Origin of the sequence: Microvirga makkahensis, assembly GCF_009830105.1 — a bacterium.
GTDB classification, from domain to species: Bacteria; Pseudomonadota; Alphaproteobacteria; order Rhizobiales; family Beijerinckiaceae; genus Microvirga; species Microvirga makkahensis.
Map to the genome: position 1 here is coordinate 1 of NZ_WURB01000031.1, position 43551 is coordinate 43551.

At 62.5% G+C, this 43551-nt stretch carries 43 protein-coding genes and 4 pseudogenes; 21 read left to right on the forward strand and 26 right to left on the reverse strand.

What is annotated here, in order from left to right; translation table 11 throughout:
- The first annotated feature begins 125 nt into the window (after nt 1-125).
- Nucleotides 126-302 (forward strand): hypothetical protein, encoded by a 177-nt coding sequence (locus GR328_RS23125; RefSeq protein ID WP_160888032.1) that lies wholly within the window; start codon nt 126-128, stop codon nt 300-302.
- 68 nt (nt 303-370) lie between these two features.
- On the opposite strand, the gene GR328_RS23130 is transcribed toward GR328_RS23125, so the two are convergent.
- Nucleotides 371-1507 (reverse strand): PQQ-dependent sugar dehydrogenase, encoded by a 1137-nt coding sequence (locus GR328_RS23130; RefSeq protein ID WP_160888033.1) that lies wholly within the window; start codon nt 1505-1507, stop codon nt 371-373.
- A gap of 269 nt (nt 1508-1776) precedes the next feature.
- Between GR328_RS23130 and GR328_RS23135 the strand changes: the two are divergent.
- The 3 genes and pseudogenes from GR328_RS23135 to GR328_RS27740 form a co-directional block, all read left to right on the forward strand.
- A pseudogene (locus GR328_RS23135) lies at nt 1777-1875 on the forward strand (DDE-type integrase/transposase/recombinase); the annotation flags it as partial.
- Between the two features lie 2 nt (nt 1876-1877).
- Nucleotides 1878-2549, forward strand: a complete 672-nt coding sequence (locus GR328_RS23140) for a LysR substrate-binding domain-containing protein (protein WP_160888034.1) — start codon at nt 1878-1880, stop codon at nt 2547-2549.
- 391 nt (nt 2550-2940) lie between these two features.
- Nucleotides 2941-3153, forward strand: a pseudogene (locus GR328_RS27740) (DUF4158 domain-containing protein); the annotation flags it as partial.
- Between the two features lie 57 nt (nt 3154-3210).
- On the opposite strand, the gene GR328_RS23150 reads toward GR328_RS27740, so the two are convergent.
- The 16 genes from GR328_RS23150 to GR328_RS23220 form a co-directional block, all read right to left on the reverse strand.
- Nucleotides 3211-3909: an IS6 family transposase gene (locus GR328_RS23150; RefSeq protein WP_160888036.1), complete on the reverse strand. Its 699-nt coding sequence runs from the start codon at nt 3907-3909 to the stop codon at nt 3211-3213.
- Between the two features lie 151 nt (nt 3910-4060).
- Nucleotides 4061-4240 (reverse strand): YqaE/Pmp3 family membrane protein, encoded by a 180-nt coding sequence (locus GR328_RS23155; RefSeq protein WP_134495900.1) that lies wholly within the window; start codon nt 4238-4240, stop codon nt 4061-4063.
- Between the two features lie 45 nt (nt 4241-4285).
- Nucleotides 4286-4492: a heavy-metal-associated domain-containing protein gene (locus GR328_RS23160; RefSeq protein WP_160888037.1), complete on the reverse strand. Its 207-nt coding sequence runs from the start codon at nt 4490-4492 to the stop codon at nt 4286-4288.
- Nucleotides 4493-4856: 364 nt separating this feature from the next.
- Complete coding sequence (locus GR328_RS23165; protein ID WP_160888038.1) at nt 4857-5768, reverse strand: cytochrome c oxidase assembly protein; 912 nt, start codon at nt 5766-5768, stop codon at nt 4857-4859.
- Between the two features lie 17 nt (nt 5769-5785).
- A complete protein-coding gene (locus tag GR328_RS23170) occupies nt 5786-6151 on the reverse strand; it encodes a hypothetical protein (protein WP_160888039.1) in 366 nt (121 codons plus the stop codon).
- A gap of 5 nt (nt 6152-6156) precedes the next feature.
- On the reverse strand, nt 6157-8706 hold the full coding sequence (locus GR328_RS23175) for a cbb3-type cytochrome c oxidase subunit I (protein WP_160888066.1): 2550 nt from the start codon (nt 8704-8706) through the stop codon (nt 6157-6159).
- Between the two features lie 23 nt (nt 8707-8729).
- Nucleotides 8730-9713, reverse strand: a complete 984-nt coding sequence (coxB, locus tag GR328_RS23180; protein ID WP_160888065.1) for a cytochrome c oxidase subunit II — start codon at nt 9711-9713, stop codon at nt 8730-8732.
- A gap of 7 nt (nt 9714-9720) precedes the next feature.
- On the reverse strand, nt 9721-10092 hold the full coding sequence (locus GR328_RS23185; protein ID WP_205790243.1) for a c-type cytochrome: 372 nt from the start codon (nt 10090-10092) through the stop codon (nt 9721-9723).
- A gap of 51 nt (nt 10093-10143) precedes the next feature.
- On the reverse strand, nt 10144-11028 hold the full coding sequence (locus GR328_RS23190) for a c-type cytochrome (protein ID WP_160888040.1): 885 nt from the start codon (nt 11026-11028) through the stop codon (nt 10144-10146).
- Nucleotides 11025-12794 (reverse strand): GMC family oxidoreductase, encoded by a 1770-nt coding sequence (locus GR328_RS23195; protein ID WP_160888041.1) that lies wholly within the window; start codon nt 12792-12794, stop codon nt 11025-11027. Before GR328_RS23195 ends, GR328_RS23190 begins: the two co-directional genes overlap by 4 nt.
- A gap of 12 nt (nt 12795-12806) precedes the next feature.
- A complete protein-coding gene (locus tag GR328_RS23200; protein WP_160888068.1) occupies nt 12807-13604 on the reverse strand; it encodes a gluconate 2-dehydrogenase subunit 3 family protein in 798 nt (265 codons plus the stop codon).
- Nucleotides 13605-13969: 365 nt separating this feature from the next.
- Entirely contained in the window at nt 13970-14758 is a 789-nt protein-coding gene (locus GR328_RS23205) for a c-type cytochrome (protein WP_160888042.1), read from the reverse strand.
- Between the two features lie 116 nt (nt 14759-14874).
- Nucleotides 14875-15129, reverse strand: coding sequence for a hypothetical protein (locus tag GR328_RS26760; RefSeq protein ID WP_170304158.1), 255 nt, complete (start codon nt 15127-15129; stop codon nt 14875-14877).
- 356 nt (nt 15130-15485) lie between these two features.
- Nucleotides 15486-15683, reverse strand: coding sequence for a hypothetical protein (locus GR328_RS28660; RefSeq protein WP_425487071.1), 198 nt, complete (start codon nt 15681-15683; stop codon nt 15486-15488).
- Nucleotides 15684-15814: 131 nt separating this feature from the next.
- The gene (locus GR328_RS23215; protein WP_160888043.1) at nt 15815-15952 is read right to left on the reverse strand and encodes a DUF3309 family protein; all 138 of its coding nucleotides are present in this window, start codon (nt 15950-15952) and stop codon (nt 15815-15817) included.
- A gap of 102 nt (nt 15953-16054) precedes the next feature.
- Complete coding sequence (locus GR328_RS23220) at nt 16055-16597, reverse strand: hypothetical protein (RefSeq protein ID WP_425487069.1); 543 nt, start codon at nt 16595-16597, stop codon at nt 16055-16057.
- 359 nt (nt 16598-16956) lie between these two features.
- Here GR328_RS23220 and GR328_RS23225 point away from each other — a divergent pair, with 359 nt between their 5' ends.
- A complete protein-coding gene (locus tag GR328_RS23225) occupies nt 16957-17190 on the forward strand; it encodes a hypothetical protein (protein ID WP_160888045.1) in 234 nt (77 codons plus the stop codon).
- A gap of 342 nt (nt 17191-17532) precedes the next feature.
- Nucleotides 17533-18021: a hypothetical protein gene (locus GR328_RS23230; RefSeq protein ID WP_205790245.1), complete on the forward strand. Its 489-nt coding sequence runs from the start codon at nt 17533-17535 to the stop codon at nt 18019-18021.
- Nucleotides 18022-18930: 909 nt separating this feature from the next.
- Here the strand turns inward: GR328_RS23230 and GR328_RS23235 are convergent.
- The 3 genes from GR328_RS23235 to GR328_RS23245 all read right to left on the reverse strand — a co-directional run bounded on the left by GR328_RS23235 (nt 18931) and on the right by GR328_RS23245 (nt 22229).
- Entirely contained in the window at nt 18931-20817 is a 1887-nt protein-coding gene (locus GR328_RS23235) for a bifunctional sugar phosphate isomerase/epimerase/4-hydroxyphenylpyruvate dioxygenase family protein (protein ID WP_160888046.1), read from the reverse strand.
- Nucleotides 20818-20883: 66 nt separating this feature from the next.
- Nucleotides 20884-21564: a GntR family transcriptional regulator gene (locus tag GR328_RS23240; protein WP_160888047.1), complete on the reverse strand. Its 681-nt coding sequence runs from the start codon at nt 21562-21564 to the stop codon at nt 20884-20886.
- Nucleotides 21561-22229: a GntR family transcriptional regulator gene (locus GR328_RS23245; RefSeq protein ID WP_160888048.1), complete on the reverse strand. Its 669-nt coding sequence runs from the start codon at nt 22227-22229 to the stop codon at nt 21561-21563. Before GR328_RS23245 ends, GR328_RS23240 begins: the two co-directional genes overlap by 4 nt.
- 194 nt (nt 22230-22423) lie before the next feature.
- On the opposite strand from GR328_RS23245, the gene GR328_RS23250 reads away from it, so the two are divergent.
- From GR328_RS23250 to GR328_RS23285, 8 genes are all read left to right on the forward strand, one after another.
- Nucleotides 22424-23416: a sialic acid TRAP transporter substrate-binding protein SiaP gene (locus tag GR328_RS23250; protein ID WP_160888049.1), complete on the forward strand. Its 993-nt coding sequence runs from the start codon at nt 22424-22426 to the stop codon at nt 23414-23416.
- 92 nt (nt 23417-23508) lie between these two features.
- Nucleotides 23509-24027: a TRAP transporter small permease gene (locus tag GR328_RS23255; RefSeq protein WP_160888050.1), complete on the forward strand. Its 519-nt coding sequence runs from the start codon at nt 23509-23511 to the stop codon at nt 24025-24027.
- Nucleotides 24024-25325 (forward strand): TRAP transporter large permease, encoded by a 1302-nt coding sequence (locus GR328_RS23260; protein ID WP_160888051.1) that lies wholly within the window; start codon nt 24024-24026, stop codon nt 25323-25325. Before GR328_RS23255 ends, GR328_RS23260 begins: the two co-directional genes overlap by 4 nt.
- A 27-nt stretch (nt 25326-25352) precedes the next feature.
- Nucleotides 25353-25796, forward strand: coding sequence for a type II 3-dehydroquinate dehydratase (locus tag GR328_RS23265; protein ID WP_160888052.1), 444 nt, complete (start codon nt 25353-25355; stop codon nt 25794-25796).
- A gap of 43 nt (nt 25797-25839) precedes the next feature.
- The gene (locus GR328_RS23270) at nt 25840-26706 is read left to right on the forward strand and encodes a shikimate dehydrogenase (protein ID WP_160888069.1); all 867 of its coding nucleotides are present in this window, start codon (nt 25840-25842) and stop codon (nt 26704-26706) included.
- Nucleotides 26707-26963: 257 nt separating this feature from the next.
- Nucleotides 26964-27716, forward strand: a complete 753-nt coding sequence (locus GR328_RS23275) for an ImuA family protein (protein ID WP_160888053.1) — start codon at nt 26964-26966, stop codon at nt 27714-27716.
- A 7-nt stretch (nt 27717-27723) separates the two neighbouring features.
- On the forward strand, nt 27724-29133 hold the full coding sequence (locus GR328_RS23280; protein WP_343039461.1) for a DUF6504 family protein: 1410 nt from the start codon (nt 27724-27726) through the stop codon (nt 29131-29133).
- Nucleotides 29130-32408, forward strand: coding sequence for an error-prone DNA polymerase (locus GR328_RS23285; RefSeq protein ID WP_160888055.1), 3279 nt, complete (start codon nt 29130-29132; stop codon nt 32406-32408). Before GR328_RS23280 ends, GR328_RS23285 begins: the two co-directional genes overlap by 4 nt.
- Before the next feature lie 89 nt (nt 32409-32497).
- On the opposite strand, the gene GR328_RS28105 is transcribed toward GR328_RS23285, so the two are convergent.
- The 6 genes and pseudogenes from GR328_RS28105 to GR328_RS23315 form a co-directional block, all read right to left on the reverse strand.
- The gene (locus GR328_RS28105; RefSeq protein ID WP_160888056.1) at nt 32498-32980 is read right to left on the reverse strand and encodes an AbrB family transcriptional regulator; all 483 of its coding nucleotides are present in this window, start codon (nt 32978-32980) and stop codon (nt 32498-32500) included.
- Nucleotides 32981-33018: 38 nt separating this feature from the next.
- Entirely contained in the window at nt 33019-33594 is a 576-nt protein-coding gene (locus GR328_RS28110; protein WP_160888057.1) for an AbrB family transcriptional regulator, read from the reverse strand.
- 103 nt (nt 33595-33697) lie between these two features.
- Nucleotides 33698-34707 (reverse strand): annotated as a pseudogene (locus GR328_RS23300) (lactonase family protein).
- A 25-nt stretch (nt 34708-34732) separates the two neighbouring features.
- Nucleotides 34733-34882 (reverse strand): hypothetical protein, encoded by a 150-nt coding sequence (locus GR328_RS23305; RefSeq protein WP_425487070.1) that lies wholly within the window; start codon nt 34880-34882, stop codon nt 34733-34735.
- Between the two features lie 17 nt (nt 34883-34899).
- The gene (locus GR328_RS23310; protein ID WP_160888071.1) at nt 34900-35490 is read right to left on the reverse strand and encodes a tripartite tricarboxylate transporter substrate-binding protein; all 591 of its coding nucleotides are present in this window, start codon (nt 35488-35490) and stop codon (nt 34900-34902) included.
- Between the two features lie 11 nt (nt 35491-35501).
- Nucleotides 35502-35717 (reverse strand): type 2 periplasmic-binding domain-containing protein, encoded by a 216-nt coding sequence (locus GR328_RS23315; protein ID WP_160888058.1) that lies wholly within the window; start codon nt 35715-35717, stop codon nt 35502-35504.
- Nucleotides 35718-35857: 140 nt separating this feature from the next.
- Here GR328_RS23315 and acnA point away from each other — a divergent pair, with 140 nt between their 5' ends.
- From acnA to GR328_RS23350, 7 genes and pseudogenes are all read left to right on the forward strand, one after another.
- Nucleotides 35858-38551 (forward strand): aconitate hydratase AcnA, encoded by a 2694-nt coding sequence (gene acnA, locus GR328_RS23320; protein ID WP_160888059.1) that lies wholly within the window; start codon nt 35858-35860, stop codon nt 38549-38551.
- A 52-nt stretch (nt 38552-38603) separates the two neighbouring features.
- Nucleotides 38604-39569 carry a tripartite tricarboxylate transporter substrate-binding protein gene (locus GR328_RS23325; RefSeq protein ID WP_160888060.1) on the forward strand — a complete coding sequence of 322 codons (966 nt, stop codon included), beginning with the start codon at nt 38604-38606 and terminating at the stop codon, nt 39567-39569.
- 75 nt (nt 39570-39644) lie between these two features.
- Nucleotides 39645-40136: a tripartite tricarboxylate transporter TctB family protein gene (locus GR328_RS23330; protein ID WP_205790248.1), complete on the forward strand. Its 492-nt coding sequence runs from the start codon at nt 39645-39647 to the stop codon at nt 40134-40136.
- Nucleotides 40136-41635 (forward strand): tripartite tricarboxylate transporter permease, encoded by a 1500-nt coding sequence (locus tag GR328_RS23335; protein WP_160888061.1) that lies wholly within the window; start codon nt 40136-40138, stop codon nt 41633-41635. Before GR328_RS23330 ends, GR328_RS23335 begins: the two co-directional genes overlap by 1 nt.
- A gap of 117 nt (nt 41636-41752) precedes the next feature.
- Nucleotides 41753-42673 (forward strand): GntR family transcriptional regulator, encoded by a 921-nt coding sequence (locus tag GR328_RS23340; protein WP_160888062.1) that lies wholly within the window; start codon nt 41753-41755, stop codon nt 42671-42673.
- Nucleotides 42674-42706: 33 nt separating this feature from the next.
- Nucleotides 42707-43093 (forward strand): acyl-CoA thioesterase, encoded by a 387-nt coding sequence (locus GR328_RS23345; RefSeq protein WP_160888063.1) that lies wholly within the window; start codon nt 42707-42709, stop codon nt 43091-43093.
- 145 nt (nt 43094-43238) lie between these two features.
- A pseudogene (locus GR328_RS23350) lies at nt 43239-43551 on the forward strand (transposase); the annotation flags it as partial.

A 43551-nucleotide genomic window follows, 5' to 3' on the forward strand; every position in this document is an offset into this window, starting at 1 on the left:
CATCCTGTCACCATCCACACTTCCGATCGTCGGCAGGCTCGCGCTCGGGCCTTCCGCGTCTGGGCAGAGGTCACTGGTGCCTAATCCGGCCCCGAACCAGGATCGGTGTATCCTACTTCAACAACTTGACGATCCCATTCGGACTGCTTTTTGGCTTCCCCGGCATCTTCCTTGCGGTGCCGCTGGCGGTGGCGATCACCGTTCTGATCAAGAAGCACTGGGTCCAACAGACTCTGGGGGTGGACACCAGCATTCCGGGTGAAGAAGCACCAGGTGATGACGCCGTGCAGAAGGCAAGGTGAGCCTACGCAAGCCGAATGATCTGAGCTTAGGGAATCCTAATCCTCCGGGCATCGCCGCCTGGGTCGGGTTAGGACCCATCGTCTGGCGTCAATCGCACAAGCCGCCCGCTATCCGCATCGGTCAGCGCGTAGACAGCCCCGTCGGGGCCCTGGCGCACGTCACGGACCCGGGCGTTCAGGTTAATGCGGTCTTCACTCGTGACCTTCTCACCGTCAAGGGTGACACGCACAATGGCCGATGCGCTCAAGCCCCCGATCAGCAGCGAGCCACGCCAGGAGGGGAACACCTCACCGGTATAGACGGTCATACCGGACGGCGAGATCACGGGCGTCCATTGATGGATCGAGCCGGCAAAGTTCGGTCGTGTGGGAGGATCCGGGATGTCGCGCCCGTCGTAGTGCCGGCCCCAGCTCACTTCGGGCCAGCCGTAATTTTTGCCCGCCTCGGGGCGATTTAACTCGTCCCCACCTCTCGGACCCATCTCGGCCACCCAGAGCGCACCGGTCTGCGGGTGCAGAGCCGCAGCCTGGATGTTGCGGTGCCCGTAGGACCAGATCTCGGGCCGGGCGTTCTGGCGACCGACGAAAGGATTGTCGTTCGGCACCGTCCCATCGAGATTGATCCGCACAATAGAGCCAAGGTGATTGGCGAGATCCTGGGCCGGATCGAACTTGAAGCGCTCAGCCAGCGTGACGAAGAGCTTCCCGTCAGGCGTGAAGACAAGCCGCGAGCCGAAGTGATTGGGCCCTTCGACCTTCGGCTGCTGCCGGAAAATCACCTGGAGGTTGTCGAGCCCTGAGGCGGCATCGTTGAGCCGCCCCCGCGCCACTGCGGTTCCGGCAGTGCCACCCTCACCCGGCTCGGCATAGGAGAGATAAACAAGGCGGCTTGAGCCGAAATCCGGAGCGAGCGCCACATCGAGCAAGCCGCCCTGCCCCCGTGCGAAGACCCTGGGCACGCCAGACAAAGGTTCGGAGATCTGGCCGTCCTTTGACACCACCCGCAGTCGCCCTGGACGCTCGGTCACCAGCATGCGACCATCCGGGAGGAAGGCCAGCCCCCAAGGATGCTCGAGTCCCCATGCAATGGTCTCGACCCGAACCTTGCCGGTCTGGGACGTCACCGTCTGGACGCGGTTCTCCTGCGCATGGGCGGCGCCAAGGGCGGCAGTAAGGGCGAAAGCAAGAGCGACGGATCTGCGCATGGCTGGGCTCCCAGACATCATGAGTTTGCCCGCCAACGCACAACAGCCTGTTCCGATCCTCACCAGCCGGTCACGAAGGTGCGAACGAGAGCGTCTGGATCCCATCCAACGCGGTGGCGCAGCGATAACGCGAGCGGTCTTCGGGGGACCTGACCGGCTCAAAAACAGGGATTTCGGCCCCCGCTACCTGTGTTGCGCTGGTCAAGCACGTACAGCACCACAAGTCCCGCGATGTAGAGCACGATGGCGGCCAGCGAGTCGTACCCCAGGACGGAACGTACATCAAAGTCCGTGGGCGCTGGCTGTATCTCTATCGCGCGATCGACAGCAACGGCGACACGGTCGAGTTCTGGTTCAGCGAGAAGCGCAAATGGAAACCGTGACCCTGTCCGTCTCGACGGGCTTCACGACCCATTGGCTGATGCCGCGGATGGGGAAATTCAAGGCGGCCTTTCCATCCGTCGACTTGCGGTTCCAGCTTCTGAACGGGCCGCTCGGCGGGCCCGTTGACGATGTCGACCTTGGAATGCGCTTTGTCAGCGGCTCCGACGAGCGGCACGAGGCCGTGTTCGTCATGCCGGAAATTCTACTGCCAATCTGCACTTCCCTCTACCTGGAGCAGCACATCCGCGAGGAGCAGGGCGCCGAAGTCGCTGTGGGCACGGTGGTCAACCTCAGCAACGCCCAACCCGACTGGTCCGGGCTCTTCTCACCCCGACGCGGCGGAGAGGCCCTCAACTCCCTGATCTTTTCCGATTATGCCGTCGTTGTGCAGGCAGCGCTCCTGGGACAGGGCGTGGCGCTCGGATGGCTAAACGTAGTCGCCCATTGGCTGCGCACGAAGGCGCTGGTGCCGGCGCGATTGGACCTGATGAAAATCGAACGTCTCTGCCACCTTGTGCGTGCCCGCGCGAGACCGCACACGCCGATCGTGTCCCACATCTGCGACTGGATCCTCTCGGAGTTGCACGAGGATCTGGCGGAGATCGCCGCGGAATATCCGATGCTGAATCTCGAAGCGGAACTCAGAGAGAGCCCCTGAGCGCGTTTCAAAATCACGAGGCGGGCAGCTCTTATCATCACCGAGCCAGTTCGCGTTCGACGCTCGCGGCGATCTCCAGAAGCCTGCGGTCCTGTCCATTGCGTCGGGTCAGCATGGGGCCAGCGCAAGATCTGTTCCTAATTATACGCTAAGATAAAACGGATTGGGAACTCGCCTTTCCACTCCTTGACGATCCCATCGTCCGGCGCCGAGCGCGCCTGCTGGGAGGTAGCAGCCCGGCGCTCTCGGCGATTAGCCGGAACCCTGCTGGTAACGATACCCAGAACGTAACGTGTGGATTCGGAGGGTAGCAGCTGTATGGGGTTCGTAGATCTCGCACCAATGTCCGGCTCCTCAGGAGCGATTGAGCCGACGATCTGCGAGGCGATCGATGGCACGCCGGAAACTCTTAACCCCTGACGAACGCCAGGCCCTGCTCGGTATTCCAGACGATGAGGAAAGCCTGATCAGGCACTACACTCTGTCTCCGCGGGATCGTCTCCAAGCCGAAGTCCGCCGACGTCCTCACAATCAGCTCGGTTATGCAGTGCAACTCTGCATTATGCGCTATCCCGGCCGGGTCTTGGGTATGGGCGAGGATCCGCGGCTCTGTCGCGGATCCTGGCTGAAGTTGAAGGAAGGAAAAGAATGTCGCTCTGCGTCAGGCGGCGAGCCGCTCGAACTGCTCGGCGAGCGAGAGATGTAGATTGCGGGCGTACTTCGCCTGTCCCTTGCGCATCATGTGAACCATCTCAATCCCACCCAGGATCACGTGGGCCGTGGTAGTCGACTTGAAGCCGAGCATTGGTCGAACTCGGCGCTTGACGGCGCGACGGTCCTGTTCGATGCGCTTGTTGAGGTAGCGACTTTGCCGGATCTGGATGGGCTTCAGTTTGCGCCCTGATCGATCCTGGAGCCGGTCTGTCGTATCACAGGACAGGATGGCTTCCCTGTTGGTCTGACTACCATCGATCACGATCCCCTCGGGCCGGCCGTGCCGCTTGAGCGCCTTGTGCAAAAACCGCTTAGCGGCGGTCAAATTGCGCTTCTCGCTGAACCAGAACTCGACCGTGTCGCCGTTGCTGTCGATCGTGCGATAGAGATACAGCCAACGCCCACGGACTTTGATGTACGTTCCGTCCATGTGCCACCTCCCAGTGACCGCTCTCTTGCGTTTATTGAACTGATCAAGCAGTTCGGGCGAATAGCGCACGATCCATCTGTGAATGGTCGCGTAATCGACCAAGATCCCGCGTGCGGCCATCATCTCCTCAAGGTCGCGTAAACTGAGGCTATAGGAGAGATACCACCGCACGCACAGCAGGATCACCGACCGATCAAAATGCTTGCCCTTGAGCATCGCGCACCTCCGGAGCCACCGGAGGCGTAGACCGGACTGAGTTACTGATGAGTTTGCGACAGTACTCTCACCTCTCGTCGAAGTACTTGCGTACGCATTGAACCCGAGTGGCGAGAAGAGGCGGGATCACAGGCTCATCGCGCCAGTGCTCCTACAATGCCGCTCGATGACGGTGTCGGGCAATAATCCAGACCGCATGCACAATTCCCGGAATATAGCCCAGGATCGTCAGCAGGATGTTGAGCCAGAACTGACCTCCGAGGCCAACCGTGAAAAATACGCCGACGGGCGGAAGAAGAATGGCAAGGATAACGCGCAGAACATTGCCCATAACTTGCTCCAATATGAGGCACAAAGCTCGTGAGAGCGGGAATAATCAGTCCGAGACGCTCTCGACTGCGTAACCAGCGCTGTCGATTGCAAATACGACGATCTGCGGATCAGCGGATTCCGAAACCCGCACCTCGCTCTTGCCTGCATCGGCCTCGACCGAAGTATCCTCGCCAGGCCGCTGCCTGATTGCACGAGAGACGGCCGTCTCGCAGCCGTCGCAGGTCATTCCGGTCACCTTATAGGTCCGCATGTCCTTCTCCTGTTCAGTCTGTTACGTTCGAGGAGACCCCGAAACTGCAAGCCGCGCGAGTTCCGTGGCGGTCTTGCGGATATCGCCATCAGCGTAATCCGCAGCATTGGTTTGAGCTGGCGACACAGTTGGCTCCAAAAGCGCGCCATCGCTCCCCATCGCAAAAGTGTAGGTCTGCCCTGTGGGTGTAAAGACGACAGCCAAGCCATCGTCTCTCCGCTCCAGCCGAAAGTCGTCTGTCTTAGGGGTGTTCATGGGCTGCCTCCAGTTCATCTGCGAAAACTGCTTGGCAGGGAACTCATCCCGGACAGCGGTGTTCCATTGGCCCTGCGTAAAGGCGGGCTACGCTCGTTGCAGTCTTCCTTTATGGCAGAACCCTCTTCACATCCGCAGTTCGGGCGAGCTCCGGGGACGAGCGCGTCGGCTCCAGGAAGCGGGCGGCGAGAGCAAGGCACGCCAGGAGATAGACCATGCCCATCGGAACGCCCATGAGCAGGCCGGCGAATTGCTGATCCTCCAGAGCCCCCATTCCCCACGTCGCCGTCCGATCAAGGTACCACTCATAAAGAGGATCGCGCGCGAAGGTAATGAGCGCACTGAGGAAGCCGCTATGAATCAGCGTCAGGAATCCAGCCGCGATACCGAACGCAACACCTGCGGTGCTTCGGGAGGAGAGGGCCAGGCTCTGCCAGAAGAGAAGTCCCGTGCCGAAGAACGAGATGTGCTCAAGTGTATGGAGCAATGAGCTTTCGAGCGCTGCATCGAACAGCACCGGAGCATGCCAAATCCACATGGCGACGCCGTGCACGATAGCGGCAGGCAAGGGGCGCAGGATCCAGGATAACGCTCTCGCGACCCACCTCACGCCGCCGGTTCGCACTGCTGTCGTGAGAAAGCCTCGTGGAAGCGCCCAGGGAAATGCAGCGCCCGGGAACCCGGCGAGAAGAAGCGGCGGCGCGACGGCAGCAAGGAGAGTATGCTGTGCCATGTGCGCCGAGAAGAGGGTCTCGCCAAGAGAATCCAGGGGCGAGATAAGGGAGATCACGAGGATGAGCTCACCACCGATGAAAGCGCCGCTGCGAGCCATGGAGATGCCCCTGCCCCATCCGGCTTTTGCCCACAGGCGCAGAACGCCGCGTCCATACAGCCAATGCACGATGACGAGCGGCACCCATATCCAGGGGTCGAAGGTCCAGTGGTGCCATAGATCATCGGGCCCGATGGGCATGCCATCACCGTGGGCGACCGCAGGACCGGCGGCAATGACAATCAGCAAGGAATAAGCCAGGCAGCTCAACCGCATGGCGGCACCAGCAGGGCCGGGATGCCATTCCAGACGATGGCGACGAACGAAAGCCCAGCAATGGTCATGGTGGTATAGCGCATGAAGTCGTTGACGGGCCTGTTATCCCGCGAAGCATAGGCTGGACCTCGACGCCGCAGAGCGAGAAGGAACACCAAGGCTGTCGCGAGAAGTGCTGCCAGCGTTATGCCTGTCACGACAAACGGGACGATGCCGATTCCCATGAGCTCCATCCCTGCGAACCGGCGGGCGCAGGCCAGGGAATTGAACACATAAACCAGCGTGAACTGCGCCGCCCATACGAGAAGCCCGCCCGTCATGAACAGCGATTTGCGGATGAAATCGTTATTGCCCATCGCGCCTACCCCAGCAGACGAGGAAAGGCATGGACGACAATCAGGCCGATGAGGCCCTGGACTGTCGCGTACTGCCATAGAAGTTGGGTGTTGTCGTAGGTGGCCCGTCGCACACCATTCAGTCGGCCGGACAGAGAGCGCGCGATGGTATAGAGCACCATGATGACCAGCACAGCGGCAAAGAAGCCCTGCCAAGCCGATATGGTGTAAACCACCGCGCCGTAGCCGCTCTCCGATGGGCGAAGGCCCGTGGAGAGCTGCCCGAAGATCTCGAGGGTCACGGCTCCCACGAAGACCGGGATCGCCAGGAGGGCGAGCAGACGCATCGGCCATGCGCTCCGCTCCGGCACACGGGCAAGGGAGCGCCCGCCGATGAACATCGCGGCGCTACCGACAATGTAGAGTGCGGCTGATGCGGCAGGCCAGCCGAGCGACGGCAGCCCGCCTGCCTGCGGCCACATCTCGGGGTTCACGGTCCAGAGAAAGAAGTAGGAGAACAGGAGGCAGGCGAAGGTGGTCCCGGCCACCAGTTCGAGCACGATCATCGCCCAATAGGAATGGCTCATCGGGCCCGTGACATAGGTCGGGAGATGAAGGCCGCCGCCGATATCGACGGACGGAGAGCTTGGTCCCGGATCCGAATCCCACATCCACCAGATCACCATGACGACGGCGAGGACACCGCATGTGAAAGCTGGAATATAGAGCTTGACTGTCAGGCCCAGGAAGAACACCGCCGTGAACACCGCCGCAAGGACGGTCGGCCAGCTCGGCCCCGGCATCTGCAGGACATATTGCGGCCGGGCATCAATGGGACTCGTAATGATGGTCTCGCGGCCACCCGTCGGAGCATTCGGCAGATAGTAGCGGCCCGCCTCCACGTCACGCGCCAGGTTGGGCTGATCCCACAACGGCTCGCGGCTGGTGACGATCGGAATGGAGCGGGTCTGGTAATTGCCGCTCGGCAGCCACTCCAAGGTTCCGGCATTCCATACGTTGCCAGCATCGCCCTGGAAGGGCCGGAAGTTTTTCGCGAGATCGATCAGGAAGATCAGCACGCCGACGGCAATCATGTAGGCGCCGATGGTCGCGATCAGGTTGATGGGCCCCCATCCCATCTCGGCAAGGTACGTATAGTTGCGCCGGGGCATGCCCATCAGGCCCACGATATGCAAAGGGAAGAACGTCACGTTCACTCCGATGAACATAAACCAGAACGACCACTTGCCGAGCCGCTCGGACAAGGGCCGTGTTGAGGCAGTGGGCGCCCAATAGTAGAAGGCGGCGAAGATGGGAAACACCATGCCGCCGATGAGCACGTAATGCAGGTGAGCGACGATGAAGTGCGTATCATGCGCCTGCCAGTCGAAGGGCACCATGGCGACCATGACGCCCGTGAGACCGCCGAGCGTAAAAATGAACAGGAATCCAAGGAGGAAGTAGGTCGGCGTGCGCATCTGCAACTTGCCTGACGCGATGGTGGAGATCCACGCGAAAACCTGGATGCCGCTTGGAATAGCGACCGCCATGCTGGCGGCCGAAAAGAAGCCAAGTGACGCCTGAGGCAAACCTGTGGTGAACATATGGTGCACCCACAGGCCGAAGCTCAAAAAACCCGTTCCGATGATGGCCAGCACCACAAGCCGATAGCCCGCGAGCGGCGTCTGCGCCATGGTGGGCACCATCATTGACACCATGCCGGCTGCGGGCAGGAAGATGACGTAGACCTCCGGATGACCGAAAAACCAGAACAGGTGCTGCCACAGGAGCGGGTCGCCGCCTCTCTCCGCGATGAAAAACGGCCAATGGAAAGCACGTTCGAGTTCGAGCAGAAGGGTTGCGAGGATCACCGCCGGGAAGGCGAAGACAATCATCAGGGCGAAGATCAGCATGGCCCAGGAATAGACCGGTAGCTTGTCGAGGCTCTGCCCCGGTGCGCGCGTCTTCAAGACACCCACGATGATCTCGATAGCGCCCGCTATGGCGGAGATCTCAATGAAGCCAATGCCGAGAAGCCAGAAATCCGCATTGATCCCCGGTGAGTGCTGATAGCTTGTCAGCGGGGGATACATGAACCAGCCGCCATTGGGCGCAAGGCCGAAGAACAGGCTGGTGAAAAACGCCGTTCCGCCAATGAAGTAGGCCCAAAATGCATAAGCCGACAAGCGCGGGAAAGGCAGGTCCCGCGCGGCCTGCATGTTGGGCAGGAGGAAGACGCCGAATGCCTCCACCATGGGCACGGCGAAGAGAAACATCATGACGGTGCCGTGCATCGTGAAGAGCTGGTTGTACAGCTCATGCCCGACCAGGCGCATTTCCGGCTGTGCCAGCTGCGTGCGCATGATGGTGGCAAGAATTCCGGCCAGCACAAAGAACATCAGGGCAGCACCGACGTACCACAGGCCCACATAGGTGTTGTTGACCGCCGACAGGATGTGGATCCCTCTTGGGGCCCGCCAGATCCGCTTCAGCTCGTCGAGCTCATCTTCAGGCCGCGGCACCGGGCTGGGAAATTGAACCGGAGCAGCCTCCTTCTGCTCGCGGGTATCCGCCATTCCGCCTTCCCAGGTCGTATCGCTCACTTGAGGCTCTCCAGATAGGCCGCGATGGCGCGAAGCTCCTCGCCCCGCAGGTTGCCGAACGAGGGCATGAGGTTGCCGGGCTTCAGGTGCTGCGATGACGAGATCCAGCCGGCGAGCGTGCCCACGTTGGTTGGATACGTTCCTGCGGCGATGGACAGACGGCTGCCGACATGGGTCAGATCAGGTCCCAATATTCCGTTTGCGGGCGTACCACGCACCACATGACAGGCCCCGCAGCCGTTCTGCAGGAACAGCTCCTTGCCCTGGATGAGCTGCGTAACCATTGGCTCGGCGGCAGGCTGGACCTGAGCAGCGTACCATGCTTCGAAGTCATTCGGCTCCATGGCCACAACGTAGAAGGCCATGAGCGCATGCTGGTCGCCGCAGTATTCGGCACATTGCCCCCGATAGATGCCAGGGCGATCTGCCGCGAAGCGATAGACGTTCGTGCGCCCAGGGATCATATCGAGCTTGCCCGCCAGGCTCGGCACCCAGAAACTGTGGATCACGTCCTCGGCTTTCAGCACGAACTCGATCGGCTGGCCGGTTGGGATCCTGATTTCGTTGGCACTCACCAAGCGCTGCGTGCCTTGTGCGTCCAAGTAATGAACCCGCCACCACCACATCTCGCCGACCACCTCGATGCGGAGCGCAGGCGATCCAGGCCTTACGAGATGCCGGGCAACCGTGAAGCCATAAACAAGAAGCGCTGTGAGAGTGATGACCGGAAAGACGATCCCGAGCCAGATGATGAAGCGCCTGTTCGTCATCCATTGTCGCCGTTCGGGCGCAACGAACATCGCGATGGCCGTCAGCACAATCACCAGGAGGAAGATGAGCCCTCCTCCGATGAACAGGACCCAGCTCAGTGTTTCGACTCTGTCGGCGTGGGGACCGCCGGGATGAAATGCGGATTGCTGCGTGTTGCAGCCGCTCAAGAGCGACAGGACGATGAGGACAAGGGTCACGCGAAATACCATCATGCGCTCACCGCAGGGTATAGAGATAGGCCGCCACATGGCGTGCCTCATCTTCGGTGAGCGGCAGGGAAGGCATGCCGGTATTGGGAGCGATGGAGGGCGCATCCTTCACCCAGCGCGTGAGGATAGCCGGATGGTTCGGGGCTATTCCGCCCACGAGCTGGCGGTGACCGAACTTCTCGAGAGACGGGCCAACGATTCCATGTGCGCCTGCAATACCCGGAATGATGTGGCAAACGCCGCATTCGACGGCGTCTATGATGGCCCTGCCCCTCTCTGGATTGCCTCCGACCACACGCTGCTCGGCCGGAACTTCGCTTTCGTTGCACGCTCCGACAGCGAGCAAGAATATTGCAGCGGCGCACTTCCAGATGCCCATTCTGCCGATGCTCAGTGAGAGGTGCTGCATCTCCATACTTCGCTGCAGTCCCTATCGTGAGCGGTTGATCTGGTCATCGGTAGAGGCGTTCCCCATACCTGGACCGGCTTGTCCCTCCGGCAAGTACGGCGGCTTGACATTTTGCAGCCCTCGTGTCGACGAAGTTGCGTTCGGAGGCAGAGGAGCAAGCTGTCCCTGCCAAACCTGCGGATTCTGCCTGGGTCCGGCAGGCCGCTGCTCTCCTTGCGGGCTATATCCCGGCTGGATCGATGCGAAATAGAGCGACACGGCGCGAATCTGCTCGTCCGTCATCGCCTTGGAGATGAGTTCCATGACGTTCATGGGATCGCCGTCGCGCCGCCCCTCCTTCCAGAGGCGGAGCTGGAGTTCGGTGTAGGGGGCATACTGGCCCGCGAGCGCCGGATAGATCATCTGTCCGCCGCGCCCGTTCGCGCCGTGGCACCCGGCGCATGGTGGAACGCCCTGCTCGGGGATGCCGACCGCCGAGATCGCTCCGCCTGTCTGCAAGGTTCGCACATCCACCTCCGCTTGAGGCAGGGCGGGCGCATTCTCAATGGAAGCGTAGTAGGCCGCCACAGCCTGCATGTCCTGGTCCGACAGGCTCCTGGCGATTGGGCTCATGATCTCGTTGGGGCGCAGACCCGAGGCATAATCCTGGAGCGTCTTGTAGAGATACCAGCCGCTCTGCGGAACAAGGCGCGGGAAGGCTCCGCTCGAGTTGCCGGCGCCCTCCAGTCCATGACATTGGATGCACGGGACGTTCTGCCGATCGCGCAACCCACCCAAGGCGATTTCTTGGCCGCGGATGATGTCGGGCGCTCCCGAAGGTCCTGCAGGAGGAGTCTGGCTCTGCGAGAAGACCGGCGTGGCGGCAAGAATCGCGATGCCGAGCGCGAGAGGTATCGCCCGGGTCATGCCTGCACCAATGGTCTTGGATTGTTCAGGTACTGCTTGATCATGGCGTCGGCCGCCCAATAGGTGAGCGCGGCGACTGTGGCTGTCGGATTGTAGCCCGCGTTCTGCGGGAACACGCTGGCGCCCATGACCCAGAGATTATGGGCGTCCCAAGATTGAAGATAACGGTTCACGACGCTGGTTTTCGGATCGGTGCCCATGATGGTTCCGCCCGAGTTGTGGGTGGTCTGGTAGGGCACGATGGAATAGTGGTCGTCGAGCCAGCCGACGGAGATCCGGTTTCCGCCCATTGCCTTTGCGATCTCCACCACCTTTCCGGTGATGTGCCGGGCCATCAGTCTGTCGTTATGCGGAAAATCGAAGGTGAGCATGCCGAGCGGCTGTCCAAATGCGTCCGTGTAGGTGCGGTCGAGGCCGATGTAGTTGTTCGGGTGCGGAACCGATGAGCCGTGAAAGCTGATGCTGACGGTGCTGTTGTAGTGCCGAGCCACCGCGCGCTTCCACTCAAGTCCCCAGCGGGGTGTACCCTCGGGAACCGGGTGATGATAGATCGGCCGGCCCGAGGTCTGATAGGCCGCCACATAGCCGCCACCGATGAAGCCGAGTCCAGAGTGATCAAAGCTGCCGTTGTTGAACTCGTCGATGGCCGTGCCCAAGGCGCCCGCACCCATGAACGGGTTGATGCGCTTATCGCCCTCATAGAACACGTTGACGCCGGTCATGGTCTGATAGGTGTAGTTGCGCCCGACCGTGCCGATCCGGGTTTCCGGGTTGTAAGGCTCGCCGATCCCGGATTGCAGCATGAGAATCGGGTTGTGGTGTGCGAAGGCGCAAAGCACCACCATGTTCGCGGGCTGGAAGACCTCACGCCCCTGCGCATCGATGTAGGTGACGCCGGTCGCCACCTTCGCCTGCCGGTTATATTCGACACGGGTGACATAAGCCCGGGTGCGCAGCTCGAAGTTCTTGTTGGCCATCGCCGAGGGCAGGATGCAGACCTGAGGGCTCGCCTTGGCAAAATGCTCGCAGCCGAACCTTTCGCAGAAGCCGCAATACATGCACGGCTTGAGCTCGGCACCATACGGGTTCGTATAAGGCCGGGTCACATTGGCCGAGGGCACCGGAAACGGCTTGTAGCCCAGTGAAGCAGCCGCCTGGCCGAACAGGTGGCCCGAATGGCTCTTCTTCATGGGCGGGTTCGGGTAGGGCTCGCTGCGCGGTCCCTCGAAGGGATTGCCGCCCTCCTGAATCTGCCCCTTGAGATTGCCTGTAGCTCCGCCGATGCCGAGCACCTTATCGGCGAAGGTATAGAAGGGCTCAAGCTCGTCGTAGGTGACACCCCAATCCTGAATGGTCACCTCTGGACCCAGGTGACTCTGCCCGTACTTCTCATTCACCCAGCTTCTCAGCCTGAACCATTCCGGCTGAAAGCGCCAATACTGACCGTTCCAGTGGACCGCCCCGCCACCAACACCCTCGCCCGGCAGGAAGGAACCGAGCTGGCGCATCGGCAGCGCCTGCTGGCCGACGAAGTTGCGGAACGTGAGCGTCTGGATGCTTGGATCCTGCATGAGCGCGTAGCGGACATCGTACTTCAGCTCATCGTGCATGGTGGGCGACTGGAAGTCGGGCACGGTATCGCGCATCTGCCCGCGTTCGAGGGCAACGACGGTGTATCCCGCCTCAGCAAGCTCCCTGCCCAAGATCGCGGCGGTGAGCCCCCCTCCGACGAGAGCGACATCGACCGGCCTCATGCGAACCGCCATTGACGCCCTCCCCTACTGGTTATGATTGTGACTGTGGCCCGCGATGTGGGCCTGCCGTGCGGCCGAGTTCGCAAAACTGATCGGCGGGCGCGTGTAGGGCAGATCGTAGAGCTCGACGAGATCGACGTACTGCGCGTAAGCGCCCGGGAAGCCGATCATGCGCCAACTCACCATGTCCCGGTTACCGCCATAGGCGGGATCGGCCAGGAAGCCCTCGACCGTGTTGGCGAGCAGCGTTTCGAAGAAGACCGGCGCAGGGAGCGAGGGAAGCTGTATCTGGGCGCTCTCAAGACCTTTGAGTACCTCGTCCATGACGGTCTCGCCCAGGTCCCAGAACTCGCGGCCGTTGTAGGCTTGGCGGCAATGCTGACGGGTCTCTTCAATGCCGATGCGGTAGAGTTCGGCCGGCGTGTGCCGAAGCTGGTAGCCCTGCTGAGGCGGGGCGTCGGGAACCCAGGGACCCTTCAGGTACATCTTGGCGCCGGAACCGTAGGCCCCGGCAAGCTGACGGTCGATGAAGTACAGCACGCCCGCCCACGCAGCGCCGGGCCATTCCGGATCGGCGGGAATCAACCTCTCGACCGCCGCCTCGACGAACCGTGCCTCTTGATCGTTGAAGAAGAACAGAGCGTCTGTCTGCGGCTGAGTGGAAACCGGCGGAGTTGCCCCTTGCGCCGGTTGCGCAGGCGCTGGTGCGTGAACCTGGGCGATCTGCTGGGGTGCGGAACCGGCCGAGCTGGGAACAGCAGCGGCTGCGCCGGCAGCCCCAACCACCTTCAGGAGATTGCGGCGTGATATGGCATCGTTCATTGGGGTCTCTGTTCCTGCCGGAGGACAATCTGAAGGCAGCCCTGGTGAGCCGGCGTGTCCTTGTAGGAATCGCACAGGGACGCACTGGGCAGCGGGGGCGTATTGATCTCGCTGGGTGGGCCTGACGAGGGTTGCGTCGGTCCACTATGACCGGTGGTAGAGGTCTCTGTCGTGCCCGCGCCCACGTGCGCAACCTGCCCCTTCTGCCGAGCCTCCCCCTCTTGGACTTGGGATCGGCTATCCGACTGAGCGGGATTGGTGCTCGAGTCAGTACCTTGAGCGAAGGCCATTGGGGCCATGGCCCCATTGGTCAGCAGCAGGCCTACGCTCAGGGCGCGAATAATTCGACGTGCACACATCATCACTCACCTCGCATTGGGGCGCTGGACCGCACCCGGTGGGGAGGGAACCATGGGGCTCGCAGCCTGAAGCCGTTCGGGGGTGACCGTCTGTGGGCGGATCGAAGCGTAATAGATCGAAACAGCACGGATATCCTCGTCCGTCATGCGCTTGGCGATGTCCTCCATGGCGACAGCACTGAGGCGGTCACTTTTGCGCGTTCCCCCTTTCCAGGCATTGAGCTGCGCCTCCATGTACATTGCGTACTGGCCTGCAAGGTACGGATAGGTCGGTGGCAAACCTGCTCCCGCGGGACCGTGGCAGTTGATACAGCCCTGGATGCCACGCTCGGAACTCCCAATAGCCGCAAGAGCTCCGCCGTGCTGCAGGAGCCTTGGATCAGCCGCTTCCGGCGAAACGAAGGGAGCCTGCTCCTGCGCTGCGTAATACGCTGAGACATCACGGATCTGTTGTTCAGAGAGACTCTGCGCGATGGGCGTCATGATCGGGTTCTGCCGAGCGCCGGAGGCATAATCCTTCATGGAATCATAGAGGTACTTGTAGACCTGCCCGCTCAGGCGCGGGAAAGCTGCCGCAGCATCGCCTTCGCCGTCCATACCATGGCACTGAAAGCACGCGCCGCTCGGCCCAACGCCGGCTGCGGCCACCACGATTGCCCGGCCGCGTTCGACATCGGTTCCGCTCGGATGAACGACGGCAGGATCTGGCACCTGCCCATCTTGGGCATACCCAATTGCAAGCAGAAGCATCCCCGTTGCGGGCGCAAGAGCAAAGCGAATGAGGAAGCGGGGCATGAGCATGCCGCTCCTGGATGTTAGGTTGTTCCTGGCCCTTGGAGACAAACGTTGCCACCGCCAAGTTGTTCCGTCGCTTCGCGCCTTGGATAGATGCTAGCTCCCGACCTCAGATCTTACATTTGAAGAAGGTAGAGCAGAATAACACCGCCCGCGAAGATGAGGATCGCGGCCAAAGCGTCGTACCTCATGCGCAGGGAGGTCTTATTCTTGCGTTCCAGAAGTCCGATCACGAAAACAGCGGTAAGGATTAAACCCAGGAGCGCCGCGACAGCCTCAAATCGTCCGGCGGTGTTGAGGACAGGCTCTCCTGCGTAGAATACATCTGCGAGCAGAAGCAGCCCGATCGTGAGAAGGTTTGTACCAAACACATCCCCAAGGCCATCTCATAGCGTTTCATGCGAACGGCAGCCGTAATCGAGCTGACCTCCGGCAAGGACATCGCAAAACCGACGAGTAGGAGCTCGACGAGCCCAGCCCCGAGGCCGGTAAGCGCCACCTGCTTGAACGAGGATCGAAACTGTGGAGCGGACGGGCTTCCATCTCCCATCACGCCCTCGTCTCTGACAGTGTGCCCGGGAGCGCGCCGTCCGTAAGCGGAAGCAAGGGCAGTGATGCTGAGCACACCTTGCATGAGCGTTGTCGACTTGCCTATTGCCGATGTGATCGCGTCTCGCCCAAGAACCGCATCGGCAAGGGCAATCAGCAGGATGTTAATGGCAACGCTTCAAAGGAGATTGTTGATGGCAAGTGATGCATTTCCGGTCCAGGAGGAGGTACTTGCGGCAGCTATCTCCGGCAGGGAGGTGATACCTCCAAGAAGCAGCATGCCTGCGAAGGCCTGTCCAATTCCAGTTCGATCTGCAATGGCATCCAGATACCCCGTCAGGCGAGTTCCGGCCCACCAAACGCAAGCTGCCGCCATGGCGAAGATCCGAACGTTAGCCAAGAGGCCGAAGTTAAGCAAGGACGTCGGTCTACCTCGACCCGTTTCCACCGGTCAAGCCAGCCAAATCAGCAGTAGCACTCAGCGGCTTGCCACGAGCAACGGCCGCACTATTCCTGATCAGCAGACCCACGATGGCCGCCAGCCCCGCTGGGCCACAATCCCCAGCTCCGGCTGTACGGCCAGACCGGGACTGTGGCGACGATGAAGAGGATCACGAGAGCTATCAGGATTCCGCTCACGGACATCGTATCATTCGCCTGTCATGGTGCCGATGTAGAGCGCCAAAACAAACCTGGCCGTTGCCAGCGGCTCGCTCCGTCCGGGTCAATTAATGCTTCAGAAATGCTTCAGAGCTTCGATCCAGTCACTGTGATCGGCTCGGATCTAATACTCCACTCACTGTTCTCTGCAGCCACGACAACTGCCAGCTGCCTCATATTCGCTGCCCAGTCGGGAACACGCACGTTCATGCGAAGGGTACCATCAGACGATGTACGCGCCCGCTCAATGATCTCATAGGCTGCTTGGCGTCGACCAGCACCGATGACGACTGGGGTATCGGACGGCAGACCCTGTGCCGTCACTGTTAGCGTCTCACCTGAGGCAACCTCCGTCGGAGTGACCGACACCGAGCCTTTGACCGAACCTGTCCCGGAGCTCTGGAGCTGGCGCTCAACGCTCTCCATACGCTGGCGAAGATCCGGGTTTCTGTCGAGAAGATCCTGGGCTGAGGAGCCGAGATTGCGGGCAAAGTCCGACAACGTGGCGACGGCTTGCCCCGCAAGGGAACCAAGGCGCCCGAGCCCCTCGTCGACATCTCCTCGTACATCGAGCTGCATACCAACCCGAAGGTCTCGGGATCCTTCTATGCGTGGGTTAAGCCTCATCAAGCTCCGCTCCGTGACGTCGCAACGCTCTGCGATGCTGCTTAGCGTGTCATCTCTCTGCACCGTAACCGCATCGCCACATCCCGAGGGCTGAGTCTGCGATAGGGCCACGCTGGGCAGCAGAGCACAAGCAAAGAGCGGAACTATAAAGCTGTGATGCTTTGCCATAAAGCAACCCTCCAATAAGCAGGTCTCCGTTTAGAACAACAAGAATAGAAGAATGATGATCGGGATCGGAATACCAATCATCCAGAGTAGAAGACCTTTGAACATGACATCTCCCCCGTGGCGAGACAAAAGTCTGACGAGGCAACTCGGCGCGGTGCTGATGGTTCACCCCATCAGAGCAGAGGGGTAGACTCATGCGTCTCAACCGTCCGATCATGATCTCTATCCTGCGGCTTGCGGGAGGATTGGCATGTGCGGCTGGCGCAGGGCTCCTTGTGATCGCATTCTGGGCTGAAGAGCTGCGTGCTCTCCTTATCCTGTCGGCAGCCGCTGCGGGTGCGGTAGGTCTGACATTTCTTGGCTTTGCGACGAACCTCGTCATCCTGAACGATATCCGCTCTCACCTGCAGAGTCGCGACGATAAGTAAGACTTGCTTGCGCTCGCCCGAGAACTCCTGCCGAGAGCATGCGGTGGCAGAAATCATCTCTGCTGCAGAACAGGACACGATGCAGTCGCAAAGCACCCTCGTCCTCCTCATCGCTCTTTCGTTCTCCGCTGTGCATGTCTTCGGCAAGAGTATGGTGTTTCTGCGAACGACGCCCCGCAGCGCTTGGTTGTCTCTCGCGGGCGGGGTCTCGGTCGCCTAGGTGTTTGTGCATCTTCTACCGGAGCTCGCCGCTCGCCAGGAGACCTTCCGCCAGGAGACTGAGGAAAACAGTGGCTTTCTCTCGGCCTCGAGAGCCACACCTATCGAATTGCTCTCCTTGGCTTGGCCGTCTTCTATGGCTTAGATCGCCTTGTCCGCACCTCGGCCAGGAACGAGGAACGGGCTGGTCGGGAGAAGCGGCCGTCACGCGAAGCCTTCTGGCTCCATCTCGGCTCATTCGCGATTTACAATGTGCTGATTGGCTATCTTCTCCTGCACAGGGAGGAGACGGACCTGCGCGGCCTCATCATCTACGGCATTGCCATGGGAATGCACTTCGTTGTCAATGACCAAGGCCTGCGCGAGCATCATGGCAAAACCTATGACACGGAAGGCCGCTGGGTCCTGGCAGAGACCCCGCTGCTCGGCGGGAGCATCGGGCTTGCGACGGAGCTTCCGCCGCTGGCTATTGCCTCCTTGTTTGCTTTCCTCGCCGGCGGCGTCGTCCTCAACGTGCCCAAGGAAGAGCTGCCCGAGGAACGGGAGAGCCGGTTTTCGGCTTTCGCACTCGGAACAGGGGCTTACGCAGCCCTGCTCCTGGCAACTCATTAGGCCTGCATGGCGCTCATCCTTGAACCCTCCTGGCCTTCTGGTGTTGAGCCATCAGGCACGCTGCTTTCACGGATGCCATCCGCACCTGCGCCGGAGAAATTCGATGCTTGATCTCAGCAGGATTCACAAGGGGTATGGAGGTGCGCACCTCCGATGACCACCGGCTCGTCACCGTTCGCGAGATTATGGAGCATGTCATCTTTCTCGATGAAGTCAAAGAACAGCCAGGTATGAACAAGAGACACGGCTGCACCACAACGAGCTCGCCGCGGCTCTGACCAACACGCTGGCCCGGATTGCCTGGAGCGTGCTGTGTCAGAACCGGACGTATGAACCACGAACCGCGGCTGCGGTAGCGTAAGGGCGATCCCGCCCTCCTCTACCATCAGCCGATAGGAGCTCGCCGAGGTCTGCGGGAGGAAGACGAGACGGAGAAGGTCGCGCCGTCGCATCTGGGCTCTGGTGACCCATTTGGCCGTGACGGGACGATCGCCTAATGAGACCGGATGCGCGCGGATATCCATGATGGCCAGGAGCTGTGCTCCACAAAGGGCCGGATACATTAGCCCAAGACCAACCTCGCCATCCTGAATTCCCTTGCGACGCACGGCCGGTCCATAGATGGGTCAGGCAGTGAAGTTCATCGCTCTTTCCGAATCTCTGGATTGGTGAGGATTGCTGCCCTCGGGCTTTGGTCTCGAATGTGCCAGATCCGGACCTTTGAAATCTCATTACGTCTGAAGCAACGCAGCTATCCTTCGTCGCCCGGGAACTGGTCAAGGTCATAGGCCGATCCGTATGCCCGGCGGCGTCCGGCGAAAATTACACCCAGCAGGTGCGGAGGAGCATGCAAGCAACCGGGCCGAATTGCGCAGCGCATGCCGTTTTGTTCGAGGGCGGCGCCAGATCTCAAATACCTGAAGGCAGTGCAGCAGATGCGAGGCGCGTCTGCGAGGCCAGTCGGATTGGCGCGTTCACCGCGCCATAGCCCTGATAGTTGCGTCGCTCCACAATCTCGAAGAAGAATCCGCCTTCCATGGTCTTGGTATAGACCTGGAGATACTCGGCGGAGTCCTCCCGGTCATACAGGATGTTGCCCGCCCTCAAGCGCTCCACGTCATCGGCGGAAAGGTCCGTCCGCACTTCGAGATCGCCGTAGTAGTTCTCGGGGATCGGGAGGAGCTCGATCCCGTTCGCCTTCAGATGCTCGACGGTTGCGAAGATGTTTCCGGTCGCGAGCGCGATGTGCTGTACCCCGGATCCGAAGAGGTCGTGCAGGAAGCGGGACGACAGCGTTTGCCGGCTCTGCGACGCATTCAGGATGAGACAGAGTGAGCCGTCGCGGGTTTCGATGGCTTGGCTCTGGACCACGCCACCGGGATCGATCACCGTCTGAACAGGCGTCTTCTGCACTTCGAGAAGCGACGTGTAGAACAGAAGCCAGGTCAGCATCTCCTCGTAATGCATCGATTGGGAGACGTGATCGACCATGGTGAGCCCGGCGCCCGCAAAGTCACCGCCCTCGAGGGGTTCGAAATCCACCTCCCAGAGCCGGTCGAGTCCGGTCTTATGGTCGACGAAATACAGCAAGCTGCCCCCAAGCCCGCGGACCGCCGGGATGTTCATCTCGCCAGGCCCGACCGGCTGCTGGAAAGGCTGGTCGAGCAGCATCACGGCTCGCTTCAACATCCCGGGCGCATCATTGACCCGCAACGCCAGGGCGCACACGGATGTGCCATGCGTGATGTTGAAGGAATGGGCATAGCCTTCCTTGTCCGCGTTCACGACGATGTTGATATCGCCCTGGCACCAGCGGGTCACTGCCTTGGAGCGGTGGATGCCAGCCTTGCGGAAGCCGAGCCCGCTCAAGGTCTTCTCGAACCCGACGGCGCTACGCTCATCCACGGCAAACTCGATGAACTCGACGCCGGAGCTTGCGGCCTTGGGCGGAATGTCCTGGAGGCCAGGAAAGGCTGCTCCGGTCTGCCGGCGCAGTTCGTCGAGCATGACGATCAGGGAGCGCTGGCCATCGATGGCGACGCTGCGCGTCGAGCCCGCGCGGAAGCGGTCGTTGAAGATCTCCAGGGACAGGAGGCCGCTGAACCCAGTTGCGTGAAGCGCGAGCATGAACTCGTCGATGGGCAACTCGCCCTGCCCGGGGAAGCAGCGGTAATGCCGGCTCCAGGACAAATAATCCATGTCGAGCTTGGGCGCGTCGGCCATCTGAACCAGGAAGATTCTCTCCGGCGGGATGGAGCGGATCGCCGACAGGTCCGTCCCCCGGGCCAGGATGTGGAAGGAGTCGAGCACGAGCCCGACCGCCGGATGGTTGGCTCGCCGCACGACCTCCCAGGCATCGCGGTAGTCGTGGATGTGCCGCCCCCAGGACAAGGCCTCGAACCCGACACGCATGCCGCGTTTTGCGGCACGCTCCCCGAGCTCATGGAAATCGGCAGCCGCCCGGTCGATTCCACCGAGGGAGTCCGGCGAGACGTTGCTGCACACCATCAGGAGATCGCAGCCGAGTTCCTCCATGACGTCGAACTTGCGCTCCGCCCGAGCGAACACCTTCGACCGCTGCGGCTCGGGCATGCCCTCGAAATCCCGGAACGGCTGAAAGGTAATCGTTGCAAGCCCCAACCCCTCGATCATCCTTCGTGCATCTTTGGGGCTGCCATTGAAGGAGAGAAGGTCGTTCTCGAAGATCTCGATTCCTTTGAACCCGGCAGCCGCGATGGCTTCGATCTTCTTGGTCAGGGTGCCGCTGAGGCAGACGGTGGCGATGGCAGTGCGCATGCTCGTTGATCCATTTCTTCTCTGGAGTGCGGGAGCTTGTTGCCGTTCCGGAGCACTCCTTCCTCGTCAGCCGATGGTTCCGGTGGCGAGCGCATGCTCGACCCCGCCGGAGACGTGGCGCCTCAGCACCTCGCAGGCCTCTTCGGAATCCCTCCGCAGAGCACATTCCAGCAATTCGGCATGCTCGCGCGCTGCGATCTCGCCCCGGTAGCTCAGAGCGATCATCTGGTAGCGAAGGTACTTGTCGAAGACCGCCGCATGGGTGTCGATCAACATCTTTGACCCGCAGGCCGAGATGAGGGCCTGATGGAACTGCCAGTCATATTGCTTCCATTCCTCGGTGCTCGTCTGGTCGCCCCTCGCCATGCGCTCCTCCATCCGGGCGAGCCGGTGGTGGGCGGCGACGACGCGACCTTCCCATTCCACGTCGCCGGCCCGGAACGATTGCTCCAGCGCGCGGCATTCGAGAAGTTGCCGAAGGGCCGCGATCTCCCTCAGGTTGGCAATCGAAACGGGAGCGACCTCAAAGCCCTTCTGGCCTTCGGCGACAACGAGCCTCTCGGAGGAGAGGCGGTTCAGGATTTCGCGCAACGTGCTGACGCTTGCACCGTAGTTTGCCTTGAGTTGGTCGAGCTTCAACTTCCTGCCAGGGGGGAGGCGACCGAACATGATGTCGGTCCGGATCCTTTGGTAGGCGCTCTCTCCGACAGTCGAAAGCTGAGGGCTTTCATCCACTGCGTCACTCATCGCAAAACACCACTTTCCAAGGTGCTGGTCACGCATCCGTTTACATGCCGGGTCAGCACCTCGCAGGCCCGGTCCGCATCGCGCGTGAGGGCGCAATCGAGCAGAATCTTGTGCTCCTCGGCGGCGATCTCCCCCCGGAAGACGATCGCCACCATCTGGTATCGGAGGTACTGGTCGAAGACCCCGCCATAGAGGTCGAGAAGGGTTTCTGAGCCACAGGCTTCAATCAGCACCTGATGAAACTCGCGGTCATACCGCTTCCAGAGCTCGATGCCGTCGCGGTCCCCCGCCATCATCCGGCGCTCCAGGACGGCCAGCTTGTAATGTGCGGCAACGACACGGCTCTCCCATTCCAGGTCACCTGCCGCGAAGGACAGCGGCATTGCGTAGGTTTCCAGGAGAAGCCGCATCGCGGCGACATCCTCAAAGCCGGCCGGAGAAACCGGGGCGACCCGGAAGCCCCTCTGCCCTTCGGCGAGGACCAGCCCCTCGGAGGATAGGCGGCTGAGGATCTCCCTTAGGGTGCTGACGCTGGCTCCATAGACCGTCGCAAGCCGATCCAGCCGGAGCCTCGCCCCAGGGGCAAGCCGGCCGAACACAATGTCGGTGCGGATCCGGTCGTAAGCTCGATCCGCAATGGATGTGGCCAGCAACTCAACACTCATGAGGCCGGCATTCCGTTGCTGGGCACTGTCTGATCCTTTCAACGCGCCACGGGCCAGCGCAGCGCAAGCCCAAACATGATTAAATGCAAAATATCATACGTTCCAGGAAATACCTATTGATTCTAAAAACATCGGAGAGGATAGTACCGCTAAGACGCAGGCTACTGCGCGGTAGGAACTTCGGAGAGGAACACATGGCACTCAGCATCAATCGACGCCTTCTCGTGGCCGCCGGCGCGGCCCTTCTGACCTGGGGAGCAAGCGAGTCCGCGACTGCCCAGACATCGAAGCCGCTGCGCTTCTCCGCCGTCTTCTCGGAGCAGGACATTCGGGCGGAAATGATGAAGCGCCTTGGCGAGGAGCTGAAGTCGCAGGGCTTCACTCTTCAGCCCTACTATGGCGGCACGCTGTTCAAGCAGGGCACCGAGCTGGTCGCCATGCAGCGCGGCAACCTTGAGATGGGCAACATCGCGCCGCAGGACATCTCCAATCAGATCCCAGCCTGGTCCATCGTTACCTCGGCCTATCTGTTCCGCGATGCCGACCACCTGAAGAAGGTGTTCGAGAGCGACGTTGGTAAGGAACTGAAGAAGATGGCTTCCGACAAGCTCGGGATCCATATCCTGGGACCGACCTATTTCGGTGCGCGCCAGGTCGGCCTGAAGCCGGAGAAAAAGATCAACACGCCTGCGGACATGGCGGGGATCAAGCTACGCATGCCAGGCGGTGACGCCTGGCAGTTCCTCGGGACGGCACTCGGGGCCAACCCGACGCCCATGGCCTATGCCGAGGTCTATACGGGCTTGCAGACAGGCGCCATCGACGGGCAGGACAACCCGCTGCCAAACGTGCAGAACATGAAGTTCTACGAGGTGATGTCGCAGATTGCGCTGACATCGCACCTCGTCGGGTTTGATCTCCTGGCCGTGTCCAACAAGGTCTGGGATGCGATGAGCCCGCAGCAGCAGGCTGCCTTCCAGGCCGCGGCCGACAAGGCCATCGAGTGGAGCACTCAGGAACACCTGAAGAAGGAAGCAGAACTCGTCAGCCTCTTCAAGGACAAGGGCCTGAACGTCTATACTCCTGATCTCAAGGCCTTCCGCGACTTCGCGCAGAAGAAGTATCTGGCCTCCGATCTCGCCAAGAGCTGGCCTCCGGGCATGCTGGACAAGATCAACGCAATGTGACCCTTACCGTCGGATGCCGCCGGGACATGATCCTAGCGGTTCTCCTTCGCGTGATCCTTAGACGATCCCTGGCCAAACAGGAGGTCCTTCGCATGACGGCGTTCGCACGATCCACGGGCCGCTGGCTGGCGCGGCGCGCCGAAAATGTGGCGGCGGCCATGCTCGCCGCCATGTTTGCGGCCTTCCTCCTTCAGATTGCATTCCGCTATCTGCTCAATCTGCCCATCGGGTGGACTCATGAACTGAGCGCCATTCTGTGGATCTGGCTTGTTCTGTGGGGCGCTTCGTTCGTGGTCAGCGAGCGCGAGGAGATCCGGTTCGACGTCATCTATGGCGCTGTGGGACCTGGTGCGCGCCGGATCATGTGCATCATCACCGCCACAGCGCTCGTCGCACTCTATTCCGTATCGTTCCCGGCGGTTGTCGACTATGTCATCTTCATGAAGGTGCAGAGCTCCTCCTATCTGAACATCAGGTTCGATTTGCTGTTCGCGATCTACATCGTCTTCGCGCTCGCTGCGATCGTTCGATACATCTGGATTGCCTGGCAGGCCATGCGCGGGGCGGCGCCAGACGAGATTGACACCACCCAGGCGAGTTCCGGCGTATGACCTTCGCAAGTCCCTTCTCGCTCGCTCTCGTCGCGATCACCGCCCTCGCCTTTCTCGGCCTGCCCATCGGGCATTCTATGATTGCCGGGTCGATCCTGTACCTCCTTCTGGCTGGGCAGGATATGGGAGCGGCGGCCGAACAGCTCCTCAATGGGATGTACTCCAACTACATCATCCTATCGGTGCCGCTGTTCATCCTGGCTGCGGAATTCATGAACATCGGCAGCATGACCGACCGGCTCATGACGTTCTGCAATGCCCTGGTCGGCCGGTTCCGGGGCGGACTGGCACATGTCAATATTCTCCAAAGCATCATCTTCGCCGGCATGTCCGGATCGGCTATCGCGGATGCTGCGGGCACCGGGCGTATGATGCAGATGATGATGACCCGCGATGGCCGGTACACGTCAAGCTATGCGGCAGCCACGACAGCCGTCTCGTCGGTGATCGGCCCAATCATCCCGCCGTCGATTCCGATGGTGCTTTATGCCCTGGTGTCGGACGCTTCCATCGGCTTTCTCTTCCTGGGCGGCGTCGTTCCAGGGCTGCTCATGGCGCTGAGTCAAATGGCCATCGTGGCGGTCACGTCCCGCCGCAGGAACTTCCCCGTCGAGAAGCCCGTGCCGCTCAGGAAACTGCCGAGGATCACCTGGGACGCCTTCCCGTCCCTCATGATGCCCGTCGTCCTGCTCGGGGGCATCTACAGCGGCGTGATGACACCCACGGAAGCCGCCGCCGTCGCGGCCGCCTATGCGCTCCTCATCTCTGCGGGCCTTTACCGAAGCGTCGGCTGGCGCAACTTCTACAACTCGCTCGCAATCAGCGCCCGTACGAGCATCTCGATCGGTATGCTGATCGCCGGCTCGTTGGTGTTCAACTACGTTGTGACCGTCGAGAACATCCCGGATTCGGTGCGGGCGCTCCTTGCCGGATGGGAGCTGTCGCCTGTCGGCTTCCTGATCCTCGTCAACGTCTTGCTGCTGGTGCTCGGCTGCGTTCTCGAGGGAACGGCCATCCTGCTGATCGTCGTTCCGGTGTTCATCCCGACAGCCCAGGCCTTGGGCATCGATTTGGTGCACTTCGGGGTCGTGGCCGTGGTCAACATCATGATCGGGCTGATCACGCCGCCCTACGGTCTTCTCCTGTTCATCATGGCGAGCATCTCAGGAGCCCCGCTGCGCCACATCGTGCGGGACATCATGCCGTTTCTCCTGGCGATGGTCGTCGCTCTCGCAATCCTCACCTTCGTGCCCGAAACCGTCCTCTGGCTGCCACGTCTCTTCGGCTACCAGGGATAGCCGTCTGCATCCAAGGAAGGCATATCGATGGCCAAACCGATTTACATCCTCAACGGCCCCAACCTGAATCGCCTTGGGACGCGCGAACCGGAGATCTATGGCCACACTACCCTGGCTGAAGTGGAAGCGATGTGCCGGGAGGCGGCCTCGAGCCGCCCGATTGTGTTCCGGCAGTCCAATCGGGAATTCGAGCTTATCGACTGGGTGCATGAAGCCATCGACGAGGGCAGCGGAATCATCATCAATCCGGCTGCGTTCACATTCACGTCCATGGCGCTGATGGACGCCCTGAAGATGTTCCGGGGACCCATCTTCGAGCTGCACATCACGAACATTCACCGGCGTGAGCCGATCTACCACAAGTCCTATGTCTCCCCGATTGCGACCGCGGTGATTGCCGGCCTCGGAGTCAGAGGTTATCCGGCGGCAGTCCAGGCAATGCACGATCTCGTCGCGACGGCGGAAATCTGAGGCGGAGATGAGCGAGTTGCTGCTGTCAGTGTCCAGCCTCGAGATGGGTGAAGTTGCGGAGTCGTGGAAGCATCCGTCTGTTCTCGCCGGCCTGGTGGGGGCAGGAATTCAGGCGTCCCGCACGCCCGCGCTCCATGAGCGGGAGGGCGCCGAGCAGGGACTTCGCTACGTCTATAAGCTGATCGATCTTGAGGCGCTCAGCCTTGATGCAGGTGCTCTCCCGGAGATCCTCACCGCCGCCCAGCGCTTCGGCTTTGCCGGTCTCAATATCACCTATCCCTGCAAGCAGACCGTGATCCCGCTTCTCGACGATCTGTCGCCGGACGCGGCGTCGCTCGGAGCCGTCAATACCGTTGTCCTGAAGGGTGGCCGACGTATTGGACACAACACCGACTTGTGGGGTTTTGCAGAGAGCTTCCGCCGCGAGCTTCCGGATGTGCGCCGGGACCGGGTCGTACAGTTCGGTGCTGGCGGCGCCGGAGCCGCGGTGGCCCATGCCCTGCTGTCCCTCGGGGCTGGACAGGTCTCCATCATCGATACTCACGAGGAGAGGGCCGAAGATCTTGCCGCCACCCTGCGCAAGCGCTTTGGCCACAACCGTGCCGTCTCCAATCCTGTTCTATCAGAGGCGGTGGCCGGAGCTGACGGGGTGGTCAACACCACCCCGGTAGGGATGGCCAAATATCCTGGTATGGCCGTGCCCTCTGATCTGCTTCGCCCGGAACTGTGGGTGGCCGACATTGTCTACTTTCCGCTTGAGACGGAGCTGCTGCGCGAGGCCAGAGCCCACGGGTGCCGCACGATGGCAGGTGGTGGCATGGCCGTCTTCCAGGCCGTCGGTGCCTTTCGTCTCTTTACGGGGAAGGAGCCGAACGCCGCGCGCATGCTTCGTCACTTCCAGGAGATGTAGGAGTTTCGCGGAAGGTTGCCTCCGGGTCAAACTGAGCCGTTGGGCGTGGCCTTATGAAGGTCAGCTTGCCCTGTGACTGCGGAAGTTCGGCTTTCGTCTGCCTCGTGCCGTAAGCCGACTTTTTAAGACTGCCAGCAAGGCAGACCGAAACATCCTTCTCCTCACAATTCACAGCTACTCCTGCGTGCATTTGACTCATCTCGCGATGAGAACATACTAAGAACATCCTAAACACGAACTTGAGCGGGCACGGGATCATGCATGCCGGGCGACAGGACAGCCTTGCCGCTTTGCGGCTCCAGATTGCCCGGCTCGAAGGCGGTTCCCGGAAAGCCAGGCCGCTGCCCTTCGGCCCTCGCGAGATCGACAGCCACCTGCCGGGAGGCGGCCTCGCGCGAGGGGCCCTTCATGAGATGATCGAGGCGGGATCGGCCTCCGAGTTCGCCGGCAGTACGACACTCTTCACCGCAGGGATCGTCGCCCGCCTCAAGGGACCTGTTCTCTGGTGTCTGACGCGCCGGGATCTGTTCGCTCCAGGGCTTCTGCGCGCCGGACTTCATCCTGATCGCGTGATCTATGCCGAAGCCGAGCGCGAGCGCGAGATCCTGCCTCTCATCGAGGAAGGACTGCGCGAAAAAGGTTTGGCCGCCGTGGTCGGCGAGGTTACGCGCCTGGGCCTCACCGCATCGCGCCGCCTGCAACTGGCAGCTGAAGCCACAGGCGTGACGGCGCTCGTCATCCGGCGCTGGTGGACAGTCGCCGAGAAGGATCTGGTCCGCTTGCCGACGGCTGCCGCAACCCGCTGGCGCATTGCTCCTGCCCCATCTGAACTCATGCCGGCACCCGGTCTTGGACGGGAACGCTGGCAGGTCGAACTCCTGCGCTGTCGTGGCGCTGAACCTCGTACATGGATTCTGGAGGCCTGCGATGCGAAGGGTCGTCTCGCTTTACCTGCCGACCTGGCCAACCGATCGGATCAGGCGGCGGACCGGCGAGCCGCCGCGTCATGAGCCCCTGGTGACCGCGCACGTGGTCGGCTCGCGCCGTGTCGTGCGTGCCGCCTGCGCTGCTGCGCAGGACATCGGCCTCTATTCCGGCATGGCGTTGGCTCAGGCTCAGGCGCTGGTGCCGAACCTGCATGTGGCAGAGGCCACGCCCGAGGAGGACGACGCCTCGCTCCGGGAGCTCGCGCGCTGGGCTATCAACTACTCGCCCGTAGTGTCGCCCGATCCGCCGGATGGGCTCTGGATCGACATCGCCGGTGTGGCGCATCTCTTCGGCAGCGAGGAGGAACTGCTCCGTGATCTCACCAGCCGCCTGACGCGCCAGGGCATCGCTGCGAAAGCGGCGGTCGCCGACGCTCCTGGGACAGCCTGGGCCGTGACCCGCTACGGCGCGGGCGGTGTCGTGCCCACGGGCCGGGCCGTGGATGCTGTCGCGCCCCTGTCGATCCGCGCCCTGAGGCTTCCCGTCGACAAGCTCGGCACCCTGCATCGTCTTGGCATCGAGCGGATTGGCCAGTTGGCCGCCATGCCGCGTGCGCCGCTGGTCCGTCGCTTCGGACGGGACGTAGCTCTGCGGCTCGATCAGGCCATGGGTCATTCGTTCGAGCCCATCACGCCCCTCGTTCCCAAAGAGACCCCGACCGCCGCCCTCGCCTTCGCGGAGCCGATTGGCCGACTCGAGGATCTCACATCCGTGGTGCTGCGTCTCGCCAAGGATCTATGCCGGCAATTGGAATGCCGCGGTGAAGGCGCTCGCCGGCTCGATCTCCTCTGCCAGCGTGTTGATCAGAAGAGCGCCTGCCTGCGGGTCGGGACCGCCAAGGCCAACAGGGACGCCGTTCATCTGGCCAGGCTCTTCGACGAACGTCTCCAAACCATCGATCCCGGTTTCGGCATCGAGGAGATCGTGCTGGTCGCGAGCAAGGTGGAGCCCCTGACGGAGAGGCAAACCCAGGCGCAGGGCATGGGCGATGAGGCGGGCGAAGCCGACATGAGCCAGCTTGTCGACCGCCTCGGCGCCCGCATCGGCATGAGGAACGTTTACCGCCTCGCGCCCGTCCAGAGCCTCGTGCCGGAGCGCATGGCACGCCGGATTCCAGCGCTCGCGCCGCCAACGGGCTCCGTCTGGCCAGAGAACCTGCCGCGACCACCGCGCCTGCTCGATCCGCCCGAACCGGTGGTGGCGACCGCCCTTCTCCCGGATCACCCGCCGCGGTTCTTTATCTGGCGCAACGTGAAGCACAATGTCGCCAAGGCTGACGGGCCGGAACGCATCACGCCCGAATGGTGGAACGGCGACAAGGGCTCGGCCGCCCGCGACTATTACCGCGTCGAGACCGAGCAAGGCGGCCGCTTCTGGATTTTTCGCGATGCCCCCACTGCTGAAGGCGGACGCTGGTGGATGCATGGGTTCTTCGCATGAGCGAGCGCCCTGCAGATCCCACCTACGCCGAGCTTCAGGTCACGACCCATTTCTCGTTCCTGCGCGGCGCCTCAAGCCCGCAGGAGCTGTTCGAGCAAGCGAAGCTCCTCGGCATCACGGCGCTCGGCATCACCGACCGCAACTCGCTGGCGGGAATCGTGCGTGCCTACGAGGCCTCTCGGGATACGGGCGTACGGCTGATCGTCGGATGTCGTCTTGATCTCACCGATGGCACGTCGCTCCTCGTCTATCCCACGGATCGCGCCGCCTATTCCCGCCTGTGCCGGCTGCTCAGCATCGGCAAGAGCCGCGGCGGCAAGGGGCAGTGCCATCTTGCCTGGGATGATGTGGTCGCCTGGAACGAGGGACTGCTCGCTGTTCTGCTGGGCGATCATGCTGACGACAGGCTTAGGGCCAACCTCGCCCGTCTCACACGGACCTTCGGCAACCGCGCCTACATGGCCCTGATCCGGCGCTTCGTGCCCAACGAGCATGTGCGCCTCTACGCCATTGAGCAGGCGGCGCAGGCAGCCCGAGTGCCGACCATCGCCATGGGCGATGTGCTCTATCACTACCCGGGCCGCCGCCGCCTGCAGGATGTCGTCTCCTGCATTCGGGAAGGCTGCACCATCGATGAGGCCGGCTATCGCCTCGAGCGTCATGCCGACCGCTACCTCAAGGATCCGGCTGAGATGGAGCGCCTCTTCGGGCGCCACAGGCAAGCGTTCCGGCGCGTGCAAGAGATCCTGGGTCGCTGCACCTTCTCGCTCGACGAGTTGCGCTATCAGTATCCATCCGAGACCGATCCCGGCGAGACGGCCCAGGAGAAGCTGGAACGGCTCACTTGGGATGGTGCAAGGCAGCGCTATCCGGACGGCATCCCCGATGCGGTCGCGACGACCTGCCGTCGTGAGCTGCGTCTGATCAAGGAGCTGGGCTATGCGCCCTACTTCCTGACCGTGCACGCCATCGTGTCCTTTGCCAGGTCGCGCGGCATCCTGTGCCAGGGCCGCGGCTCTGCGGCAAACTCCGCCGTGTGCTTCGTGCTTGGCATCACCTCCATCAACCCGACCGAGCACGACCTGCTGTTCGAGCGCTTCGTCTCACAGGAGCGGCGCGAGCCGCCGGACATCGATGTCGATTTCGAGCACGAGCGCCGCGAAGAGGTGATCCAGTGGATCTACGACACCTACGGCCGCCATCGCGCGGCGCTGACCGCCGTCGTGTCCTGCTATCGCGCCAAGGGCGCCGTGCGCGAGGTCGGCAAGGCCCTCGGCGTTCCCGAGGATGTGACGGCGGGACTGGCCGGCCTCGTCTGGGGCTGGGGCAACGATGGGGTGTCGGACAAGGAGGCCAGGGAACTCAACCTCAACCTCGACGATCCGCGCCTGCGCATGACCTTGGAGCTTGCGAGCGAACTCATCGGTGCGCCGCGCCATCTCTCGCAGCACCCTGGCGGCTTCGTGCTCACGCAGGATCGCCTCGACGACCTCGTGCCGATCGAACCGGCCGCCATGGAGAACCGGCAGGTCATCGAGTGGGACAAGAACGACATCGACACCCTCAAATTCATGAAGGTCGATGTGCTGGGACTGGGCATGCTCGGCTGCCTGCGCCGCGCCTTCGATCTTCTCCGCGAGCACAAGGGCGAGGACTACGACATCGCCACGATCCCGGGCAAGGACGAGGCGACCTACGCCATGATCCGCAGGGCCGATACGGTGGGCACGTTCCAGATCGAGAGCCGGGCCCAGATGGCGATGCTGCCGCGCATGAAGCCGAAGACCTTCTACGATATCGTCATTCAGGTGGCGATCGTTCGCCCCGGCCCGATCCAGGGCGACATGGTGCATCCCTACCTGCGCCGCCGCGAGAAGAGAGAGGAAGTCGAATACCCGCGCCCGGAGCTCAGGCGCGTGCTGGAGAAGACACTCGGCGTACCCCTCTTCCAGGAGCAGGCCATGCGGGTGGCGATCGAATGCGCCGGCTTCACGCCCTCGGAGGCCGATCAGCTCCGGCGCGCGATGGCGACCTTCAAGTTCACAGCCGGCGTGTCGAAGTTCCGCGAGAAGCTGATCACGGGCATGACCGCTCGTGGTTACGATGCGGCCTTTGCCGAGCGCACCTTCAGGCAGCTCGAAGGCTTCGGCTCCTATGGCTTCCCGGAGAGCCATGCGGCGAGCTTCGCCAAGATCGCCTATGCCTCGTCTTGGATGAAGTGCCGCCATCCGGACGTGTTCTGCTGCGCCATCCTCAACTCCCAGCCCATGGGCTTCTATGCGCCCGCCCAACTGGTGCGGGACGCGCAGGCTCATGGCGTCGAGGTGCGCCCCGTCGACATCAACCACTCGCGCTGGGACTGCATCCTGGAGCCGACCCGGAACCCGAAACGTTTCGCTGTCCGGCTCGGGTTCCGGATGGTGCATGGTCTTGCCAATGCGGATGGCGCGATAGTCCCGATCATCCGCGCCGAGCGGCCTTACGCGTCCATCGAGGATCTCTGGCGGCGGGCCGGCCTTCCGGTGAAAGCCCTCAGGCACCTCGCCGAGGCCGATGCCTACGGCTCCATCGGAATCGATCGCCGTGAAGCGCTCTGGACCATCGAAGGTCTATCGGACGAGGTGCTGCCCCTGTTCGTAGCCGCTGACGAGCGCGAACGCACCATCAGGCCCGAACTCGTCGAGCCTGAGGTCGATCTCGTTCCCATGACGGAAGGCCGGGAGGTCGTGGAGGATTATCGTTCGGTCGGTTTGACGCTGCGCCGTCATCCCGTGGCATTCCTGCGGCAGGAACTGACCGAACGCTGGATCCATTCGTGCGGAAATCTTCACCGTGCTCGGGACGGCGAGCGTGTCACGGTGGCAGGCCTTGTCCTGGTGCGTCAGAAGCCGGGCTCGGCCAAAGGCGTGACCTTCATGACCATCGAGGACGAGACGGACGTCGCCAATCTCGTGATCTGGTCCGCGGTGTTCGAGAGGCACCGGCGCCTGATCCTGTCCTCGGGCATGATCGGCTGCCGCGGCCGGGTTCAGCGAGAAGGTGGTGTTACCCACCTCATCGCCGAGCACTTCATCGATCTGTCTGATCTGCTGCGTTCAATCGGAGATAGAGGTGGGGCTCTGCGGATGAGGCATGGCCGCGGAGACGAAGCTAAGGCCGGCATGCGCCAAATATTGCGCTCGGGGCCGCAAGGTGCTCCCGACCGAGTAAGCCAAGAGGCAGTGGAGGACTATCAAGCGCCTGTCATCAAAGTCGCAACACGAGATTTCCGCTAAACGGACGTCGGCGTCGCCTTCGGTCGAGACAAACCGACTCGCTCGTTACGCTGGTCTGTTTACCGCTGGCAACATGCCTGAGTGCGTGTTCACCTCCTGCGGTGCCGAAGAGTAAGTACCGGGGCGGCGGCAATCATCACAATGAATACGCGGATGATGTGGTGAGCAGCGACGAAGGTCACCTCAATCCCGAGGGAAAGCGCAACGAGACTCATCTCCGCAAGCCCGCCCGGTGAGTAGGCCAGAAGCAAGGGGACCTGGCTGTAGGATGAGATGGAGCTCACCCCGGTGGCGAACGCGGCGGTGATCGTGAGCAGGATCACCGTCGTCCCCAGCGACAGGACGAGGATGCGGAAGATCTCACGTGGGGCCGTGCCGGCGAAACGGCAGCCGATAGTGGTGCCCAGCACAAGCTGGGCGAAGCTAACGACCTCAAAAGCTGGCGCGAAGCGGGTCCAGCCGAGAACATGCAGCAGCGCTCTGACCAGCATGGGACCGAGGAGCAGCCGGGCCGGAAGCCGCAGGACATGCCCGAGCAACGCACCGGCAAGAGCCGTCGCAATCAGCCACACCTCGTCGCGCCAAGGTGTCTCGGGAGCGACAGCCCGAGCTACGATCTCGTCCCGAGAGCGGTCCCGCTCATCAGCCGCACAAGGAACGGCAATGTGAGCACGACGAGGAGAATGCGCGCCGCGTGGACGAGTGCAATGGTGCGGGCATCCCCACCCTTGTCCTCACCGGCAATGACCATCCCGACCAGACCGCCCGGCATTCCAGCAAAATACGCCGTGGGGAGGCCGAACCCTGCAATGCGGCGGAAGTATGCGACACAGGCGGCGCCGCTGACGAGGATGAAGTCCGCGAGCCCCAGCACCGTCGGCAGCCAGTGTGCAATGCTCTCAACAATCTGGGGAGTGAACCCGACGCCCAGCATCACGCCGATGATCATCGTCATGGGAGGGCGTACAGCGGCAGGGGCCGCAATAGGCGCGCGCAGGAGGGCAGCCAAGGTGCAGGCGGTCATGGAGCCCAGCATCCGGGGCAGCGGCAGGTTCAACAGCGCGAAGCCCCATCCCCCGGCAGCCCCGATCAGCAGCGCCGCAAGGAAACGGCAGTAGGGGAATGACGCTGGCGAGAACGCCCGCACCCATGCACGACAGGCTTTGACCAACTGATACGAAACCACTCCCTCAACATCCCGATGCCGCCGACCGAGGACGTGGCCTCAAACGGTCGCTTTCCTCCCGGGGCACGGGTCTTCATAGACCCTCGATTGCGGGTGCCGCCTGTTATTCCTGCGGTGCATCCCTGAACACGATGCAGACCGGACTGCCGGTCCGGGCAGCCTCTCCCCGGTGCGAAAGCATCCTGGTGGGCCGGTCAGCTTTGAAGGTTGTGATGGTGTCGCTGTCCTCGAACAACCAGACTCCGGTCGGATCAAGGGCAAAGAAGCGAGGGATCCTGCCGCGGCTCGCCTCCCAGCCAGCACTTGTCAGCCGGCCCGTGACTTGGTCGATACTGAAGATGGCGATGCTGTCGTGCCCCGGTTGGATGCGTAAACAAACCGCCTGTCCATTGAGACGGCAATTTCGGCGGCCCGGCTATGGCCCACGAACGTGTCAGAGAGGGTGCTGAGGACCTGGAGAGGTGTCAGCCCGCCATGTTCGAGATCAAGCCGGTAAGCCGTGACCGTGGCGTCAAGCTCGTTCACCACGTAACCAATGCCGTTCGTTGGATGGAATGCAATGCGGCGCGGACCTGCTCCCTCGCGGGCTGGAGCCGGCGGTGCATCGACGGCGAGAAGCCTTCCCTTCTCTTCGTTGAGCCGGAACGAGAAGACACGGTCGAGGCCCTTGTCCGGAACGGCAATGAAGCGCCCGGTCGGCTCGAACTCAACCTGATGGGGTTTGGCGAAGGGTTGCCCAACCCGGTGCGGACCAATCTCACCTTTGAAGACGACGAGATCGATGAGCTCGCCGAGCGAACCGTCCGCTTGCCGGGGCAGAAGCGCAAGACTCGACGTGACGTGGTTTGCCGCAACGATAAACCGGCTACCGGGATCAATGCGGAAGGTGCTGATCTCGCTCGTGTCGCCATGAACGCAGTACAGGAACCGGCGGCTGTGATCCAATGCCAGGAAGGACGGATTGTAGAGCCCGGTCACCTCCTGCACACGGGTCCAGACACCGGTTGCGGTGTCGACACGATAGACGTTGAGGCCGTTCCCGCGGGCCTTGCGCTCCCTGGTGGTGCGCGACCCAACATAGGCGAAACACACGGGCGACCTCACCGTCACCATGCCGATCCCTCAATGCCATGCATCGTCACTGCGCCTTGATGCCGGCGATCGTGGTGATGTTCTTGAACTTCTCCGACTCGGCAGCAAGGAAGCTCTTGAACTCGTCCGGCTTTGTGGGGGACGGATAGCTGCCCAAGGACCCGAGCTTCTTGGCGGTGGCTGGGTTGTTGAGCACCTGAACGACTGCCTTGTTCAGCTTGTCGATGACCGGGGCCGATGTACCGGCCGGCCGAACAAGCCAAACCAGCTGGTCACGTCGTACCCCTTAAGCTGCGGATGCTCGGCCATCGCGGGAACGGACGGCAGGCTCGGGACCCGCTCCGAGGCTGTAACCCCAAGCGCCCTCACCTGATCGGCCTCGACGAAGGGGGCCACGGCCAAGTAACTCGCGAAGGTTGCCGTGACATTGTTCCCCAGGACGTCGGTGACCTGCTGGGCCGCGCCCCGATAGGGAACGTGCATCAGGTTGGTGGAAGCCATGCGGTTGAGGAGTTCCCCAGCAAGGTGCTGCGGGTTGCCGATGCCGCTCGATGAGAAGGTCGCCTTGGCGTCCTTGTTGTTTCCGGCATTGCTCAGGTTGTCCAGGGACTTGATGTCGGATGCAGCATTGACGACCAGGACGTTGGGAACCTTCACCACCAAGCTGACGGGAGTGAGATCGCGGCTTGGGTCGTACTTGATGCTCTTGAAGAGATGCGGGTTCACCGCGACTTCGCCGGCAGACGACAGCAGAAGCGTATAGCCGTCCCGCTCGGCGCGCGTGACCGTCTCCGCTTCGCGTATCCCGCTCGCGCCTAGCTGTTCTCAATGACAACTGACTGGCCGAGGACCTCTTTCAGGCCCTCACCGAGAATGCGGCCGACCGTGTCAACACCCCCGCCGGCCGTGAACGGCATAACCACCTTGATCGGTCGGGCTGGATAGTCGTTCTGGGCAACCGCCACCGTGGATGCGAAGCCGAGACCGAGGACAAGAGCGACCCTAAGGGACATGTAAGTTATTGGTTTCATGCGTTTTCCTCCCGCGCCTGCCCTGAAAAGAGCATCAGGAGCATGCATCCATTTGGCATGTTGAAATACCAAAATGCAATTTTCTCTTGCATTTTGATGAGATATCCTGCAATGCAAGTGTCGTCTTCCAATGACCCAGGATGCGAACAGCCGTGGCTGCCCTTTCAGTTGCCGGACGATCCCACCGCATTTTCGACCTGCCTGAAGCCGCAGGCGGCGACCTCGGTCGGCTGCCCCACATCCTGCGCATCATGCTCGAGAACGTCCTGCGCAATGCGGGGGATGATGCCCCACGGGCGAAGGCGGCGATCCTTGGGTGGCTGAACAGTGGACGAAGCGAGGAGGAGGTTCCGTTCCTCCCCGGCCGCGTCATGATGCACGACACCACCTGCGGTCCGGCACTGGTGGATATCGCCGGTATGCGCGCCTCGCTGGCCGAGGCCGGATACGATCCGGGCCGGCTCAATCCCGTCCTGCCCGTCGACGTCTCCACCGACCATTCCCTCGCTGTCGACGTGTTCGGCGCACCCGACGCCCTTCGCCGCAACATGGAACGTGAGTTCGGGCGCAATGCCGAGCGCTATCGCTTCATGAAATGGGCTACGCGAGCCTTGAACGGTGTTCGTGTTCACCCGCCCGGCACGGGTATCATGCACACGCTCAACCTGGAGCGACTGGCAACGGTCGTCACTACCGCCGAGCGGGATGGCGTGTCGTGGGCCATGCCCGATACGCTGATCGGCACCGACAGTCACACGCCGATGATCAACGGCATCGGCGTGCTCGGCTGGGGCGTGGGCGGCTTGGAAGCCGAAAGCGTCTTCTTCGGCATGCCCGTGATGATCCGGGTGCCGGACGTGGTTGGCGTGCGCCTCACGGGGCGTCTGCGGCAGGGCGTGCTCGCGACCGACCTCGCGCTGACGGTCACTGAGCGGCTCCGCCGCATCGATCTGGCGGACCGTTTCGTCGAGTTCTTTGGCGAGGGCGTCTCGACGCTCTCCGCCGGGGACCGCGCCGTCATCGCCAACATGACACCGGAATTCGGAGCCAATTCCGGCTTCTTCCCCATCGACGAACAGACGCTGCGCTATTTGAGCGAAACAGGCCGCTCCGCGGAGCAGGTCCGCCTCGTCGCGGAGTATGCCAAGCGGCAAGGGCTCTGGTTCGATCCGGAGGCTTCGCCCCGATTTACCGACATGGTTGAGATCAACCTCCGCGAGGTCGAGGTCAGCCTCGCCGGTCCGCGCCGGCCGCAGGACCGCATTCCGGCGAGACAGACTGTCGAGGCCCTTGCGCCAATGCTGGCGGCACGGCCCGCCACGGCCTCCGCCGAGCAGCCTAGCGACGGGGCCGTGGCGATTGCGGCAATCACGAGCTGCACCAACACATCCGATCCGAGGCTTCTGGTTGCGGCAGGCTTGCTCGCCCGCAAGGCGCGCCGCTTCGGTCTCACCCCACCCGCCTGGGTGAAGACTTCGCTCGCGCCCGGCTCGCCCACTGCCGAGCGCTACCTGCGCCGCGCCGGCCTGCTGGATGACCTGGAGGCGGTGGGGTTCGGCATCGTCGGCTACGGCTGCACGACCTGCATCGGCAACTCGGGCCCGCTGCCTGCCGTTATCGAGCAGGCCATGACCGAGCGCGGTATTGTCCCCGTGGCCGTCCTGTCGGGCAACCGCAACTTCCCGGGACGCGTCCATCCGCAACTCGAAGCGGGCTTCCTGGCCTCGCCTCCACTCGTGATCGCCTTTGCGCTGGCTGGCGACGTCAACCGCGACATCCTCGTCGACCCGATTGGACGTTCGTCGTCGGGCAAGGACGTCCGTCTGGCTGATCTCTGGCCTACGGGCGATGAGATCGATGCGGCCCTCGCGCTAGCTATGAACGCAGGCGACTATCATACCTCGTACGACGAGGCCGAGGCGAGCGAAACCTGGCGCGTGCTGGATGCTCCTGCCACGGCCCTCTTCCCCTGGGATCAGAACTCGACCTATATCCGGCGCCCACCCTTCGCGGGCTTCGGCAAGGGCACGCTCCTCGGCACCTACGCCGCGCACCCGCTACTGGTGCTGGGCGACGACATCACGACGGACCACATCTCCCCTGCCGGGCAGATCCCGCAGCAGGGCGAAGCCGCCGAATACCTGGTGGAGCGCGGCGAGAACCGTCGCGACCTGAATGTCTTCGCATCGCGCCGCGGCAACTGGGAGGCCATGGTCCGGGGCCTGTTCACCAACAAGTCCGTTCGCAACCTCCTCGATCCACAGATCGCCCCCGGCTTCACGATCCATGTCGGCTCAGGCGCGCATCTGCCTCTGTTCCAGGCCGCCGAGCGCTACGCCAGCGAGGGAGCCTCTGTCGTGGTGGTGGCCGGCGAGCGCTATGGCATGGGCTCGTCGCGCGATTGGGCTGCCAAGGGCGTCGCCCTGCTCGGCGCACGCGCGGTGCTGGCCTCAAGCTTCGAGCGGATCCATCGCTCGAACCTGATCGGGATGGGCATCCTGCCCCTGCGCCTCCCGGCGGAGCAGCATCCGGAGAGCCTTCACCTCAAACCCGGCGACCAGATCGTCATCGATGCCGATCCCGACCGGATCAGCCCGCGCGCGCCCGTATCTGTCACGATCCGCTTTGCCTCCGGCGAAGCTGAAACCTTTGTCGCGACCGCTGCCATCGAGACCGGGCTTGAGGTCGAGATCCTGCGCGGCGGCGGCATCATTCCCGTCATCCTGCATCGTGCCGTCAACGCGGAGGCCACAAGCCGTGAGGCGCATGCCCCAAAATTCACCGGAGACGGTGAAAGCACCCGGCGAGAGGCCTCGCCGAACAAGGGACGCTGAGCGGAACTACCGTTCAGCACCCATTCCCTCACGCAACCTTAGGGAGGAACTCGTGAGCTACTTCACCAAGACGATCCGCGGCGTCGCCGTCGCCGCATTGACGCTCGTCGCGTCAACCACCTTTGCCCAGGAGGAGCTGAAGATCATCGCTCCTGCGGGTCCCGGCGGAGGATGGGACTCCGCTGCGCGCTCCATCCAGCAGGTCCTGACCCAGAACGGCCTCGCGAAGAGCGTCCAAGTGGTCAACGTTCCAGGCGCCGGCGGCACCATCGGCCTGGCCCAGTTCGTCAACACGGCCAAGGGCGACCCGAGCCAGCTCCTCGTCAACGGCATCACCATGGTTGGCGCCATCCTCAGCAACAAGGCTCCCGTCAACCTCGACCAGGTGACCCCCATTGCGCGCCTGACCGGCGACCCCCTTGTCATCGTCGTGCCGGCCAACTCGCCGATCAAGGCGATCGAGGAACTGGCGGCTGCAGTCAAAGCGGACCCGGCGAAGGTGACCTGGGCCGGCGGTTCCGCCGGTGGCGCGGACCACATCCTCGCGGCCCTGTTCACGAAGGCTGCCGGCTCTGATCCGGCGAAAGTGAACTACGTCGCTTTCTCCGGCGGCGGTGAGGCCCTGGCGGCCATGCTCGGCGGCAAGGTGACGGCGGGCGTGTCCGGCTATGGCGAGTTCGAAAGCCAGATCAAGGCCGGCAAGTTGCGGGCTCTTGCCCTCTCGGCCGGCAAGCGGCTGGCCGGTGTCGATGTCCCCACGCTCAAGGAGCAAGGCATGAACGTCGAGGTCGTGAACTGGCGCGCCATCATGGGTGCTCCGGACATCACGGACGAGGAGCGCAAGGCGCTCACCGACAAGATTGAGAAGGTCGTGCAGTCGAAGGAATGGGCCGAGATCCTGAAGCAGAAGGGCTGGGACGACTACTACCTGGCTGGCGAGCCCTTCCAGGCCTTCCTGAAGGAAGAGCAGGAGCGCGTGGGCGAGGTGCTGCGCTCGGTTGGTCTCGTTAAGTCGTAAGGCCAAGACCTGGAGAGCCCGTGGGACGGGCTCTCCTTTCCTCGTTCTCGACAATTCTCAAGATCGGATGACGCCATGATGATGTCGCTGCTTGCGAGGCGGCGTGCGGACAAACGCGCGCTGGTGATGGGCCTCGCCCTGATCGTGCTGGCCATTGTGGTGGAGCGGGACGCTGCCGCTCAGACGGTCGCCTCCACCTACGGGATTGGGCCCACAGCCATGCCCATTGCCGTCGCTGGCTTTCTAGCGGTCCTCGGCGTCGGCCACTTCGTTGCGGCGTTCCGGGACGGGATGCCTGTTCCTGAGCATGCCGACGGGATTGCGATTGCCTGGATCGCCCTGGGACTCATCGCCCTGCTGCTCTGCATCGCCTTCGGCGGTGGGTTCGTGCTCGCGACCACGCTCCTCTTCGTAGTTACCGCACGGGCCTTCGGGCGGCGCGTCCTGCTGGCCGACGCCGCCATCGGGTTCGGCCTCGGCGTCTCGATCCATCTGCTGTTCAGCAAGCTCCTGACGCTGTCCCTTCCGGCGGGGCCGCTTGAGCGCCTGTTCTATAGGAGTTCGTGATGGATGCGTTCTTTGCTCTTGGCCAAGGCTTTCTGGTCGCCCTTGAGCCCACGAAGCTTCTGTTCGCTGGCATTGGCGTGCTTCTGGGCACGGCGGTCGGGGTTCTGCCGGGCATCGGCCCCGCGCTGACGGTCGCCCTCCTGCTGCCGGTGACGTTCAAGCTCGATCCCACCGGCTCGATCATCATGTTCGCCGGTATCTACTACGGCGGCATGTACGGCGGCTCGACGACCGCCATCCTGATCAATGCCCCCGGCGAAAGCGCATCGGTTGCAACCGCCATTGAGGGCAACAAGATGGCCAAGGCTGGACGGGGCGGACCGGCCCTGGCGACCTCGGCCATCGGCTCCTTCGTCGCCGGCACCTTTGCCACAATCGGGCTTGCGTTCTTCGCGCCTCTGCTGGTGCAGTTGGCCGTCAGCTTCGGCCCATGGGATTACTTCGCCCTGATGGTGCTCGCCTTCGTGACGGTGTCCGCAACCTTCGGCGAGTCCCCTCTTCGTGGGCTCACCAGCCTCGCAATCGGATTGATGCTCGGCCTCGTTGGCATTGATATCCTGACCGGCCAGGCCCGCATGGCTTTCGGGGTCCCGGAGCTCCTCGACGGTGTTGAGGTGACCACGCTGGCTGTCGGTCTCTTCGCGGTCGGTGAGGCCCTGTATGTGGCCTCCCGGTTCAAGGGCAACCCGGAGGAGATCGTCCCGATCAAGGGCTCGCTCTGGATGAGCCGGGAGGACTGGCGGCGGTCCTGGAGGCCATGGCTGCGCGGCGCGGCGTTAGGCTTTCCCATCGGAGCCCTGCCGGCCGGCGGCGCCGAGGTGCCGACGTTTCTGTCCTATGTCACCGAGAAAAAGCTGTCGAAGCACCCGGACGAGTTTGGTCATGGCGCCATCGAGGGCGTCGCCGGCCCTGAGGCCGCCAACAACGCGTCAGCCGCGGGCACGCTCGTGCCCCTGCTGACCCTCGGACTGCCGACTTCCGCCACGGCGGCGATCATGCTGGCTGGCTTCCAGCAATACGGGCTGAACCCGGGTCCGCTCCTGTTCACCGAGAACCCCGCCCTGGTCTGGGGTGTGGTGGCGAGCCTCTTTATCGCCAATGCCATGCTCCTCGTCCTGAACCTGCCCCTGGTCGGGCTCTGGGTGCGGCTTCTGGCAATCCCGCAGCCGTGGCTCTATGCCGGGATCCTCGTGTTTGCGGCCATGGGCACCGTCGCGGCCAACCCCTCCGTGGTCGAGGTCGGAATGCTGTTCGTGTTCGGCTTCCTTGGCCTGCTGATGCGCCGCTGGGATTATCCGGTCGCGCCGATGGTGGTGGGCCTCATTCTCGGGCCGATGGCGGAGGCGCAGATCCGGCGCTCGATGCAAATCACCCTTGGCGATCCGCTGGTCTTCTTCGAGAATCCGGGTTCGGCCACCTTGCTGATGCTGGCCGCCATTGCCCTTCTGGCGCCATTTGCGATGAAGGGCTTGAGCCGTTTCAGGGCAGCCGAGGACTGATGGGGCGTAGCGCGCCCCAGCCTACGACCCAAGCTTTGCGCATGAGAGTACCGTGACCGCGGCAAATCGGGTAAAGGTGATCAAATTATATTAGATACTGCGTACGGGGTCGTGTTCATGAGTTCAGCCGGCGAACGTCCGGTCAACGGAAAGCGCGAGCTGACTGAGGGTCTCGCCGCCCAGATCCTCGACCACATTCGGGGGGACAGGTTAGCCGTCGGGACTCATGTTACGGCGCAGGAGCTCGCCGAGCGGTTCAATGTATCCCGCTTCCCGGTCGGCCAGGCCTTGCAGTTGCTCGCTTCCAAGGGCGTCCTTACCCACGAACGCAATCGCGGCTACTTCGTCTCGGATGTTAAGAACGCGTCGCCGGAAACCCTCGGCCTGACCGCCAGGAACGAAGCTTGCGACCTCTACTTCAGGATCGCTGAGGATCACCTCCAGGGCCGTCTGCCCGACCCCGTTTCCGAGGCCCACCTCAGGGAAACCTATGGGGTGACGAAGGCGCAACTGAATGCTGTGCTGGGCCGAATTGCCCAGGAAGGCTGGGCCGAGCGCCGCCCGGGCTACGGCTGGTCCTTCTCGCCCATGCTCACGACCCCCGAGAGCCTGGAGCAGACCTATCGGGTGCGTCTGGCCCTTGAACCGGCCGCGTTGCTGGAGCCGACCTATCATTTGGATCCTGAGACGGCGGCGCGTTGCCGTGCCGCGGAGCTGCGGCTTCTGGATGGTGCTCTGGAGACGGATAGTGCTGATGCCCTCCACGAGCGCGGCGTACGGTTTCATGAGGCGATCATCGGAGCCTCCGGTAACCTCTTCTTCCTGGAGGCGATCCGACGCATCAACCGGGTTCGCCGTCTGCTCTCATACCGTTCCATGGTCGACCGCACACGCTACCGTCAGCAGTGCAAGGAGCATCTTCTGATCCTCGACCTGCTGGAGCGCGGGAACAACGAGGAGGCCTCGCAGATGCTGCGCCGCCATCTGGAGCACACCATCGAGAACCTTCAGGAAATCAGGCCGATCCTGGAGCACTGAGAACTGCGACCTGGACAGGAAAGAGATGCAGTCATGACGGTCGAGACTATCGGGATGCGCGAGGCCGTCATTCGAACGATTGCGATGCCCTCGGATACCAACCCTGCCGGAGACATCTTTGGAGGCTGGCTGATGTCGCAGATGGACCTCGCGGCCGGCAATGCCGCCGCCCGCCGCGCCCGGGGGCGCTGCGTGACCGTGGCGGTGGATGGGATGGCGTTTCATAGTCCGGTCCATGTCGGCGATGAGGTCTCGGTCTATGCAGACCTGATTTCGACCGGGCGGACCTCCATGAAGTTCCAGGTCGAAGCCTGGCGCCGCTCCCGAGACGGTGATGAGCAGGTCAAGGTCACGGAAGCGGTCTTCACGTTCGTTGCCATCGACAGCGGTTCTCGCCCTCGTCCACTACCACCGGGATGAATCGGCCCCTCGCGATCAGCAGCCACTTGAAAGTCTTCGCCCTGCGAGGGTCTGCACTGGGTCGATTCTGTTGAAGAACTCGGTTGTGTTGACGCGAAGGGCACGATCCGTTCACCTCAGGATTGGCGAGGGAGACGCAGCGACGATGGGGCGTCAGCGGAACGATCAAGCGCAGTTCCTCTATTCCTTTCATCTGGAAGAGCGCATCCCCGCCAGTCATCTGCTTCGGAAAGATCGACGTCTTTGTCACCCAGGCGCTGGCCGGCATCCATCGTGAGCCGGCGTCCTTCTACAGCCACACGGGCCGCCCCTCGATCGATCCCGAACTGATGATGCGCATGCTGATCGTCGGCTACTGCTACGGCATCCGCTCGGAGCGCAAGCTGTGCGAGGAGGTCTCGCGTCATCTGGCCTATCGATGGTTCCGCCGGCTTGATCTAGATGACGCGGCGCCGGAT

What these genes read in the sequence shown, in the direction of transcription:
- GR328_RS23130 (WP_160888033.1), bottom strand. Translation starts at nt 1,507, where the DNA reads ATGCGCAGATCCGTCGCTCTTGCTTTCGCCCTTACTGCCGCCCTTGGC.
- GR328_RS23140 (WP_160888034.1), top strand. Translation starts at nt 1,878, where the DNA reads ATGGAAACCGTGACCCTGTCCGTCTCGACGGGCTTCACGACCCATTGG.
- GR328_RS23150 (WP_160888036.1), bottom strand. Translation starts at nt 3,909, where the DNA reads ATGCTCAAGGGCAAGCATTTTGATCGGTCGGTGATCCTGCTGTGCGTG.
- GR328_RS23155 (WP_134495900.1), bottom strand. Translation starts at nt 4,240, where the DNA reads ATGGGCAATGTTCTGCGCGTTATCCTTGCCATTCTTCTTCCGCCCGTC.
- GR328_RS23160 (WP_160888037.1), bottom strand. Translation starts at nt 4,492, where the DNA reads ATGCGGACCTATAAGGTGACCGGAATGACCTGCGACGGCTGCGAGACG.
- GR328_RS23170 (WP_160888039.1), bottom strand. Translation starts at nt 6,151, where the DNA reads ATGGGCAATAACGATTTCATCCGCAAATCGCTGTTCATGACGGGCGGG.
- GR328_RS23175 (WP_160888066.1), bottom strand. Translation starts at nt 8,706, where the DNA reads ATGGCGGATACCCGCGAGCAGAAGGAGGCTGCTCCGGTTCAATTTCCC.
- coxB (WP_160888065.1), bottom strand. Translation starts at nt 9,713, where the DNA reads ATGGTATTTCGCGTGACCCTTGTCCTCATCGTCCTGTCGCTCTTGAGC.
- GR328_RS23185 (WP_205790243.1), bottom strand. Translation starts at nt 10,092, where the DNA reads ATGGGCATCTGGAAGTGCGCCGCTGCAATATTCTTGCTCGCTGTCGGA.
- GR328_RS23190 (WP_160888040.1), bottom strand. Translation starts at nt 11,028, where the DNA reads ATGACCCGGGCGATACCTCTCGCGCTCGGCATCGCGATTCTTGCCGCC.
- GR328_RS23195 (WP_160888041.1), bottom strand. Translation starts at nt 12,794, where the DNA reads ATGGCGGTTCGCATGAGGCCGGTCGATGTCGCTCTCGTCGGAGGGGGG.
- GR328_RS23200 (WP_160888068.1), bottom strand. Translation starts at nt 13,604, where the DNA reads ATGAACGATGCCATATCACGCCGCAATCTCCTGAAGGTGGTTGGGGCT.
- GR328_RS23205 (WP_160888042.1), bottom strand. Translation starts at nt 14,758, where the DNA reads ATGCCCCGCTTCCTCATTCGCTTTGCTCTTGCGCCCGCAACGGGGATG.
- GR328_RS28660 (WP_425487071.1), bottom strand. Translation starts at nt 15,683, where the DNA reads ATGGCGGCAGCTTGCGTTTGGTGGGCCGGAACTCGCCTGACGGGGTAT.
- GR328_RS23215 (WP_160888043.1), bottom strand. Translation starts at nt 15,952, where the DNA reads ATGTCCGTGAGCGGAATCCTGATAGCTCTCGTGATCCTCTTCATCGTC.
- GR328_RS23225 (WP_160888045.1), top strand. Translation starts at nt 16,957, where the DNA reads ATGCGTCTCAACCGTCCGATCATGATCTCTATCCTGCGGCTTGCGGGA.
- GR328_RS23235 (WP_160888046.1), bottom strand. Translation starts at nt 20,817, where the DNA reads ATGCGCACTGCCATCGCCACCGTCTGCCTCAGCGGCACCCTGACCAAG.
- GR328_RS23240 (WP_160888047.1), bottom strand. Translation starts at nt 21,564, where the DNA reads ATGAGTGACGCAGTGGATGAAAGCCCTCAGCTTTCGACTGTCGGAGAG.
- GR328_RS23245 (WP_160888048.1), bottom strand. Translation starts at nt 22,229, where the DNA reads ATGAGTGTTGAGTTGCTGGCCACATCCATTGCGGATCGAGCTTACGAC.
- GR328_RS23250 (WP_160888049.1), top strand. Translation starts at nt 22,424, where the DNA reads ATGGCACTCAGCATCAATCGACGCCTTCTCGTGGCCGCCGGCGCGGCC.
- GR328_RS23255 (WP_160888050.1), top strand. Translation starts at nt 23,509, where the DNA reads ATGACGGCGTTCGCACGATCCACGGGCCGCTGGCTGGCGCGGCGCGCC.
- GR328_RS23260 (WP_160888051.1), top strand. Translation starts at nt 24,024, where the DNA reads ATGACCTTCGCAAGTCCCTTCTCGCTCGCTCTCGTCGCGATCACCGCC.
- GR328_RS23265 (WP_160888052.1), top strand. Translation starts at nt 25,353, where the DNA reads ATGGCCAAACCGATTTACATCCTCAACGGCCCCAACCTGAATCGCCTT.
- GR328_RS23270 (WP_160888069.1), top strand. Translation starts at nt 25,840, where the DNA reads ATGGGTGAAGTTGCGGAGTCGTGGAAGCATCCGTCTGTTCTCGCCGGC.
- GR328_RS23275 (WP_160888053.1), top strand. Translation starts at nt 26,964, where the DNA reads ATGCATGCCGGGCGACAGGACAGCCTTGCCGCTTTGCGGCTCCAGATT.
- GR328_RS23285 (WP_160888055.1), top strand. Translation starts at nt 29,130, where the DNA reads ATGAGCGAGCGCCCTGCAGATCCCACCTACGCCGAGCTTCAGGTCACG.
- GR328_RS23315 (WP_160888058.1), bottom strand. Translation starts at nt 35,717, where the DNA reads ATGAAACCAATAACTTACATGTCCCTTAGGGTCGCTCTTGTCCTCGGT.
- acnA (WP_160888059.1), top strand. Translation starts at nt 35,858, where the DNA reads ATGCGAACAGCCGTGGCTGCCCTTTCAGTTGCCGGACGATCCCACCGC.
- GR328_RS23330 (WP_205790248.1), top strand. Translation starts at nt 39,645, where the DNA reads ATGATGATGTCGCTGCTTGCGAGGCGGCGTGCGGACAAACGCGCGCTG.
- GR328_RS23335 (WP_160888061.1), top strand. Translation starts at nt 40,136, where the DNA reads ATGGATGCGTTCTTTGCTCTTGGCCAAGGCTTTCTGGTCGCCCTTGAG.
- GR328_RS23340 (WP_160888062.1), top strand. Translation starts at nt 41,753, where the DNA reads ATGAGTTCAGCCGGCGAACGTCCGGTCAACGGAAAGCGCGAGCTGACT.
- GR328_RS23345 (WP_160888063.1), top strand. Translation starts at nt 42,707, where the DNA reads ATGACGGTCGAGACTATCGGGATGCGCGAGGCCGTCATTCGAACGATT.